Source organism: Pseudomonas gingeri, from assembly GCF_013386115.1.
In the GTDB taxonomy this organism is placed as follows: Bacteria; Pseudomonadota; Gammaproteobacteria; order Pseudomonadales; family Pseudomonadaceae; genus Aquipseudomonas; species Aquipseudomonas gingeri.
On sequence record NZ_JACAOR010000013.1, the window covers coordinates 1 to 56223 of the forward strand.

The 56223-nt window shown below is 63.8% G+C and carries 54 protein-coding genes, 1 pseudogene and 1 riboswitch (1 of these 56 only partly in view); of the genes and pseudogenes, 28 read left to right on the top strand and 27 right to left on the bottom strand.

What is annotated here, in order from left to right; all coding sequences use genetic code 11:
• Positions 1 to 317 precede the first annotated feature (317 nt).
• From HX881_RS24055 to HX881_RS24075, 5 genes are all read left to right on the top strand, one after another.
• Positions 318 to 1313 (top strand): ArsR/SmtB family transcription factor, encoded by a 996-nt coding sequence (locus tag HX881_RS24055; protein ID WP_177087013.1) that lies wholly within the window; start codon positions 318 to 320, stop codon positions 1311 to 1313.
• A 19-nt stretch (positions 1314 to 1332) separates the two neighbouring features.
• The gene (gene metK / locus HX881_RS24060; RefSeq protein WP_017124802.1) at positions 1333 to 2523 is read left to right on the top strand and encodes a methionine adenosyltransferase; all 1191 of its coding nucleotides are present in this window, start codon (positions 1333 to 1335) and stop codon (positions 2521 to 2523) included.
• 187 nt (positions 2524 to 2710) lie between these two features.
• On the top strand, positions 2711 to 3106 hold the full coding sequence (locus HX881_RS24065) for a DUF1090 family protein (protein ID WP_017124803.1): 396 nt from the start codon (positions 2711 to 2713) through the stop codon (positions 3104 to 3106).
• A 99-nt stretch (positions 3107 to 3205) separates the two neighbouring features.
• On the top strand, positions 3206 to 4879 hold the full coding sequence (ligB, locus tag HX881_RS24070) for an NAD-dependent DNA ligase LigB (protein WP_177087015.1): 1674 nt from the start codon (positions 3206 to 3208) through the stop codon (positions 4877 to 4879).
• A 99-nt stretch (positions 4880 to 4978) separates the two neighbouring features.
• Positions 4979 to 5374 carry a DUF1090 domain-containing protein gene (locus HX881_RS24075; RefSeq protein WP_017124805.1) on the top strand — a complete coding sequence of 132 codons (396 nt, stop codon included), beginning with the start codon at positions 4979 to 4981 and terminating at the stop codon, positions 5372 to 5374.
• Positions 5375 to 5414: 40 nt separating this feature from the next.
• On the opposite strand, the gene HX881_RS24080 is transcribed toward HX881_RS24075, so the two are convergent.
• On the bottom strand, positions 5415 to 5864 hold the full coding sequence (locus HX881_RS24080) for a c-type cytochrome (protein ID WP_042934790.1): 450 nt from the start codon (positions 5862 to 5864) through the stop codon (positions 5415 to 5417).
• 146 nt (positions 5865 to 6010) lie between these two features.
• Here HX881_RS24080 and mltA point away from each other — a divergent pair, with 146 nt between their 5' ends.
• Positions 6011 to 7162: a murein transglycosylase A gene (gene mltA, locus HX881_RS24085; protein WP_177087017.1), complete on the top strand. Its 1152-nt coding sequence runs from the start codon at positions 6011 to 6013 to the stop codon at positions 7160 to 7162.
• Positions 7163 to 7318: 156 nt separating this feature from the next.
• Here mltA and HX881_RS24090 read toward each other — a convergent pair whose 3' ends face one another.
• Both HX881_RS24090 and HX881_RS24095 read right to left on the bottom strand, forming a co-directional pair.
• Positions 7319 to 7705, bottom strand: coding sequence for an MAPEG family protein (locus HX881_RS24090; RefSeq protein ID WP_017124808.1), 387 nt, complete (start codon positions 7703 to 7705; stop codon positions 7319 to 7321).
• 14 nt (positions 7706 to 7719) lie between these two features.
• Positions 7720 to 8556 (bottom strand): EamA family transporter, encoded by an 837-nt coding sequence (locus HX881_RS24095; protein WP_177087018.1) that lies wholly within the window; start codon positions 8554 to 8556, stop codon positions 7720 to 7722.
• Between the two features lie 185 nt (positions 8557 to 8741).
• Here HX881_RS24095 and HX881_RS24100 point away from each other — a divergent pair, with 185 nt between their 5' ends.
• On the top strand, positions 8742 to 9911 hold the full coding sequence (locus HX881_RS24100; RefSeq protein ID WP_177087020.1) for an MFS transporter: 1170 nt from the start codon (positions 8742 to 8744) through the stop codon (positions 9909 to 9911).
• Here the strand turns inward: HX881_RS24100 and HX881_RS24105 are convergent.
• Both HX881_RS24105 and HX881_RS24110 read right to left on the bottom strand, forming a co-directional pair.
• Positions 9862 to 10767 carry a formate/nitrite transporter family protein gene (locus HX881_RS24105; RefSeq protein ID WP_177087022.1) on the bottom strand — a complete coding sequence of 302 codons (906 nt, stop codon included), beginning with the start codon at positions 10765 to 10767 and terminating at the stop codon, positions 9862 to 9864. The genes HX881_RS24100 and HX881_RS24105 overlap by 50 nt on opposite strands.
• A 70-nt stretch (positions 10768 to 10837) precedes the next feature.
• On the bottom strand, positions 10838 to 11245 hold the full coding sequence (locus HX881_RS24110; RefSeq protein WP_017124812.1) for an acyl-CoA thioesterase: 408 nt from the start codon (positions 11243 to 11245) through the stop codon (positions 10838 to 10840).
• A 196-nt stretch (positions 11246 to 11441) separates the two neighbouring features.
• Positions 11442 to 11548: riboswitch (S-adenosyl-L-homocysteine riboswitch) on the top strand.
• A gap of 21 nt (positions 11549 to 11569) precedes the next feature.
• Here HX881_RS24110 and ahcY point away from each other — a divergent pair.
• The 4 genes from ahcY (at position 11570) to rhlE2 (ending at position 17039) form a co-directional block, all read left to right on the top strand.
• A complete protein-coding gene (gene ahcY / locus HX881_RS24115; protein ID WP_177087024.1) occupies positions 11570 to 12979 on the top strand; it encodes an adenosylhomocysteinase in 1410 nt (469 codons plus the stop codon).
• Between the two features lie 147 nt (positions 12980 to 13126).
• Positions 13127 to 13972 carry a methylenetetrahydrofolate reductase [NAD(P)H] gene (gene metF, locus HX881_RS24120; protein ID WP_017124814.1) on the top strand — a complete coding sequence of 282 codons (846 nt, stop codon included), beginning with the start codon at positions 13127 to 13129 and terminating at the stop codon, positions 13970 to 13972.
• A 121-nt stretch (positions 13973 to 14093) separates the two neighbouring features.
• On the top strand, positions 14094 to 14876 hold the full coding sequence (locus HX881_RS24125; RefSeq protein WP_177087026.1) for a substrate-binding periplasmic protein: 783 nt from the start codon (positions 14094 to 14096) through the stop codon (positions 14874 to 14876).
• Positions 14877 to 15182: 306 nt separating this feature from the next.
• Positions 15183 to 17039, top strand: a complete 1857-nt coding sequence (gene rhlE2 / locus HX881_RS24130; RefSeq protein ID WP_017124817.1) for an RNA helicase RhlE2 — start codon at positions 15183 to 15185, stop codon at positions 17037 to 17039.
• A gap of 81 nt (positions 17040 to 17120) precedes the next feature.
• Here the strand turns inward: rhlE2 and HX881_RS24135 are convergent, their stop codons facing one another.
• Both HX881_RS24135 and HX881_RS24140 read right to left on the bottom strand, forming a co-directional pair.
• The gene (locus HX881_RS24135) at positions 17121 to 17699 is read right to left on the bottom strand and encodes a YceI family protein (RefSeq protein WP_017124818.1); all 579 of its coding nucleotides are present in this window, start codon (positions 17697 to 17699) and stop codon (positions 17121 to 17123) included.
• Between the two features lie 31 nt (positions 17700 to 17730).
• The gene (locus HX881_RS24140; protein WP_042934792.1) at positions 17731 to 18282 is read right to left on the bottom strand and encodes a cytochrome b; all 552 of its coding nucleotides are present in this window, start codon (positions 18280 to 18282) and stop codon (positions 17731 to 17733) included.
• Positions 18283 to 18635: 353 nt separating this feature from the next.
• Here HX881_RS24140 and HX881_RS24145 point away from each other — a divergent pair, with 353 nt between their 5' ends.
• The gene (locus HX881_RS24145; protein WP_103032490.1) at positions 18636 to 20042 is read left to right on the top strand and encodes an adenosylmethionine--8-amino-7-oxononanoate transaminase; all 1407 of its coding nucleotides are present in this window, start codon (positions 18636 to 18638) and stop codon (positions 20040 to 20042) included.
• Positions 20043 to 20340: 298 nt separating this feature from the next.
• A complete protein-coding gene (locus tag HX881_RS24150; RefSeq protein WP_177087028.1) occupies positions 20341 to 21060 on the top strand; it encodes a 16S rRNA (uracil(1498)-N(3))-methyltransferase in 720 nt (239 codons plus the stop codon).
• 117 nt (positions 21061 to 21177) lie between these two features.
• On the opposite strand, the gene trhA is transcribed toward HX881_RS24150, so the two are convergent.
• Positions 21178 to 21795, bottom strand: a complete 618-nt coding sequence (gene trhA, locus HX881_RS24155; RefSeq protein WP_017124821.1) for a PAQR family membrane homeostasis protein TrhA — start codon at positions 21793 to 21795, stop codon at positions 21178 to 21180.
• A 182-nt stretch (positions 21796 to 21977) separates the two neighbouring features.
• On the opposite strand from trhA, the gene HX881_RS24160 reads away from it, so the two are divergent.
• From HX881_RS24160 to HX881_RS24170, 3 genes are all read left to right on the top strand, one after another.
• Positions 21978 to 22544 (top strand): chromate transporter, encoded by a 567-nt coding sequence (locus tag HX881_RS24160; protein ID WP_177087030.1) that lies wholly within the window; start codon positions 21978 to 21980, stop codon positions 22542 to 22544.
• A gap of 3 nt (positions 22545 to 22547) precedes the next feature.
• The gene (locus tag HX881_RS24165) at positions 22548 to 23090 is read left to right on the top strand and encodes a chromate transporter (protein WP_017124823.1); all 543 of its coding nucleotides are present in this window, start codon (positions 22548 to 22550) and stop codon (positions 23088 to 23090) included.
• 64 nt (positions 23091 to 23154) lie between these two features.
• Positions 23155 to 24069, top strand: a complete 915-nt coding sequence (locus HX881_RS24170) for a LysR family transcriptional regulator (protein ID WP_177087032.1) — start codon at positions 23155 to 23157, stop codon at positions 24067 to 24069.
• 4 nt (positions 24070 to 24073) lie between these two features.
• Here the strand turns inward: HX881_RS24170 and madM are convergent, their stop codons facing one another.
• From madM to pilG, 16 genes and pseudogenes are all read right to left on the bottom strand, one after another.
• The gene (madM, locus tag HX881_RS24175) at positions 24074 to 24838 is read right to left on the bottom strand and encodes a malonate transporter subunit MadM (RefSeq protein ID WP_017124825.1); all 765 of its coding nucleotides are present in this window, start codon (positions 24836 to 24838) and stop codon (positions 24074 to 24076) included.
• A gap of 1 nt (position 24839) precedes the next feature.
• Entirely contained in the window at positions 24840 to 25256 is a 417-nt protein-coding gene (madL, locus tag HX881_RS24180; RefSeq protein ID WP_177087034.1) for a malonate transporter subunit MadL, read from the bottom strand.
• A gap of 65 nt (positions 25257 to 25321) precedes the next feature.
• Complete coding sequence (gene mdcH / locus HX881_RS24185) at positions 25322 to 26251, bottom strand: malonate decarboxylase subunit epsilon (RefSeq protein WP_177087036.1); 930 nt, start codon at positions 26249 to 26251, stop codon at positions 25322 to 25324.
• Entirely contained in the window at positions 26248 to 26877 is a 630-nt protein-coding gene (locus HX881_RS24190) for a malonate decarboxylase holo-ACP synthase (protein WP_177087443.1), read from the bottom strand. The genes mdcH and HX881_RS24190 overlap by 4 nt, the downstream gene beginning before the upstream one ends.
• Positions 26878 to 26883: 6 nt before the next feature.
• On the bottom strand, positions 26884 to 27687 hold the full coding sequence (gene mdcE, locus HX881_RS24195) for a biotin-independent malonate decarboxylase subunit gamma (RefSeq protein WP_177087038.1): 804 nt from the start codon (positions 27685 to 27687) through the stop codon (positions 26884 to 26886).
• Positions 27684 to 28535 carry a biotin-independent malonate decarboxylase subunit beta gene (locus HX881_RS24200; protein ID WP_177087040.1) on the bottom strand — a complete coding sequence of 284 codons (852 nt, stop codon included), beginning with the start codon at positions 28533 to 28535 and terminating at the stop codon, positions 27684 to 27686. Before HX881_RS24200 ends, mdcE begins: the two co-directional genes overlap by 4 nt.
• Positions 28528 to 28827: a malonate decarboxylase subunit delta gene (locus tag HX881_RS24205; protein WP_017124831.1), complete on the bottom strand. Its 300-nt coding sequence runs from the start codon at positions 28825 to 28827 to the stop codon at positions 28528 to 28530. Before HX881_RS24205 ends, HX881_RS24200 begins: the two co-directional genes overlap by 8 nt.
• Positions 28827 to 29684, bottom strand: a complete 858-nt coding sequence (locus tag HX881_RS24210) for a triphosphoribosyl-dephospho-CoA synthase (protein WP_017124832.1) — start codon at positions 29682 to 29684, stop codon at positions 28827 to 28829. Before HX881_RS24210 ends, HX881_RS24205 begins: the two co-directional genes overlap by 1 nt.
• Positions 29685 to 31361, bottom strand: a complete 1677-nt coding sequence (gene mdcA / locus HX881_RS24215) for a malonate decarboxylase subunit alpha (RefSeq protein WP_017124833.1) — start codon at positions 31359 to 31361, stop codon at positions 29685 to 29687.
• Positions 31362 to 31705: 344 nt separating this feature from the next.
• A pseudogene (locus HX881_RS24220) lies at positions 31706 to 31858 on the bottom strand (chemotaxis protein CheW); the annotation flags it as partial.
• Positions 31859 to 33047: 1189 nt separating this feature from the next.
• Entirely contained in the window at positions 33048 to 33503 is a 456-nt protein-coding gene (locus HX881_RS24225) for a chemotaxis protein CheW (protein WP_017124836.1), read from the bottom strand.
• On the bottom strand, positions 33496 to 39426 hold the full coding sequence (locus HX881_RS24230) for an Hpt domain-containing protein (protein ID WP_177087042.1): 5931 nt from the start codon (positions 39424 to 39426) through the stop codon (positions 33496 to 33498). The genes HX881_RS24225 and HX881_RS24230 overlap by 8 nt, the downstream gene beginning before the upstream one ends.
• A gap of 7 nt (positions 39427 to 39433) precedes the next feature.
• Positions 39434 to 41491, bottom strand: a complete 2058-nt coding sequence (locus tag HX881_RS24235) for a methyl-accepting chemotaxis protein (RefSeq protein WP_017124838.1) — start codon at positions 41489 to 41491, stop codon at positions 39434 to 39436.
• Between the two features lie 3 nt (positions 41492 to 41494).
• Positions 41495 to 42034, bottom strand: a complete 540-nt coding sequence (locus tag HX881_RS24240) for a chemotaxis protein CheW (RefSeq protein ID WP_177087044.1) — start codon at positions 42032 to 42034, stop codon at positions 41495 to 41497.
• A 12-nt stretch (positions 42035 to 42046) separates the two neighbouring features.
• On the bottom strand, positions 42047 to 42412 hold the full coding sequence (pilH, locus tag HX881_RS24245) for a twitching motility response regulator PilH (RefSeq protein WP_042934830.1): 366 nt from the start codon (positions 42410 to 42412) through the stop codon (positions 42047 to 42049).
• 45 nt (positions 42413 to 42457) lie between these two features.
• A complete protein-coding gene (gene pilG / locus HX881_RS24250) occupies positions 42458 to 42865 on the bottom strand; it encodes a twitching motility response regulator PilG (protein WP_017124841.1) in 408 nt (135 codons plus the stop codon).
• Between the two features lie 249 nt (positions 42866 to 43114).
• On the opposite strand from pilG, the gene gshB reads away from it, so the two are divergent.
• The 7 genes from gshB (at position 43115) to HX881_RS24285 (ending at position 49065) form a co-directional block, all read left to right on the top strand.
• Positions 43115 to 44068 carry a glutathione synthase gene (gene gshB / locus HX881_RS24255; protein WP_042934799.1) on the top strand — a complete coding sequence of 318 codons (954 nt, stop codon included), beginning with the start codon at positions 43115 to 43117 and terminating at the stop codon, positions 44066 to 44068.
• A gap of 77 nt (positions 44069 to 44145) precedes the next feature.
• Entirely contained in the window at positions 44146 to 45045 is a 900-nt protein-coding gene (locus HX881_RS24260) for an energy transducer TonB (RefSeq protein WP_177087046.1), read from the top strand.
• 139 nt (positions 45046 to 45184) lie between these two features.
• Positions 45185 to 45754, top strand: a complete 570-nt coding sequence (locus tag HX881_RS24265; RefSeq protein ID WP_177087048.1) for a YqgE/AlgH family protein — start codon at positions 45185 to 45187, stop codon at positions 45752 to 45754.
• On the top strand, positions 45754 to 46194 hold the full coding sequence (gene ruvX, locus HX881_RS24270) for a Holliday junction resolvase RuvX (protein WP_103032754.1): 441 nt from the start codon (positions 45754 to 45756) through the stop codon (positions 46192 to 46194). Before HX881_RS24265 ends, ruvX begins: the two co-directional genes overlap by 1 nt.
• 68 nt (positions 46195 to 46262) lie before the next feature.
• On the top strand, positions 46263 to 46769 hold the full coding sequence (pyrR, locus tag HX881_RS24275) for a bifunctional pyr operon transcriptional regulator/uracil phosphoribosyltransferase PyrR (RefSeq protein WP_177087050.1): 507 nt from the start codon (positions 46263 to 46265) through the stop codon (positions 46767 to 46769).
• 23 nt (positions 46770 to 46792) lie between these two features.
• The gene (locus HX881_RS24280) at positions 46793 to 47797 is read left to right on the top strand and encodes an aspartate carbamoyltransferase catalytic subunit (RefSeq protein ID WP_103032755.1); all 1005 of its coding nucleotides are present in this window, start codon (positions 46793 to 46795) and stop codon (positions 47795 to 47797) included.
• On the top strand, positions 47794 to 49065 hold the full coding sequence (locus tag HX881_RS24285; protein ID WP_177087052.1) for a dihydroorotase: 1272 nt from the start codon (positions 47794 to 47796) through the stop codon (positions 49063 to 49065). The genes HX881_RS24280 and HX881_RS24285 overlap by 4 nt, the downstream gene beginning before the upstream one ends.
• A gap of 163 nt (positions 49066 to 49228) precedes the next feature.
• Here HX881_RS24285 and HX881_RS24290 read toward each other — a convergent pair whose 3' ends face one another.
• Positions 49229 to 49648 carry an NINE protein gene (locus HX881_RS24290; RefSeq protein ID WP_017124850.1) on the bottom strand — a complete coding sequence of 140 codons (420 nt, stop codon included), beginning with the start codon at positions 49646 to 49648 and terminating at the stop codon, positions 49229 to 49231.
• A 251-nt stretch (positions 49649 to 49899) separates the two neighbouring features.
• On the opposite strand from HX881_RS24290, the gene HX881_RS24295 reads away from it, so the two are divergent.
• Positions 49900 to 50559, top strand: a complete 660-nt coding sequence (locus tag HX881_RS24295) for a C40 family peptidase (RefSeq protein WP_177087054.1) — start codon at positions 49900 to 49902, stop codon at positions 50557 to 50559.
• Between the two features lie 145 nt (positions 50560 to 50704).
• On the opposite strand, the gene HX881_RS24300 is transcribed toward HX881_RS24295, so the two are convergent.
• Together HX881_RS24300 and HX881_RS24305 are read right to left on the bottom strand one after the other, a co-directional pair.
• A complete protein-coding gene (locus HX881_RS24300) occupies positions 50705 to 51811 on the bottom strand; it encodes a PilT/PilU family type 4a pilus ATPase (RefSeq protein WP_177087056.1) in 1107 nt (368 codons plus the stop codon).
• A gap of 111 nt (positions 51812 to 51922) precedes the next feature.
• Complete coding sequence (locus HX881_RS24305; protein ID WP_017124853.1) at positions 51923 to 52957, bottom strand: type IV pilus twitching motility protein PilT; 1035 nt, start codon at positions 52955 to 52957, stop codon at positions 51923 to 51925.
• Positions 52958 to 53013: 56 nt separating this feature from the next.
• Between HX881_RS24305 and HX881_RS24310 the strand changes: the two genes are divergently transcribed.
• From HX881_RS24310 to metX, 4 genes are all read left to right on the top strand, one after another.
• A complete protein-coding gene (locus HX881_RS24310; protein ID WP_017124854.1) occupies positions 53014 to 53700 on the top strand; it encodes a YggS family pyridoxal phosphate-dependent enzyme in 687 nt (228 codons plus the stop codon).
• Between the two features lie 33 nt (positions 53701 to 53733).
• Positions 53734 to 54552, top strand: coding sequence for a pyrroline-5-carboxylate reductase (gene proC, locus HX881_RS24315; protein WP_103032757.1), 819 nt, complete (start codon positions 53734 to 53736; stop codon positions 54550 to 54552).
• 18 nt (positions 54553 to 54570) lie between these two features.
• Positions 54571 to 55161, top strand: coding sequence for a YggT family protein (locus HX881_RS24320; RefSeq protein ID WP_017124856.1), 591 nt, complete (start codon positions 54571 to 54573; stop codon positions 55159 to 55161).
• Between the two features lie 204 nt (positions 55162 to 55365).
• On the top strand, positions 55366 to 56223 hold the 5' portion of the coding sequence (metX, locus tag HX881_RS24325; protein ID WP_017124857.1) for a homoserine O-succinyltransferase MetX. Its footprint extends 282 nt past the window's final position; the window shows 858 of its 1140 coding nt (coding positions 1-858); its start codon is at positions 55366 to 55368; its stop codon lies off the right edge, out of view.

Sequence of the window (56223 nt, forward strand, 5' to 3'; positions counted from 1 at the left end):
TGAGGGCACGAATGGCGTTGGCACGCTCACGACGGCTGGGCATCGCTGATCTCCTGGAGGATGTTCAATTGAAAGTAAATAAAACGAAACGGAAAAAAGGCGAGCATTTTCCCTCAGGCACCGCCAGGGGGCAATGACAGATAGTCGCTCGACCACGTTTTTCCTGCCGATAGTTGCGCATTGCACGGGTGAAACCTTTCCGCGCTTCGTCTGTAGAGACAAAGGCGCACGGGAAAGTGCCATTTATCGTGCAATATCAAAACTTTTTGATATTGATCTTGCGAGGCGCCGCGACCGTCATCTAGACTGCTGGCCTTATGAATCTACGTGCACCTGCCCTGCGTCCTGATGATTGCGACGAACTGTCCGCCCTGTGCAAGGCCGGCGGCGACCCGTTGCGTCTCAATGTATTGCGGGCCCTGGCCAATGATTCGTTCGGGGTGCTGGAGCTGGCGCAGATCTTCGCCATCGGCCAGTCCGGCATGAGCCATCACCTGAAGGTGCTGGCCCAGGCCGCCCTGGTGGCCACCCGTCGTGAAGGCAACGCGATTTTCTACCGTCGCGCCCTGCCCCACACCGAACTGCCCGGCGGCAAGCTGCATGCCGCCCTGCTCGATGAAGTCGACAGCCTTGAGCTGCCGGCCGACGTGCAAGCGCGCATCGCCCTGGTACACGGGCAACGCGCGGCCGCCAGCCAGGACTTCTTCTCGCGGATCGCGGAAAAGTTTCGGGCCCAGCAGGATCTGATCGCCGGCTTGCCGCAGTACCGCGAAAGCATCCTGGCGCTGCTCGACAAGCTCGGCTTCGGCCCCGAAGCCACGGCGCTGGAAGTCGGCCCCGGCGACGGTGGCTTCCTGCCAGACCTGGCGCGGCGCTTCCAGCGGGTCACGGCACTGGACAACAGCCCGGCGATGCTCGAACTGGCGCGCCAGCTGTGCGAACGCGAATCACTGGCTAATGTCAGCCTGCAACTGGCCGATGCATTGCTGGACGACAGTATCCAGGCCGACTGCGTGGTCCTGAACATGGTCCTGCACCATTTCGCCGCGCCGGCCGAGGCCCTCAAGCAGATGGCCGCCCTGCTGCGACCGGGCGGCAGTCTGCTGGTAACAGAGTTGTGCAGCCACAACCAGAGTTGGGCCAGGGAGGCCTGCGGTGATCTTTGGTTGGGGTTCGAACAGGAAGATCTGGCCCGTTGGGCCACTGCTGCGGGGCTCATGCCCGGGGACAGCCTCTATGTAGGCTTACGTAATGGTTTCCAGATCCAGGTTCGCCACTTTCAGCGACCGGCTGGTGCCACTCAACATCGGTAAACTCAGGAAAACCATCGATATGAGCGAATATTCCGTTTTCACCTCCGAGTCCGTGTCTGAAGGGCATCCGGACAAAATCGCCGACCAGATCTCCGACGCGGTGCTGGACGCCATCATCGCCGAAGACAAGTTCGCCCGCGTCGCGTGCGAAACCCTGGTGAAAACCGGTGTTGCCATCATCGCTGGCGAAGTGACCACTTCGGCCTGGGTCGACCTCGAAGACATCGTGCGTAACGTGATCCTCGACATCGGCTACAACAGCTCCGACGTCGGTTTCGACGGCGCCACCTGCGGTGTGATGAATATCATCGGCAAGCAGTCCGTGGACATCGCCCAGGGCGTTGACCGCAGCAAGCCGGAAGACCAGGGCGCCGGTGACCAGGGCCTGATGTTCGGCTACGCCAGCAACGAAACCGCGGAACTGATGCCTGCTCCGATCGCGTTCTCGCACCAACTGGTGCAGCGCCAGGCCGAAGCCCGCAAATCCGGCGTGCTGCCGTGGCTGCGTCCGGACGCCAAGTCGCAAGTGACCTGCCGTTACGAAGGCGGCAAGGTGGTTGGTGTCGACGCTATCGTCCTGTCGACCCAGCATAACCCTGACGTCTCCTACAGCGATCTGCGCGAAGGCGTGATGGAGCTGATCGTCAAGCACGTCATCCCCGCCGAACTGCTGACCAAGGACACCCAGTTCCATATCAACCCGACCGGCAACTTCATCATCGGTGGCCCGGTGGGCGACTGCGGCCTGACCGGTCGCAAGATCATCGTCGACAGCTACGGCGGCATGGCCCGTCACGGCGGCGGCGCGTTCTCCGGCAAGGACCCATCGAAGGTCGACCGTTCCGCGGCCTACGCCGGTCGCTACGTGGCCAAGAACATCGTTGCCGCCGGCCTCGCCGACCGCTGCGAAATCCAGGTCTCCTACGCCATCGGCGTCGCGCAACCGACCTCGATTTCGTTGAACACCTTCGGCACCGGCAAGATCAGCGATGACAAGATCATCAAGCTGGTCCGCGAGATCTTCGACCTGCGCCCATACGCCATCACCACCATGCTCGACCTGCTGCACCCGATGTACCAGGAAACCGCGGCCTACGGCCACTTCGGTCGTACCCCGCAGCAGAAGACCGTCGGCAACGACACCTTCACCACCTTCACCTGGGAAAAGACCGATCGTGTAGAGGCTCTGCGAGCTGCTGCCGGCCTGTAATGTCGCCTGCGTCACAAAAGCCCTTCCTGGTCCGCCAGGGAGGGCTTTTTCATGGGTGCAAAATCTTGCACGAGCCGATCATGTTTCCTAATATTTCGCGTTCTCGGACCTTTTCCCCTACTTGGATATTGCGCGACGCCTGTTCGAGAGCCCCTTGGCCGTCGGCAATCGAACATTGAGGTTTGCCATGCGTACTTCCGTCTTCGCGCCCGCCGCGATTCTGCTGGGTCTGTTCACTCTTCCCGTACAAGCCGCCGACCTGAGTGCGCTTGGCGACCTGGCATCGCAACTGACCGGCGGCGCGACAACGCCCGCAGCGGGCACCACCGCCAACTCCGGCGGCTGCACCAAACAGATCCAGGACCTGCAGACACAGATCAACACCGCCAAGGCCAAGGGCGACAGCCTCAAGGCCAGCGGCCTGCAACTGGCGATGGACCATGCTTCCAAGAGTTGCACGCAGCTCAATGGCCAGGTAGCCGCGGCGCCGCAGCCGGTCGCACAAACCCCGACAGCGGCCCAGGACCCCAAGGCCCAGGCGGTTGATGCCGGCATCAAGGCGCTCGGCGGCCTGTTCAAGTAAGGCGACACACGCGGTAAAAAAAGCCTCGCCTGCGGCGGGGCTTTTTTATGCCCGGACTGATCTAGGCTGTGTTTTTAAGTCGAGCAAGGATGCTCCGGCATGCGTGTCTTCACTGGTTGGGCAGTTCTTGTCTGCTGTTTCAACGCCTATGCCGGCCAGTGCCCGGATTGGCCGGCGGAACGCGCCCGACGCGAGGCCGACGCCCTGCAACAGCAACTGGCGCGCTGGGACGAGCTCTACCATCGCCAGGGCATTTCGCCAGTGGCCGACGAACTCTACGATCAATCCCGCCAGACCCTGGCCCAGTGGCGCCGATGTTTCGCCCTGCCGCCCGGGCAGGCCGACAACCCGTTGCTCAAGGCCCGCGGAACCGTTGCCCACCCGACGGCCCATACCGGACTGGACAAGCTGCCGGACGACCAGGCGGTCCGGGAGTGGGTGCAGGGCCGCCAGGACCTGTGGATTCAGCCCAAGGTCGACGGCGTGGCCGTGACCCTGGTTTATCGACAAGGCCGGCTGCACCAGGCCATCAGCCGTGGCGATGGACTCAAGGGCCAGGACTGGACCGACAGTGCCCGCAGGATCGCCGCCATCCCGGCGCAACTGCCACAGCCCCTGGACCTGGTGCTGCATGGCGAACTGTATTGGAGCCTGGTTGACCATGTACAAGCCGAAAACGGCAGCCTGAATGCCCGCGGCAAGGTCGCCGGACTGATGGCACGACACCAGTTGAGCGCCGATGAAGCGGAAGGTATCGGCCTGTTTGTCTGGGACTGGCCCGACGGACCGTCCACCCAGCTCGAACGCCTGCGCGGCCTGAGCGCCCTCGGCTTCACCGACAGCGAAACCTACAGCCGACCGGTCAGCCACTTTGCCCAGGCCCGGGACTGGCGCGAGTACTGGTTTCGCCAGCCGCTGCCCTTTGCCAGCGATGGCGTGGTGCTGCGCCAGAGCCAGCGACCCGACGCGCGACGCTGGCAAGCCCGGCCGCCCCATTGGAGCGTCGCCTGGAAATACCCGCATGCCCGGGCATTGGCCCATGTGCGCAAGGTCAGTTTCAAGGTCGGCCGCACCGGACGGATCACGCCGATGCTCGAACTGATCCCTGTGCGGCTGGATGATCGGCAGATCAGGCGGATCAGCGTCGGCTCCCTGCAACGTTGGCAGGCACTGGATATCCGTCCCGGCGACCAGGTGACCATCAGCCTGGCGGGCCTGACCATCCCGCGCCTGGAAGGCGTGGCCTGGCGCAGCGTCGAGCGAGAGCCGCTGGACGTCCCCGACCCGGATGCTTTCCATGCCGCGAGCTGCTGGCAAAACAGCCCGGGCTGCGAAAGCCAGTTCCTCGCCCGCCTGATCTGGCTGAGTGGCAAGCAGGGCCTGGCGCTGCCGCACCTGGGTCGCGGCACCTGGGAGACGCTGATTCACGCAGGTCGTTTGCAGTCCCTGCTCGATTGGCTGACCCTCGATGCCCGCGAGCTTGCTAACATTGCAGGCTTCGGTCCGAGCCGCAGCCGACAATGGCTCGACAGTGTCCAGGTGGCTCGGCAACGCCCCTTCGAACGCTGGCTCAAGGCGCTGGGGCTGCCGGCGACCGCCGGCGTCAGGTTGACCGGCCCCTGGCAGGTCCTGGCCAGTCGAACCGCCGAGGACTGGCAGGCGCAACCGGGAATCGGGCCCGGGCGGGCCGCGCAACTGAGCGCTTTCTTCCGCGACCCGCAGGTGATGGCCCTGGCTGAATCATTAAGTACCGCCGGGGTCGATGGATTTTGAGGACATAATTGCCGGCTAATCCGGGCCTGTCATAACGGCGGATTGGCTTTATTTATTCATAGTGTGTTTTTTCAGTCTTTTTTCTACACGGAGCTTTTCATGAAATTTCTCTCACCGCTGGCTCTTTTCACCCTGTGCAGCGTCATGGCCGCCCCGCTCCTGGCCGCCGAAGAACAACCCGAGCTGACCGGCTGCGCCGCCAAGCGCCAGGCCATCGGCAGCCAGCTGGAAATCGCCAGGGCCCAGGGCAACAGCGACCAGCAGGCCGGACTGGAGAAAGCCCTGGCCGAAGTGACCACCCATTGCACCGACGCCTCGCTGAAAAAGGAGCGGGAAAACAAGGTCCTCGACGCCCGCCACGAAGTCAGCCGTCGCCAGGCCGACCTCGACAAGGCAATGAAAAAGGGCGATCCGGACAAGATCAACAAGCGCAAGGACAAGCTGGCCGAGTCCCGCAAGGAACTGCAGGACGCGCTGGATGAGCTGGACAAGTGATTCGCGACCGGACTTTGCAGCCAGCGGCGCCCGTTACCGATCAGTGATCGCGAAACTCTTTATGACAGGCATCACAGGCATCTTCGACTTTCTCCACGGCCGGCCTGAGAATGCTCGCCTGGTAGGGCTGGACCCGGCTGGCGATCACCAGTTGGCCGGTAGCCCCTTCCAGCGAGCGCGCCAGCTCCTGGAAACGCGCCTGCTTCTGCCAGACATCGGCCTTGGCACTGGTATGCTCCGATTCCTTGACCTGCGGGAAATGCTGCCACGGCTCATGGGACAACCCGTCAAGTTTGCTCGCTCCCTCGGCAAACTTCGGACCGTCGAAGGGGATGCGGCCACGCAGCATGCCACCCAGGTCCTCACTGGTCTTGAGCATCTGCTTGAAAATGGCCTTGCGCTGACCCAGGGGCGAATTCGGGTCAATGCCGCCACAGGCACCGAGGGCCAGGCAGGCCAGCAATACAACGGAAAGTCTTTTAAGAGTCATGATGGCTTCAGGTCACGGGACACGGCGGCCAGTATCCTCGCCTCGGCATCAAAGACCAATAGGCCCAAGGGCCAATACCCTTACTATTTGAATGGACTACCTGAACAGAGACTGAACGGGTAGTGACTCAAGGAATACGCTTGTTGATGAACACCACTTTCAAACGCCTGGGCTGGAGCATGCTCGCCCTGGCCCTGCTCGCCGGCTGCAATGGCAAGGACCACCAACCACCTGCGCCGGCGGTGACCACCTATGTCAAGGCGGACTGGAAGGCCTTGCCGGATGTTTCCGATGCCGACCTGCAGGCCGGTTTTGCCTCCTGGCGCAGTGCCTGTACCCGGCTGAAGAACGATGCCAACTGGGCGGCGACCTGCTCCGCTGCCGCCAATGTCGCGAATACCCCCGCCGCCATTCGCACCTTCCTCCAGCAGAACCTCGAGGTCTACGGGCTGCGCTCCGCCGAAAACAGTGCCGACGGGCTGATCACCGGCTACTACGAACCGGTCTATCCCGGCAGCCTGACCCGCACCGCCAAGGCCACGGTGCCGGTCTACGGCGTGCCCGACGACCTGATCATCGTCCAACTGGAAAGCCTCTACCCCGAGCTCAAGGGCAAGCGCCTGCGCGGACGCCTGGAAGGCCGGGTGATCAAGCCCTATGACGATGCCGCGCTGATCGCCACCCAGGGCGTCAAGGCTCCGGTGCTGGCCTGGCTGACCGACCCGATGGACCTGCAGTTCCTGCAGATCCAGGGTTCCGGTCGCATCCGCCTGGATGATGGCCGGCAATTGCGCATCGGTTACGCGGACCAGAACGGCTACCCCTATCGCGCCATCGGCCGCTGGCTGGTGGAACAGGGTGAGTTGAAGAAGGAAGACGTCACCATGGGCAGCATCAGCGCCTGGGCCAAGGCCCATCCGACGCGTATCCCGCAGCTGCTGGGCAGCAACCCGAGCTATGTGTTCTTTGCCCGCAACCCGGACAGCAACGAGGGTCCGCGTGGTTCGCTGAACGTGCCGCTGACCGCCGGCTACAGCGTGGCGGTGGACCGCAAGGTGATTCCGCTGGGTAGCCTGCTGTGGCTGTCGACCACCCGGCCGGATGGCAGCGCCCTGGTCCGTCCGGTGGCCGCCCAGGATACCGGCGGGGCCATTGCCGGCGAGGTACGCGCCGACCTGTTCTGGGGCACCGGCGATGCCGCCGGGCAGTTGGCCGGGGACATGAAGCAGAAGGGCAATATCTGGATGTTGTGGCCGAAAGGCATGGCCTTGCCCAAGACCGCCGATATCGGTAGCTGATGGCTCTGGAGCCTGAACTGATGCCTTCGCCAGCAAGCCGGCTCCTACATTACAGCGTCGGGCATGGATTTTGTGCACGACACAAACCTGTGCAGGAGCCGGCTTGCCAGCGATAACCATCGAACAGGCACCCCATGACCTGAAGGCCGCGCCTCATCAGATCGAGACGAAGAAGAAACTCGCAATCAGTGCCATCCCGACAAACCACACCAGCGAGCGCAAGGCCGCCCAGTCCGCCAGGTAGCAGATGATGTACAGCAGGCGACTGGTGATGAACAGCACCGCCAGCACATTGATCGTCACCAGCGAGGCATTGCCGGCGATATGCGCAATGATCACCGCCGCCGCGAAGGCCGGGGTCACTTCGAAACTGTTCAATTGCGCCGCATGCGCCCGCCTGGCAAAACCTTCGAGGGTTTCCAGGAAGGCCCGCGGATCATGGTTCTGCCGGGGGCCGAACTTGCCGCCGCTGAACTTGGCGATGCCGGTGCACAGGTACGGCAGGAAAATCGCGATCAATACACACCAGAACGCTGGAGTCATAACACAGTCCCTTCTTATTGGATTTTCATGATGAGCATGCCGGCCAGCACCAGCCCGCAGGCCAGGAGCCGGGGCCGGCCGAACGGTTCCTTCAGGTAGCGCATGCCGAACAGCACCACCAGGATCACGCTGATTTCGCGCAACGCCGCCGCCTCGGCAATCGAGCCCAACTGCATCGCCCACAACACTAGCGCATAACTGAACAACACACAGAACCCGACGCCCAGGCCCAGTCGCCATTGCTCGCGCCAGAACCGGGCAAAGGCGGCACGACGGCGGGTCAGCGCCACCAGCGGGTAAGGCCAGGCACTGAGCAGGCTCATCCACACTAGGTAGTCAAGCGGGTGCGGCCAGCGCCGCAGCGCCTGACCATCGACAAAGGTATAGCCACCGATGCACAGGCCGATCAGCAACACCACCGGCAACATCGACCAGGGCAGGCGATCCCCGCCACCGCCCTGCCAGAGCAGGCAGAGCATGCCGCAGGGAATCAGCAGGATGCCGAGGATCTGCTGCGTGGTCAGGGACTCGCCGGCAAACACCAGGGTCAAACCGAGGACCACCAGGGGCGACAGCCCGCGCATCAGCGGATAGACCAGGCCCAGGTCACCGACCCGATACGCCTGGATCAGCAGGTAGCGATAAAGCAGTTCGAACAGGGCCGAGGCGATGATCCAGGGCCAGATCCCGGCCGGCGGCAGCGTGACGAACCCCAGCATCAGCAGGACGAACAGCAACGCCACGCTGTCCATGCAGGCCACCACCAGCAGGCGTTCGCCGCTGAACTTGATCAGGGTGTTCCATGCCGCATGCAGGACTGCCGCGACCAGCACCAGAGCCGTCGCCAGCACGGCACACTCCTTGTTCGAATGAAGAGAATTGATTCGTCATATTTCAACAGCTGTTTATACTAAAGCCACCACGCCGCACTCAATGCGCAAAAACCCATTCCAATAACTATTCGCTTCTGCCCGATCGGTCACGGCCCGGACAGTCGTGTGCGCATGCCCGAACCTACTGCCCGAGATCAAAGCGCATGCCACTTGCCTTGCTTGCCCTCGCCGTCGCCGCTTTCGGCATCGGCACCACCGAGTTCGTCATCATGGGCCTGCTGCCCGATGTCGCCCGCGACCTCGCCGTCAGCATTCCCCACGCCGGCCTGCTGATCACCGGCTATGCCCTGGGCGTGGTTTTCGGTGCACCGATCCTGGCCATCGGCACCGCCAACATGCCCCGCAAGGCCACGTTGCTGGGCATGACGATGATGTTCATCCTGGGCAACGTGCTCTGCGCACTGGCCCCGAACTACGCCACGCTGATGGCGGCACGGGTGGTCACGGCGTTGTGCCACGGGGCGTTCTTCGGCATCGGTTCGGTGGTGGCGGCCGGGCTGGTCGCCCCCAACAAGCGGGCCCAGGCGATTGCCATGATGTTCACCGGGCTGACATTGGCCAATGTCCTCGGCGTACCACTGGGCACGGCCCTGGGACAGTACGCCGGCTGGCGCTCGACGTTCTGGGCGGTATCGGTGATCGGTGTGATCGCGGCCATCGCCCAATGGATCTGGCTGCCGAAACATATCGCCATGGACAAGGCCAACCTCGCCAGCGAATTCCGCGTTCTGGGCAAGACCAACGTCTTGCTGGCGCTGGGCATGAGCGTGCTGGCCTCGACCAGCCTGTTCAGCGTCTTCACCTATATCGCGCCGATCCTGCAGGACGTCACCGGCGTCAGTCCCCACGGTGTGACGATCATGTTGCTGCTGTTCGGCGTTGGCCTGACCGTGGGCAGCATGCTCGGCGGGCGCCTGGCCGACAGTCGCCTGCTGCCTTCGCTGGTGGGCATGGCCCTGGCGGTGGTGCTGGTGCTCGCGGCATTCAGCCAGACCAGCCGCTCACTGATTCCGGCGGCGATCACCCTGGTCCTGTGGGGGATCTTCGCCTTTGCCCTGTGCCCGATCCTGCAACTGCTGATCATCGACCAGGCCCATGAGGCACCGAACCTGGGCTCGACCCTCAACCAGAGCGCGTTCAACCTGGGCAACGCCAGCGGGGCGTGGATCGGCGGGCTGGTGGTCGGCAGCGGGATCGACCTGGCGGACCTGCCATGGACCGGGGCCTTGAGCGGTTGCGTCACCCTGCTGGCGGCGCTGCTGTTTATTTTCCTGCAGCGTCGCCGGATCCAGGCGGTGGGCGTCTCCGGCTAGGAGCGGGCGCTGCCTGGTCCTTGGGCACGCCGCTCTCGCTGCGAATCTGCGCATGGCTGATCAAGGCGAAGATAAAGCTGCCGCCAATGATATTGCCGCCCAGCGTCGGGCCGGCGAAGTGCAGCCAGAATTCGCGCCAGGACAGCTCGCCGGCGAAGACCAGGTAGGACACCTCGGCCGAGCCGACGACGATATGGGTGAAATCCCCCAGCGCCATCAGGTAGGTGATCAGGATAATGATCCACATCTTGGCGCTCTCCATGGAGGGGATCATCCAGACCATGGTGGCGATCATCCAGCCGGAGACGATGCCCTTGGCGAACATCTGCGGCGGCTCGTTCTCCATCACCTTGCGACCGATCTCCAGGAAGGCCAGGTCGGTCTTGCTGTCGAAGATCGGCAGATGCAGCATCACATAGGCCACCAGGAGGGTGCCGCAGAGGTTGCCCAGCAACACCACGCCCCACAGCCGCAACAGCCGGCCGAAGTTGCCGAGGGTCGGCCGGCTCATCACCGGCAGCACGGCCGTCAGGGTGTTTTCGGTGAATAACTGCTGGCGGGCCAGGATGACCGCGAGAAACCCCGCGCAGTAGCCGAAGCTGGCGATCACCTTGAAGGCCTCGCCATCCGGCAGCCGGGAATTGAGCAATCCCATCGCCATCAGCGACAGGCCCATGGTCAGGCCGGCGGCCAGTGCCGACCACCAGAGCGCGGCGACACTGCGCTCCAGTTCCTGGTTGCCCTGGAGGCGGATGATCTCGTGCAACACGGCAGCCCGAGGCGGCTGGTTGCGCGTGACATCCTGTTGTTCCGCCGGGGACAGGTCCGGAGTCTTGCCGTCTTTTTGCGTGTCCATGAAGCTCCTGAACCCGAGGTGTGTGTCATTACGACACTGGGGGTTCAGGGCTGTTCAGTACGTCCGTCGATCAGTTCTCGTCGGCCCCGTCGTCCTTGAACTGGTCTTTCACGTACTTGATCTCGGTACGCCCGTGGGGAGCCGGCAGGCCGTCTTCACCCAGGTTGACGAAGACCATCTTCTCCACGGTGAGGATGCTTTTGCGGGTGATCTTGTTGCGCACTTCACAGGTCAGGGTGATGGAAGTGCGGCCGAATTCGGTCGCGGTGATCCCCAGCTCGATGATGTCGCCCTGGCGCGAGGCGCTGACGAAGTTGATCTCGGAGATGTACTTGGTCACCACGCGCTGGTTGCCCAGCTGGACGATGGCGTAGATCGCCGCTTCCTCGTCGATCCAGCGCAGCAGGCTGCCACCGAACAGGGTGCCGTTGGGGTTGAGGTCTTCGGGTTTGACCCACTTGCGCGTATGGAAATTCATGCGTTCTCCTGACCGTCTTGCCATTGATGCCACCTATCATGGCAGACCACAGGGTCAAGCTCTATGAGCGTCGGGCTATGGTCGCCATGAGCAATCTTCATCGAACCGACAGAAACCCTTGGGAAGTCGGTCCCGGCCCGCTATAATCACCGCCGTTTCAAACGGTCATCTTCTCTTGATACCGTTTTCCCGCCACCTGTCCGAGGGGCGCTGCAGCAGGTTCGACCTGTCAGGCTCGGATGGGGCGTTGTTCGCTCAGGTTCACCTGCACGGACACTAAACGCACAACGGCGCCCATTCGCATACTACGAATGGAGGCTCTTCATGAGCGCTGTCAACACGCCTGCAGATTTCACCGACTACAAAGTCGCCGACATGTCCCTGGCTGCCTGGGGCCGTCGTGAAACCATCATCGCCGAATCGGAAATGCCGGCCCTGATGGGTCTGCGTCGCAAGTACCTGGCCGAGCAACCGCTCAAGGGTGCCAAGATCCTCGGCTGCATCCACATGACCATCCAGACCGCCGTGCTGATCGAAACCCTGGTTGCCCTGGGCGCCGAAGTTCGCTGGTCGTCCTGCAACATCTTCTCGACCCAGGACCAGGCCGCTGCCGCCATCGCCGCCGCCGGTATCCCGGTGTTCGCCTGGAAAGGTGAAACCGAGCAGGAGTACGAGTGGTGCCTGGAGCAGACCATCCTGAAGGACGGCGCGCCTTGGGATGCCAACATGATCCTCGACGACGGCGGTGACCTGACCGAGCTGCTGCACAAGAAATACCCGGCCGTCCTGGAAAAAGTCCACGGCGTCACCGAAGAAACCACCACCGGCGTACACCGCCTGCTGGACATGCTGGCCAAGGGCGAACTGAAGATCCCGGCCATCAATGTCAACGACTCGGTGACCAAGAGCAAGAACGACAACAAGTACGGCTGCCGTCACAGCCTGAACGATGCCATCAAGCGTGGCACCGACCACCTGCTGTCCGGCAAGCAGGCGCTGGTCATCGGCTACGGTGACGTGGGCAAGGGTTCGGCCCAGTCCCTGCGTCAGGAAGGCATGATCGTCAAGGTTTCCGAAGTCGATCCGATCTGCGCCATGCAAGCCTGCATGGACGGCTTCGAACTGGTTTCGCCGTTCATCGACGGTATCAACAACGGCACCGAAGCCAGCATCGACAAGGCCCTGCTGGGCAAGATCGACCTGATCGTGACCACCACCGGCAACGTCAACGTCTGCGACGCGAACATGCTCAAGGCCCTGAAGAAGCGCGCCGTGGTCTGCAACATCGGTCACTTCGACAACGAAATCGACACCGCTTTCATGCGCAAGAACTGGGCATGGGAAGAAGTGAAGCCACAGGTGCACAAGATCCACCGCACCGGCCACGGCGATTTCGATCCACAGAACGATGACTACCTGATCCTGCTGGCCGAAGGCCGCCTGGTGAACCTGGGCAACGCCACCGGTCACCCGAGCCGCATCATGGACGGTTCGTTCGCCAACCAGGTCCTGGCCCAGATCTTCCTGTTCGGCCAGAAGTACGCCGACCTGTCGCCAGCCCAGAAAGCCGAGCGCCTGACCGTTGAAGTACTGCCGAAGAAACTCGACGAAGAAGTGGCCCTGGAAATGGTCCGCGGCTTCGGTGGCGTGGTCACCCAACTGACCAAGACCCAGGCCGACTACATCGGCGTGACTGTCGAAGGCCCGTTCAAGCCGCACGCCTATCGCTACTGATCGGCCTGGTTGCCTGCTCTCCCCGTGGGAGCAGGCTTTTGTGGAAGCCGGCTTGCCTGCGACACGCTCTTGCTGAACGAGCAAGGTGCCTGCATCGCGGGCAAGGCCGCTCCCACACCGGTATTCTGAGCTTCCATAGGTATTACCATGTCTCAAGATCGTCGCTACAGCTTCGAGTTTTTCCCGACCAAGACCGACGCTGGGCATGAAAAGCTGCTTGCCACTGCCCGTCAGCTGGCCAGTCACAACCCCGACTTCTTCTCCTGCACCTACGGTGCCGGTGGCTCGACCCGCGACCGCACGATCAACACCGTGCTGCAGCTCGAGAGCGAAGTGAAGATTCCCGCCGCACCGCACCTGTCCTGCGTCGGCGACAGCAAGGACGACCTGCGCGGCCTGCTGACCCAGTACAAGGCCGCGGGCATCAACCGCATCGTCGCCCTGCGCGGCGACCTGCCGTCCGGCATGGGCATGGCCAGCGGCGAACTGCGCCACGCCAATGACCTGGTCAGCTTCATCCGTGAAGAGACCGGCGCCCATTTCCATATCGAAGTCGCCGCCTACCCGGAAATGCATCCGCAGGCGCGCAATTTCGAAGACGACATCCAGCATTTCGTGCGCAAGGCCAATGCCGGTGCCGACAGCGCGATCACCCAGTACTTCTTCAACGCCGACAGCTACTTCTACTTCGTCGAGCGGGTACGGGCGATGGGCGTGAATATCCCGATCGTGCCGGGTATCATGCCGATCACCAACTACAGCAAGCTGGCGCGCTTCTCCGACGCCTGCGGCGCGGAGATCCCCCGCTGGATCCGCAAGCAACTGGAAGCCTACGGCGATGACAGCCAGAGCATCCAGGCGTTCGGCGAACAGGTGATCAGCGAAATGTGCGAACGCCTGCTGCAAGGCGGCGCCCCGGGGTTGCACTTCTACACCCTGAACCAGGCCGAGCCGAGCCTGGCGATCTGGAACAATCTGAAGTTGCCGCGCTGACTTCCAGCCCGGACAGCGACAAGGGTCCTCGCGCAAGCAGGACCTTTTTTTATGGGTAAAACCTTGAGCCAGAGCCTTTCCGATCTAGCCATTGGCCGGGTTCTCGTCGTAATCTCCAACGATGCCCGTCATTGCCCAGCTTCTGACAGCCGTACTCTTCGCTTGCCTGAGCTTTGCGGCTCGAGGTGAAAAGCTGCGTATTGTCACAGAACCCTGGGCGCCCTACGTGTACGAAGAGAACGGCCGGGCGGTGGGACTCGATTACGAAACCACGGCGATCGTCTTCCAGCGCCTGGGCATTGAAGTGGAGTGGCAGTTCCTGCCCTGGAAGCGCTGCCTGGCGATGCTCGAACAGGGCCAGGCCGATGGCGCCCTGGATATCTTTCACAACAGCGAGCGCGACGCGACGCTGCTGTATCCCGAAGAACCCCTCTCCGAAGTGGAGTTCGTGCTTTTCTACGCCAAGGCCCGTCCGCACCCCGTCAGCACCCTCGACGACCTCAAGGGACTGACCGTGGGGACCTCTCCCGGCTACTTCTACGGTGAATCATTCAACGACTCGCCCCAGTTCCGGCGCGAACCGGCGCCCACCCACGAGGCCAATTTCGGCAAACTGGACCTGGGCCGCATCGACCTGTTGATCACCGACCGCCGGGTGGGCCAGCGCATACTTGAGGAACTGCACCTGCAAGAGCGGATTGCCCAGTACCCGACGGTGATCCGCCAGGGCAGCCAGTACCTGGCCCTGCGCCGCAACGCCGGCATGGACCTGCTGGTGCAGCGCTTCAACGCCGAACTCAAGCGCTTCAAGCGCGAGCCGGCCTATGCCGAACTCGCTGCCCGCTATGGCGGAATCACCCCGACGGCAAAACCGCCGGCGACCTCGGGAAAGCAAAAGCAGTAAACCGTTGAGCAGCAGGAAAGCGGCACGCGTCGATTGCTCTGTTATACTCCGGCGTTCCCGCCAGGCTTACGCCCGGACGCTCGACCTTGCATCAGGTATTCCGACACTGTGACCAGCGCCGCCCAATGGCCCGCGCGCGCCGTGCGTAGAGCCTCAAGATCCAGCAGGACCGGACGGGATTGCGTCCTCCAGGACTGAACGAAAAAGCGCCGTGCGATATGCCGGCCGCTCTCGTCCAGCCCCCAAACGCCATTCGCGCCAGGCAAGATTCCCATCGGGCTATGCCCTAACTGAACAGGATTACTCATGTCCTTTGCTTCCCTCGGTCTCTCCGAGGCTTTAGTCCGCGCCATCGAGGCAGCGGGCTATACCGAGCCTACTCCGGTGCAACAGCGGGCCATTCCCGCCGTGTTGCAAGGTCGCGACCTGATGGTCGCGGCACAGACAGGTACTGGTAAAACCGGCGGCTTCGCCCTCCCGATTCTGGAGCGGTTGTTCCCCAACGGTCACCCGGACAAGTCCCAACGTCACGGCCCGCGCCAACCCCGCGTGCTGGTCCTGACCCCGACCCGCGAACTGGCCGCCCAGGTGCACGAGAGCTTCAAGCTCTATGCCCGCGACCTGAAGTTCGTCAGCGCCTGCATCTTCGGCGGTGTCGGCATGAATCCACAGGTCCAGGCCATGTCCCGTGGTGTCGACGTACTGGTTGCCTGTCCGGGTCGCCTGCTCGACCTGTGCGGCCAGGGCAGCGTCGACCTGTCCCACGTGGAAATCCTCGTGCTGGACGAAGCCGACCGCATGCTCGACATGGGCTTTGTCCATGACGTGAAGAAGGTCCTGGCACGGTTGCCGGCCAAACGGCAGAACCTGCTGTTCTCGGCGACCTTCTCCAAGGACATCACCGACCTGGCCGGCAAGCTGCTGCACAACCCTGAGCGCATCGAAGTCACGCCACCGAACACCACCGTCGAGCGCATCGAACAGCGCGTGTTCCGCCTCGCGGCCAGCCACAAGCGTTCGCTGCTGGCGCACCTGATCACCGCCGGCGCCTGGGAACAGGTCCTGGTGTTCACCCGCACCAAGCATGGCGCCAACCGCCTGGCCGAGTACCTGGACAAGCACGGCCTGAGCGCCGTCGCGATCCACGGCAACAAGAGCCAGAACGCCCGCACCAAGGCCCTGGCCGACTTCAAGGCCGGCGACGTGCGGATCCTGGTCGCCACCGATATCGCCGCCCGCGGCCTCGATATCGACCAGTTGCCCCATGTGGTCAACTTCGAACTGCCGAACGTCGATGAAGACTACGTGCACCGTATCGGTCGTACCGGTCGTGCCGGTCGTTCGGGCGAGGCGATCTCGCTGGTCGCGCCGGACGAAGAAAAACTGCTGAAAAGCATCGAGCGCATGACCAAGCAGAAAATCGCCGATGGCGACCTGATGGGCTTTGACGCCAGTGCGGTGGAAGCCGAGAAACCGGAAGTCCGCGAGCGTCCGGATGTGCGTAACCCGCGCAACCCACGTGGCCCGCGAGGCGACGGTCCGAATGGCGGCGGTGGTGGTGGCGGTCGCAAGGACAAGGGCAAGGACAAGGGCGGCAAAGAAAAACCGGCGGCCAACGCTCGCGGTGAGCGCCCGGCCCGCGAGCAGAAGCCTCGTGAAGGCACGCCTCGCGAGCAGCAACGTCCGGTGCCACGTCCGGCAGCCGACCGTGCTCCCGACGAGTTCCTCGACGACGATGTGGATAACTTCGGTAACCGCGTCGACTACGTGCCCCAGGCCAAACCGGCACCGGGTCGTGGTCGTCGTCCTGGCGCCCCGGCCCAGGGTGCGGGTGCTCCGCGCACGGGTCAGTCGCAAGGTCGCCAGAATGGTCCGCGCAACAGCAACGGCGCGACCACCGGCACCCCGCCGGCCAAGCGCAACGGTCCACGCAACGGTGCTCCACGTGACGGCCAGGCCCGTCGCGAAGACTCGCGCAACCGCCGTCCGTCCCGTGATGATCAGCCACGTGAAGAGCCGGCCGTGCAGAACCCGCGCGGCCCGGCCCCGAAGATCATTCACAAGGAATCCAAGAGCGATCGCGCCCTGACGCCTGAGCAGCTGGATCAGTTGCCGAACCGCCCTCGCGGCGAGAAACCGGCGCTGCTGACACGCAATCGCTGAGTTCCAGACGGCAATGAAAAACGCCCCCGGTTCGTGAGAGCCGGGGGCGTTTTTCATGGGGGTATCACGGATGATGCCCGCTTATTTGGCCTGCACACCTTCAAACGAGATATCCAGGTCCAGGGTCTGGGAAGTAGGACCTGGGCCCTTGATGCCGAAATCGTTCAGGTTGAGGGTGGTGGTGCCGTTGAAGCCGGCACGGTAGCCGCCCCATGGATCCTTGCCTTCGCCGTTGAACGTGGCCTTGAAGGTGACCGGCTTGGTCACGCCGTGCAGGGTCAGGTCGCCGGTCACGTCAGCTGTTTTCTCGCCAGTGGACTTGACGGCGGTGGAGACGAACTTGGCTTCCGGGTACTTGGCCACGTCCAGGAAGTCTTTGCTGGAGATGTGCTTGTCACGCTCGGCGTGGTTGGAGAACACGCTGGCGGTTTTCAGTTCGACTTCGATCTTGCTCGCTTCAGGGGTCTTGGCGTCGAAGCTGAACTTGCCGCTCCAGTCCTTGAAGGTACCGTGTACGAAGCTGTAGCCCAGGTGGCTGATTTTCCAGTCAACGAAGGCGTGCTGGCCTTCCTTGTCGATCACATAGTCAGCGGCCATCGCCTGACCGGCTGACAGAAGAGCGGTACCGATTGCCAGAGCGGCGAGAGTCTTTTTCAACATGCTTCTATTCCTTTTGAGTCGAGGTTGAACATCAGGCTTTGCGACCCAGCATGCGGGTCAGCGTCGCATCACGGTCGATAAAATGGTGCTTGAGGGCAGCCAGGCCATGGAGAACGGCAAAGACCACCACCGTCCAGGCCAGGTACAGATGCACCGTACCCGCCACATCCGCCTGGTCGGGGATGCTGGAAATCCAGGCAGGCACATCGAACAGGTTGAACACCGGAATCCCGACACCTTCTGCGGTGGAAATCAGGTACCCGGAAAACATCAGGGCGAACAGGCCGAGATAGAGAAAGCCATGGCCCAGCTTGGCAGCCACGCGGGTCAGCCGGCCGTGGTTGGACGGTGCCGGCGGCGGCGGGCTGACAAAGCGCCAGAGCAGTCGCAGGACCATCACCGCGAACAGGGTCAGGCCAATACTTTTATGCAGGTCCGGAGCAGCCTTGCGCCATTCGCTGTAGTAATCGAGACCGACCATCCACAAGCCCAGCGCAAAAAGACCGAAGACCACCAGAGCCACGCCCCAGTGCAGGAACATGCTGACTGCACCGTAGCGAGAAGAGGAATTACGTAGCTGCATGGCCGGATCCTGTAAGTATTGCGTCCAAGACTAATGGTTTACCTATCGAATTAAAGCGGAAAATTTCGCTTTGAAATATCGAGAAATACGATCATAAGTCTGAGACGAGCGGGTTAAGAAAATATTAAGGTCGTCGCTCAGGTAGAACAGCCCGGCAAGCGGTTTTATTCGAGTCGCCAGGGCCCTGATCGCAAAACATGATCGCAAAAATCGTCCATGTCGCCGCCGGACGACCTCATCGTTCGATTCCTGGTCGGCTAAATGACCCAATGGGTTGTCCCGCGGCCACGCATTGCATAGGCTTGCGGATTGTTTGCCCGCGCCTGTCGCGAGCCGCCCGTGGGAGAGTGGAAATGAGCCTGAACAACCAGTGGATGAAACGCGACCTCGAGGTCGTGTGGCACCCCTGCACCCAGATGAAAGATCACGAACTGCTGCCGCTGATCCCGATCCGGCGCGGCGAAGGCGTCTGGCTGGAAGACTTCGACGGCAAACGCTATCTCGACGCCGTGAGTTCGTGGTGGGTCAACGTGTTCGGCCACTGCAATCCGCGCATCAACCAGCGTATCAAGGACCAGGTCGATCAACTGGAGCATGTGATCCTCGCCGGCTTCAGCCATCAGCCGGTGATCGAGTTGTCCGAACGCCTGGTGAAGATGACGCCCGAAGGCCTGACCCGCTGCTTCTATGCCGACAATGGCTCGTCCTGCATCGAAGTCGCGTTGAAGATGAGCTTTCACTACTGGCTCAACCGCGGCCGGCCGGAAAAGAAGCGTTATGTCACCCTGACCAACAGCTATCACGGCGAGACCGTCGCGGCGATGTCGGTGGGCGATGTGCCGTTGTTCACCGAAACCTACAAGGCGCTGCTGCTGGACACCATCAAGGTGCCCAGCCCGGACTGCTACCTGCGCCCGGAAGGCATGGGTTGGGAAGAGCATTCGCGCAACATGTTCCTGGTCATGGAGCAGACCCTGGCCGAGCATCACGACAGCGTCGCCGCGGTGATCGTCGAGCCGCTGATCCAGGGTGCCGGCGGCATGCGCATGTACCATCCGGTCTACCTCAAGCTGCTGCGCGAGGCCTGCGACCGCTACGGCGTGCACCTGATCCACGATGAAATCGCCGTGGGCTTCGGCCGCACCGGAACCATGTTCGCCTGCGAACAGGCCGGTATCCGCCCGGACTTCCTGTGCCTGTCGAAAGCCCTGACCGGCGGCTACCTGCCGCTGGCGGCCTGCCTGACCACCGAAGAGGTTTACAGCGCCTTCTACGACGACTATCCGACCCTGCGCGCGTTCCTCCACTCCCACAGCTACACGGGCAACCCCCTGGCCTGCGCGGCGGCCCTGGCGACCCTGGATATCTTCGAGCAGGACAACGTCATCGAGAACAACAAGGCCCTGGCCCGGCGCATGGGCAGTGCCACCGCGCACCTGGCGGACCATCCCCATGTGGGCGAAGTACGGCAGACCGGCATGGCCCTGGCCATCGAGATGGTCCAGGACAAGGCGGGCAAGACCGCCTACCCATGGCAGGAACGCCGTGGCCTGAAGGTCTTCCAGCATGCGCTGGAGCGCGGCGCCCTGCTGCGCCCCCTGGGCAGCGTGGTGTATTTCCTGCCGCCGTATGTGATCACGCCGGAGCAGATCGACTTCCTCGCCGAAGTCGCCAGCGAAGGGATCGATATAGCGACCCGCAGCGATATCAGCGTGGCGGTGCCGGCCAACTTCCATCCGGATTTCCGCGATCCGGGCTAGGATATTGCGGCGTCCGTGATACCGCCTTCGCGGGCAAGCCCGCTCCCACGGGTCCGAGGTCGTGCCACGGACGCTTGGCCAGACACGGACACCATGGGAGCGGGCTTGCCCACTCCCGGGTCCGAGGTCGTGCCACGGACGCTTGGCCAGGCACGGACACCATGGGAGCGGGCTTGCCCACTCCCGGGTCCGAGGTCGTGCCTCGGAAGCCTGGTCAGGCACGGACACTGTGGGAGCGGGCTTGCCCGCGAAAAGCCCCTCCCAGGCAAAACATCATTCAGTTATTCAGAGACTCACCATGCGCCTGTCCCGCTTCTTTATCGACACTCCCCTGAGCCTCGGCGAACACGAACTGCCGGAGGCCCAGGCGCACTATATCGGCCGCGTGCTGCGCATGAGCGAAGGCGACGCGCTGCAAGTGTTCGACGGCTCGGGCAGCGAATTCCTCGGCACCCTTCTGGAAGTCGGCAAGAAGCGCGTGCGCGTGCAATTGAATGAACGCTTCACCGGCCAGGCGGATTCCGCGCTGCATATCCACCTCGGCCAGGGCCTGTCCCGTGGCGAGCGGATGGACTGGGCGATCCAGAAAGCCACCGAGCTGGGCGTCAACGCGATCACCCCGATCGTCAGCGAGCGCTGCGAGGTCCGTCTCAAGGATGAACGCGCCGACAAGCGCCTGGCCCACTGGCGGCAGATCGCGATCAGCGCCTGCGAACAGTGCGGGCGCTCCACCCTGCCGGTGATCCACCCACCGCTGTTGCTGGCCGAGTGGCTGAAACAGACCGAAGCCGACCTCAAGCTGGTGCTGCATCCGGTGGCCGAACCCCTGACCAGCCACCCGAAACCGGGCACCCTGGCGTTTCTGATCGGTCCGGAAGGGGGCCTGTCCGACAGCGAAGTCGAGCAGGCGGCCAAGGCCGGCTACCTGCCGGCGCGCCTCGGCCCGCGAGTCCTGCGTACCGAAACCGCGCCGGTGGTGGCGCTGGCGGTCGCCCAGCAGTTGTGGGGCGACTTCTGACAGACAGCGCAAAACCTGAGCTGGCTTGCCTGCGATGAGGCCAGCCGGCCTTGCATCGCCCGATCGCCCGCCTTCGCCGGCAAGTCGGCTCCACCAAGGTCCGCGCTCGACCTCAGGTCAGATCACGAACCATGAGATCGCCACGAAATGCAGGACACTGCCGGCGATCACGAACAGGTGCCAGATCCCATGGGAATGGCGCAGCCGGTGATCGAGGGCAAAAAAGATGATCCCCAGCGTATACAGCGCGCCGCCCGTGGCCAGCCAGATAAAGCCGGCCATGCCCAGCGCGGCCAGCAGGGGCTTGATGGCCACCAGCACGATCCAGCCCATTACCGCATAGATCACGATCGACAGGATCCGGGCCTCGGAGCGCGGCTTGATCTCCTGCAACATGCCGATCACCGCCAGCCCCCAGACGATGCCGAACAGGGTCCACCCCCAGGGACCGCGCAAGGTGACCAGGCAGAACGGCGTATAACTGCCGGCAATCAGCAGGTAGATCGACAGGTGATCGACCTTCTGCATGATCACCTTCGCCCGTCCGCGCACACTGTGATAGACCGTCGACACGCTATACAGGGCCAGCAGCGTGACGCCGTAGATCGCCACGCTGACAATCTTCCACGGGCTGCCGTCCAGGCTCGCCATCACCAGCAGCCAGATGGCGCCGATGCACGCCAGCACCGCCCCCACCAGGTGGGTCCAGGCGTTGAATCGTTCCCCGTGATACATCTGCCGCCTACCTCCGTTGATCAGAATACCGCCCACTAGGCTCAGGCCTCGCGACGCGGAATGCAATGCCCGGCGCCCGGCAATTTCTCGACCGGCCTCTGGTGTGCCGGGCCCGAACCGGCTTTACTGATGGCCCACCGCCAAACCCGCAACGGCCCCCGCCTGTTCCAAGGAGCCCATCGATGTCCGCCACGGCGCCAACCACCGCCCTCGCCCCTTCGCCCAGCCTCTGGCAACTCTTCTACAACTTCGCCATGGTCGGCCTGTTCGGCTTCGGCGGCGTGATGCCCTGGGCCCGGCAGATGATGGTGGACCGCCGGCGCTGGGTCGACGAACAAGGCTTCAACGAACTGCTGACCACCGGCCAGTTTTTCCCGGGACCGAACATCGGCAACGTCAGCATCATCTACGGCCGCCGCCAGCAGGGTCTGCCGGGGGCCTGCGTGGCGCTGCTCGGACTCTATCTGTTCCCCTCGATCATCACCGTGCTGGCAGGCTTCGCCTACGCCCGCTGGTGGAACAATGACGCGGTGCAACAGGTGTTCGGCGCCATCATGCCGATCGCCACCGGGCTGATGCTCGGCAGCACCCTGCGCCTGCTCAGGGCCATGCCGCGCAACCTCGCCAACTACTGCGCCTTCGGCCTGACCTTTATCCTGATGGGCGTGCTGGTCCTGCCGCTATGGAGCGTCCTGCTGATCTGCATCCCGCTGTCGATCGCCCTGCGTTTTGTCGACCCGCGAGCCTGAACCATGCAGACCGTACTGTTTCATCTGATGATCCAATGCGCGCTCTGGTCGTTGATGGCCATCGGCGGCAACACCGTGGCCCTGGGCGACATCCATCGCTACACCGTGACCCAGATGAACTGGATCAGCGACGCCCAGTTCGTCGCTTTCTTCGCCCTGTCCCAGGCACTGCCGGGCCCCAACGGCATGTTCCTGGTGTTTATCGGCCAGCAGGCGGCCGGCCTGCCCGGAGCGCTGGTGGCGTTGACGGCCAAGCTGCTGCCCTGCTCGATGCTGACCTGGTTCGGCGCCGGCTGGCTGGAGAAACATACCGCAACGCCGTGGGTCCAGCGGATCAAGCGCGCCCTGCTGCCGATCTCGGTGGGGTTGATCCTCGCCGCCAGCTACATCCTGATCCGCAGCATGGAAACCAGCGCCTTGAGCCTGCTGCTGACGCTGGTCAGCGCCGCCGTGGTGTATTTCAGCCGGGTCAACGCCATCTGGCTGATCATCGCCGGCGTCGCCCTCGGCTTGCTGAGCAGCACCCTGGGAGCCAACTGGTTCTGAAAAAGCCCCAGCCAAAACCCCGGGACTTGGGCACAATCGAGGCATTCGAAAAAGAGCCCGCGCCATGCTGATCGACGAAGAGCTGACCCTGAAAAAGCTGGAAGTGTTCCTGGCCTTCATGCGCACCGGCAACCTGGCGCGGGCGGCGGCCGAGTTGCAGACCAGCAACGTCAGCGTGCATCGGGCCATCCACTCCCTGGAAAACGCCCTGCGCTGCCCGCTGTTCAAGCACGAGGGCCGCAACCTGACGCCGCTGGAAAGCGCCTATGTGCTGGAAGAGCGCGCGCAGAAGCTGATCCAGGACGTCGTCGAAAGCGTGCGCATGACCCGCGAGGCCGCCGGTTTCTCCGCCGAGCGGTTCAAGCTCGGCTCGCTCTATTCGCTGACGGTGAAAACCGTGCCGCAACTGATCATGGGCCTGAAGATCCGCCGCAGCGAACTGAACATCGACCTGATCCTGGGCTCCAACTTCGACCTGCTGTACAAGCTCAAGAACATGGAAGTGGACGCGATCCTGGTGTCACTGGACGACACCACCAACGACCCGGACTGCGAACACCTACCGCTGTTCGCCGACGATATCTTCCTGGCGACACCCGCCGACTCGCCCTTCGCCCAGCAGGACGAAGTCGACCTGGCGGACCTGCGGGACATGACCTTCATCACCCTGACCCAGGGCTTCGCCACGCACCGCGACGGCAACCGGGTGTTCGAGCAGGCGGGATTCGAGCCGAAGGTGGCGATGCAGGTCAACGATATCTTCACCCTGCTGAGCATGGTCAGTTCCGGCGTCGGATACGCCTTGCTGCCAGGGCGGATCGCCGCGGTGTACGAGAACCGGGTGAAGCTGATCCCGCTGCAGGCGCGCTATCACCTGCAACAGCATATCGGCGTGGTGTTTCTCAAGGCCAAGGAACGTGATCCCAACCTGTTGGCACTCCTGGCGGAATGCCGGATGTATGCCAACAGGTTGAATTGATGGCTCAGCCCACCAGGCCACGCACGATGAAGAACAGCACCGAAGGTCCGAGCAGGCAGCCCAGCCCGGTGTGGAAGGTTGCCGTCAGCGCGCCATAGGGCACCAGCCGCCGATCCGTCGCCGCGAGGCCGGCGGTCACGCCGCTGACCGTGCCTGCCAGGCCGCCGAAGACCATCGCCGAACGCGGGTTGTCGAGGCCCATCCAGCGCGCCGCCACCGGCGTGCCGACCATCACGATGATCGCCTTGATCAACCCCGTCGCGATCGACAGCGCCACCACATCGGAACTCGCGCCAATCGCCGCACCGGTCACCGGCCCGACGATATAGGTCACCGCGCCAGCACCGATGGTGGTCATGCTCACCGCATCGCGATAACCGAAGGCCCAGGCCATGCTAGCCCCGACGATAAACGGCAGCACCGTGCCCAGCAGCAGCGCCAGGGCACCGATCAACCCGGCTTTCTTCGCCTCGGTGGCCTGCACTTCAAAGGCCGTGGCAACGATGGCGAAGTCCCGCAGCATCGCCCCGCCCATCAGGCCGATGCCGGAGAACAGCGTCAGATCCGCCAGGCCCTTCTGTCCGCCGGTCAGGGTGCCGCCGACCCAGGCCAGCACCAGGCCGATCACGATGGCAATCGCCGAGCCGTGGATCCGGCCAAAGGTCAGGCGCCTGGACAGCACCACCGACACCCACATCACCACGCCGACAAAGGCGAACGCGGTGATCAGGCCATTGTGTTCCAGGCCTTTCTCGATGAGATCCCACATATCAGCGACCTCCCGCGACAGGAGTGGCCGGCACGATATCCGCCGGCTCGTCCGGCAATGGCTCGCCCTTGTGGGTCCGGCTGATCAGGGCAATGGTGCAGCCGCAGACCACCACTGAACCGATCGCCGCCAATACCGCCACCGGACCGCCGTGCAGCGCTGTGACCACGTTCTGGTTGGCGGCCATGGCGACCACCACCGGAATGTACATGGCGCCCCAGAAACCGACACCCATCTCGCAGTCCCTGGTCATGCCGCCGCGCCTGTGCATCCACAAACGCGCGCAGATCAGCAGGATCATCGCGATTCCGACCCCGCCGACATTGGACTTCACCCCCAGCAACACGCCCAGCATGTCACCCAGGATCACCCCTGCCAGCGTACAGATCGCCAACAGTGCCACACCGTAAATAATCATTCTTGTTGTCCTCGCATCGCATTGTCGAAGTTGTTGTTTTTGTCCTTCGAAGCAGCAGCCGGTGTTTATCGGTGACGGCGTCCCTCCTCATCCATCAGCGCCTTGAGGCTGTCCAGCCGGGCACCGTCGAAGGCAATGACGGTGCCTTGCTCGAACACCCGACGCGCCAGGCCGGTCAATACCGAACCTGGTGGCAGTTCGATCTGCAGGCGGCTGCCGCGCTCATAGGCGCTTTGCACGGTGCCGCGCCAGTCGACGACCCGGCACATGTTGAACGCCAGGTCATCGCGGATCTGTTCGGCGGTGCGCAGCAGCCGCGCGCTGCTGCCGCTGAGGTAGCCCAGCCGCGGCGCGCGCAGCGCCACCGTGGCGAACGCGGCGGCCAATGCCCGGGCCGGTTCGTCCAGCAGCGGACAATGAGAAGGCACGCTGACCGCCAGGCGCCGGGCGGTGCCGTCCTTTCTCATCAGGGCAACCAGCGCATTCATACCCGCCTCGCTCCCGGCGATCACACACTGGTTGTCGGCGTTGATGTTCGCCAGGTAGACCGGGGTGCGCTCGCTGTGCACCTGGGCCAACAACTTATCCACAACCGCCAGTTCCAGCCCGATCAGGGCGGTCATGCCATAGCCCTGTGGATAAGCCCGTTGCATCAGTTCGCCACGCAGGCTCACCAGCCGTACGGCATCGTCGAAGTCCAGCGCCCCGGCCACCACCGCCGCCGGATAGGCGCCGATGGACAGGCCGGCGACATGGCTCGGCGCCTCCGTGTTCTCCAGCAACAAGCGGGCAGCGGCCACCCCGGCGAGCAGCAGGCAGAGCTGGACCGCACGGGTCGAGGCCAGGGCCTGTGGCGTATCCAGGGTCGCGACCTCCTCGCCCAGGACTTCGCTCGCTTCGCGCAGGCAATCGCGGACCACGGCGGCATCGGGCAGCCGCTGCAACATGCCGGGCTGTTGTGCACCCTGGCCGGGAAACACCAGCAGGCTGCTCATGCCGCCTGCTCCTGGTCGGCCCAGGGATCGAGCACCAACAGCGCGCCCTCGGCCCGCTTGAGCAGGACCCGGCGTGCCGGGCCCGCCCACTCGGCCAGCGCCACCGCGCCTTGTGGCGTCTGCACCTGCAGGTCGACGCGGCAGAACGGATTGTCCAATTGCTGCAACAGGCCGGCGGCCTGACGACGCGACAAGGCTTGTGGCGCCCGCAGGATCAGGTCCAGGTCGCTCTGCTGATGCAGGGTCGGCAAGCCGGTGGCCAACTCGAAACCGGCACTGCCGCCGACGCCCCAGGCCAAGCCCGAAGCGTTCAGGAAGGGCCGCAGATAATGCAGCGCCTGCAAGGCTGGCCAGTCGCGTCCCCAACCGATACTCGCGATCAGGGCTTCGGGGCGTACCCGACGCTCGACCAGCCGCCGGGGCATCAGCGTGGCAAAACGCTGTTCACGCAGAACCCCGCGCACCCCCACCGGCACCTGGCCGGCAGACGCCAGCGCACGCCGCACCACCACCGGCTGGCCGTGGCTCAGCGCCTCGGCGACCCAGCCCGGTGCGTCCTCCGGTAACTGCGCCGGGGTCAGTCCCCAGAGCAAGTCATGAGGAAGGAGTTCGTCGTCAGCCTGCATCGCCATTCACCACTGCTCGCGCAACAGTTGCCGAACCCGGCTCGACGCCGCCCGATTGCTCGCGCCCAGGCGTCCGCTCAGGTCCGTACCCTTGTGCGCCACATCGTGGATGGCTTCGACCAGACAGTCCTGCACCTGTGCCATGTCGCCGGCCGTCGGCTGTTCGATCTGTTCCACGCCCAGGGTTTTCCACAGCAGGCCAAGACTGGCGTAGCTGTCGATGTCATAGGCCATCGGCGGCACACTGGCGGCCAGGGCTTCCAGCTCTTCGACGCTGCGCAAGGTCACCCGTGCCGCCGAGGCCTTGCCCATGGCGTGGACCATCACCCCCGGATCGCGCAGGGCGATCAGCCGGTTGGCCTGGTAACCGTGGGCGAGAAAGGCCCCGGACATTGCCTTGCCCACCAGCAGGGCAATCACCGCGTGCCCCGCGAGGCGGGCGCGGGCATAACTGTCCGCCGCTCCGGCCAGGGCCTGGTGGATGCCCAGGGCTTCCTCACGACGCCCGTAGGCCTGGCTCGGTACATCGACAATGGCGATCAGGGCCCGTTTGTCCGTGCGTCCGCTGTCAGCCTCGATCACTTCATCCACGGCCTTGGCCAGGCCCCAGCCCTCCAGCAGGCCGACCTCGCCATTGCGGGCGCGGACAAAGCGATTGGCCGGGTCCGCCACCACTGCCAGGAAGCGCACCGGGTGGCCGCCGAGCTCGGCATCCGCGACCTTCAGTGAAGGCGGCAGGCCGGACACTTCGCCGACACCGGCGGTCAGGGCCTGGAACCAGTGCAAACCGCGCAGGGAATAAGCGCTCATGGGCGATCTCCTTGGAAAAGACGACGAACCGTGGCGGGATCGATCTGCGGCCCGGCATCCAGTTCGGCCAGCCGCTGCAGGTACCAGTGCGCCTGCCGGCTGCGTTGCGCCTCGGGCACACCGGCCTCGAGCAAGGCCGCGACCTGCTCCCGGACCTGTGCCACATCATCGGCCACGTAACGATCCACCAGGCCGCTGGCGAAACGCTGTTCGCCGCCGGTCAGGCTCCAGATGAACGGACGGTCGCGGGAGTCGTATTCCTCCAGGCCGGCTTCCTGTTCGATCACCTGCGGGCCGTTGAGGCCAAGCCGCGCCTCCTGGGTCACCAGCAGATAACTGCACAACGCCGCCGCGATGGACATGCCGCCAAAGCAACCGACGCTCCCGGCCACCACGCCGATCACTGGCTGATAACGCCGCAGGTCGACAATCGCCGCATGGATATCGGCAATGGCCGCCAACCCCAGGTTGGCCTCCTGCAACCGCACGCCGCCGGTTTCCAGCAGCAGCACGGCGCGGGTCGGGATGCCCTTGCGGTTGTCTTCGGCGGCCAGTTCCAGGGCACCGGCGATTTTCGCCCCGCCCACTTCACCGAGGCTGCCGCCCTGGAAGGCGCCTTCGATGGCAGCCACCACCACCGGCAGGCCATCGATGCTGCCCTTGGCGATCACCACCCCGTCATCGGCCTGGGGCACCACGCCCTGGCGTTCGAGCCAGGGCGACATGACCCGCGCAAAGGGGTCGAGCAGTTCGCGAAAACTGCCACTGTCGAGCAACGCCCGCGCACGCTGGCGGGCGCCGAGTTCGACGAAGCTGTGCTTGTGCAACAATTGCTCGCTGTCAGTCATGGCCGATCTCCTCGAAGCCTTGTTCCAGGCGCAGGCGGACCACACCGGGAGTCGCCCCGAAATCGTGGATATCGATGCTCAGCGCGGGCGGCAGCTGGCCATCGAACAGTCGCTCGAACAGATGCTGCCAGCGCGCCGAACTGCCGTTCACCGAAGTCGTCACCTCGATCGACAGGCGGCCCGGATGGCCGGGTTCCAGTAGCACTTCCAGATCGCCCGAGCCGACGCAACCCACCAGCGCACGGCCTTTGGGCGGTTGCCCGGCGGGGAATTCAAAGGACAATTTTTCCATCACAAGGCTTCCTGTTCGAGGCGGTCGATCAGCAGGCAGGCGGCGAGCAGATCCGCCGCGCCACCCGGTGAAGCGTTCATCGCCAACAGCTGTTGATCCAATTCATGCAGGCTGCGCCGTCCGGCCAGGCTGGCGCTGCCGCCCGCCTCCAGCACGGCGCGGGCGCCCTGTTGCATGGCCTGCAGACCCGGCACGCCGGCGCGGTAGAGCACGCAGGTGTCGGCCAGGCTGGTCATGATCGCGAGCAGGGCATCCAGCCGGGCGTTCTGTTCGCCGTGGCCGGCCAGCCGGCTGCGCTTGAGTTGTGGCAGGCCGAGACGGGTCACCGCCGGAAAGCCCAGTTGCGCTTCTTCCCGGGCCCCACGCGCGCCGTAGCGCTGGGCGACCTGGCTGCCGTGGCTGCTGCCGTTGGGCGCATGACGGTCTTCCAGCAAGGCCAGGCGCGCGGCGCGCAGGGTCAGGGCATTGGCCGTCACCACGCGCGGCTCGAGCGCCGCCGCCGCCACCAGCAAGCCCAGGGCCCAGATCGCGCCGCGATGGGTATTCACCCCGCCGGTGGTCTGCAGCATGGCCTGCTCGCCTTCACGGCCGATACGGCCGAGGGCTTCACGCAGCGGCAGGTCGACGGTGCCGCTGGCGGCCGCGGCATCCGCCATTTCCCTGAACATCGGCCACAGCGACAAGGCCGAGGCATGCATCAGCCCCAGGTGCAGATCGCTGTGGGCACCGTTGCCGCGGCGATCCACCAGGGCCGGCTTGGGCGACAGGTCGGCTTCGTCGATCAGCGCTTCCACCGCGAAGTCCGCCAGGCGCTCGGCCAGGGACAGGGGTTGGGCTGGCAGATTGAAGGCGTGCATTTACCAGCTCCTGAACTTGGCGGGCGGGTTGTAGAGGCCACCCGACCACTCCACCAGGTCGGCCACACTCTTGGCCGCCAGCAGTTCGCGGCTGGCATCGGTGCGACGGATACCGAGGTCTTCGGGCAAGGCGATCAGGCCTTCGCGACGCATCCGCGCGGTGTCCTTGGGGTTATGCCGCAAGCCGATGGCCGTGACACCGGCCACGGCGGCGATCATCGCCTGGCGCTCCGCCAGGGAACGGGCCTTGTACAGGTAGGCGATACCCTCTTCGGTCAGCAGGTGGGTGACGTCATCGCCATAGATCATGATCGGCGCCAGCGGCATCCCGCTTTTCCTCGCCACATCCACGGCATCGAGGGTCTCGACGAAGGTCGGTTTGCCGCCCTCCTGGAAGGTCTCGACCATCTGCACCACCAGCTTCTTGCCGCGTTCGAGCAACGCTTCGGGCGCATCGCCGCCATCGAGGCGCATATCGAGCCAGGCCGGGGTGCCATGGCGACGGCCGCGTGGATCATGCCCCATGTTCGGCGCCCCGCCGAAACCGGCCAGGCGACCGCGGGTCACCGTGGAAGAATGACCGTCGCCGTCGACCTGCAGGGTTGCGCCGATAAACAGGTCCACCGCGTATTGCCCGGCCAACTGGCAGAACATCCGGTTCGAACGCAACGAACCGTCGCGCCCGGTGAAGAACACATCCGGCCGGGCGGCGATGTAGTTTTCCATGCCCAGTTCAGTGCCGAAACAATGCACGCTCTCGACCCAGCCACTCTCGATGGCGGGAATCAGGGTCGGGTGCGGGTTGAGAGTCCAGTTGCGGCAGATCTTGCCCTTGAGACCGAGGGATTCGCCGTAGGTCGGCAGGATCAGCTCGATGGCGGCGGTGTTGAAACCGATCCCGTGGTTGAGGGACTGCACATTGTGTTTCTCGTAGATCCCGCGGATCGCCATCATCGCCATCAGCACATGCACCGGCTTGATATGGCGCGGGTCGCGGGTGAACAGCGGCTCGATATAGAACGGCTTGTCGGCCACCACCACGAAGTCGACCCAGGACGCCGGAATATCCACCCGGGGCAGTTCGCTGACGTCATCGACCAACTGATTGACCTGGACGATGACGATGCCGTCGCTGAACGCCGCCGGCTCGATCAGGGCCGGGGTGTCCTCGGTGCTGGCGCCGGTGTAGATATTGCCGGCACGGTCGGCCATGAAGCCGGCGCTGAGTACCACGTTGGGGATCAGGTCCACCACCAACCGGGCATAGAGTTCGATGTAGGTGTGAATCGCGCCGATTTCCAGCAGGCCGTCTTCCAGCAACTGGCTGATGCGCAGGCTCTGGGTGCCGGCGAAGGAGAAGTCCAGCTTGCGGGCGATGCCGCGCTCGAACAGGTCCAGGTGCTCGGCGCGGCCGACGCTGGGCATGATCATGTGCAAATCGTGGAGTTTGGCCGGGTCGGCTTTCACCAGCGAGCGCGAGAGGAAATCCGCCTGTTTCTGGTTGTTGCCTTCCAGCACCACCCGGTCGCCGGGCATGATCAGGGCTTCCAGGGCGGCGACGATCTTGTCGGTGGGCAACACCACGCCATCGGCGAGGGCCCGCACCTGCTCGAGACGGCGCTGCTTCTCGGCACGCCGCCGGGTCCAGCGCGAGTCGGGGGAATTGGGGGTTGTCATGCTCACTCCACGGGTTCGCTTTCGTGGAGTAGACAGTAGGAGCGAATCGCCGGGGCATCAATCAAGCCCGGCGCTGGATTGTTACGCTCAGGTTAATGGTTCTAGAACCCGCAACTTTGACTCCGGCGGTATGAGCAAGACACTGGAACGCCAGAATGGGCGAGCCCACTCTGTAGGAGCTGGCTTGCCGGCGAAGAGGCCATCAGTGGCGCTGCAAGTCTCAAGGGCCTCTTCGTGGGCAAGCCCACTCCCACAGTGCTCTGTGTCGCCCTCCACATCAAGCGCCCCTGAACCTGTAGGAGCTGGCTTGCCAGCGAAGAGGCCGGCCGCCGCCACGCAATCGCTCAGGCCAGCCCCGACTCCAGCACCAGGCGCTCCAGCCCCAGCAGATCCGGCACTTTTGCCACCAGGTCGGCGACCTGGACCGCGGCTTTTTCCAGATGGCACAGTGGCACTTCAACAAAGCTCAGCTGGCTGTCGAGCTTGTACGAGCGGGGTCTTGTACAAGCCTCCCCAAGTCGTTTTCGGCTTGAATGCTTGATAATCCTCTTCCTGGCAATACTGAATATAAGCAGAGGTATCCTTTGACTGTTGATTGAGGTAACGGCAATGGCGAGGTGATCGGCTACCAAGAGCCACTGACACATACCAGCCAAGTGCTCGGTATAGCCTGCGTGTTAAGGGGTTATCCCAATGGGCTCCAGAGTAAATCTTTCAGCAATATTATGAAGATTAAACTCGGTAACAACGGGCGCATTGTTATACAGAGGAGTGTTGACACGCATGTAACTACTTAGTCTAACTATATTGCATATATAATAAACCCCTCTATCTGGTCCGGGATCTACCTGCAAAACAAGCCACTTTTGATCATCGTTTCCACTGCGATCTCTGAGGCGCACTGTTTGGACGCCAGCATCATAAGTCAAATATAGGTGGTTATCAGGGTATGATCGAATATGAAAGGTGTCCTGCTCTCCCTCCAGGCGATAAAACGTCCACTGTGATAAAGGAGGATGGCTACTTGCGTTAGTAATCGAAATTTGGCCCCTGGGTAATGGGGTGGAGTATAGATAAAACTGACGATTGACCATGGTTAATATGTTTACTATTATATATTCTTGTATTCCTGGCTGACTTGATTCGCTCTCAAGTATCTGATTTGTAGTTGCATGTTCAGAGGTATCGGTACTTTTTGTCATGACAGCTCTCCTTGGCTTGCTGATTCTTGCTGATAGAGGTAACAGCAATGAAGGCAGCAATGGCAAAGAGTTGAGAGCGCTTGCCAACAGCCGGCTGACACATAATACCCAAGCATTAAATATAGCCTGCTTGACGAAAATCGCAAGGGTGCGAGTGTGGCTGTTAGATACCGAGCAGAAACCTCTTCTGCATCCAAAAACTTCCATTCGCTCTTCTGTTTAGCACTAAAGGCGATATGTTCGCTCACCGCCACGGCTGATTGAAAATGACTATTCAGCTATTGGCTTCAACTTTGCTGACAGGCGGGTTTCGGAAACCTTTGGTATCGCCGCACATCAGCGCGTGGCGTTCGGTCCGTTTGCGGATCAAGCGTTTATCTCAGGTCCCATCGCCAAGGATCAAGCCCATGCCGGCAGCGATATGGAGGGTTAAAAGATTACCGTGTAGAGCGCGGTCGGCAGTCGTCACGCCAGAGTCCGGGTGTCAGGCCAGCCCCGACTCCAGCACCAGGCGCTCCAGCCCCAGCAGATCCGGCACTTTTGCCACCAGGTCGGCGACCTGGACCGCGGCCTTTTCCAGGTGGCACAGCGGCACGTCGACAAAGCTCAGCTGGCTGTCGAGCTTGTACGAGCGAGGAATGCCCTGGATCACCAGGGCGATGAACTTCAGTTCCGGCCGCCCGCCCAGGGCATTGAGAACGACGATCCGCGACCGGTCGCCGACCGCAATGGCCCCGCCACACGCGGCCTCGAAGCTGATCAGCGGCAACTGCCGGTCACGCCAGGTGACTTGCCGCAGGTACCACGGCGGCGCATCGCTGGCCGGTTCGCCGCGCTGGTAGTCGATCAGTTCGGCCACCGCCACGTTCGGTAGCAGCAGGTAGCGGTCGGCCAGCGGCAGCATCAGCCCGGTCAGGCTGCTCGCACGATGTTCATGCATGCACATGGCTCCAGTGGGCGATGCTCTCCAGCAGCACCGATTCCTGGTACGGCTTGCCCAGGTAGTCGTTGACGCCGATGGCCATGGCCCGGTCGCGGTGCTTCTGGCCGGTACGGGAAGTGATCATGATGATCGGCAAGTCCTTGAGGCGCGGATCGTTGCGGACCTGGGTCGCCACTTCGAAGCCGTCCATGCGCGGCATTTCGATATCCAGCAGCATCAGGTCCGGGGTGTGTTCCTGCAGCAGGGTCATCGCGTCCACGCCGTCCTTCGCGGTGATCACGTTCATGCCGTTGCGCTCCAGCAGCCGGCTGGTGACCTTGCGCACCGTGACCGAGTCGTCCACCACCATGACCAGCGTCGGTCGCATCGGCGTGAAGTCCACCGCCAGGTCGCTCAGCGCCCGCGGCACCGGCACCCAGGCCTGGGAAGTGCGCACATGGGCCAGCAGGTCGAGAATCAACACCACCCGGCCATCGCCGAGAATCGTCGCGCCGGACAAGCCCGACACGGCGGCAAACTGCGGCCCCAGGCTCTTGACCACGATTTCCCGGGTGCCGGCCAGGGTGTCCACCTGCAACGCCACCCGCTGCTCGTTGCAATGCACCAGCAGCACCGGCAGCGCCTGGCTCAGCCCGAGCAGCTTGGGCTTGCTGACGGTTTGCAGCAGTTCGCCCAGGTAGCGCAATTCGTAGGTCTGCCCGGCGTATTCGTAACGCGGCGGGTTCATCTGGTAATAACCTTCCAGCTCGCCGGGCAGGACCCGCACGATGCCTTCGACGGTATTCAACGGGATCGCATATTGCTCCTCGCCACACTGCACCATCAGCGCGCGGTTCACCGAGACGCTGAATGGCAGGCGGATCTGGAAGTGCACGCCCTGTCCCTTGATCGAGTCGATGGTCATGGTCCCGCCCAGTTGCCGCACTTCCTCGTGGACCACGTCCATGCCGACGCCGCGCCCGGAAATCTGGGTGATGCGCTCGGCGGTGGAGAAGCCCGGCTGGAGGATGAACTGCAACACGTCGCGGTCGCTGATCAGCGTGTCTTCCTCGATCATCCCGCGCTTGATCGCCTTGCGCCGCACGGCATCGAGGGGAACACCGGCGCCGTCGTCGCGGATATCGAAGACGATGTCGCCGCCTTCATGGGACAGGTCCAGGGTGATCCGTCCCTGTTCCGGCTTGCCGGCCGCCAGCCGCACCTGGGCACTTTCCAGGCCGTGGTCAACGGCGTTGCGCAGCATGTGTTCCAGGGGCGCGATCATGCGTTCGAGGACATTGCGGTCCATCTCGCCTTCGGCATTGCCGACAATGAAATCGACGTCCTTGCCCAACTCTCCGGCCACCTGCCGGACGATGCGCTTCAGGCGTGGCACCAGGCGTTCGAACGGCACCATGCGCGTGCGCATCAGGCCTTCCTGCAACTCGGTATTGACCCGCGCCTGTTGCAGCAACAGGTTCTCCGCGTCCTGGTTACGGCCGGCCAGGGTTTCCTTGAGGTCGAGCAGGTCGGAGGCCGACTCGAACAAGGCCCGCGACAGTTGCTGCAACTGCGAGTGGCGATCCATTTCCAGCGGGTCGAATTCTTCGTAGCCCAGGCGCTCGGCTTCCACCTGCTGACGGCTGAGGATCCGCCCCTGGGTTTCGATATCCATCCGCCGCAGTTGGTCGCGCATCCGCGAGAGGGTGGTTTCCATTTCGTTGAGCGCGACCTTGGCGTCATTCACCTGCTGCTCGATGCGCCCACGGAAGATCGAGGTTTCCCCCGCCAGGTTGACCAGGTCCTCCAGCAGATCCGCGGAGACCTTGACCATGTCCTGGGGCGGACGCTCGGCTTCGGGCAGCACCGCCTCGCTCTTGGACGGCAGCGAAGGCGCAGGCTCCGGCGTCACCGGCAGCTCGACCACGGGCTGGCGACCAAAGGCCTGGATCTCGGCAATCAGGGCATCGGCCGGGACCACCGGCTGTTCGTCGCGCACCGCATCGAGCATCTGCGCCAGACGGTCATGGCCGCTCTGCAACAACTCGAACAGCGCCTCGCCAGGCTGCAGCAGCAGGGTCGACACGCCTTCGTAGAGAAACTCCAGTTCATGGGCCAGGTCGCCGATGGGCGCAATCTCGACCATTCGCGCACCGCCCTTGAGGGTGTGCAGGTCGCGCAGCAGGGTTTCCACTTCCTGGCGGCTCGACGGCTCGGCCTGCCAGCGCTGCAGCGCGGCGCCGGAGCTTTCGATGATGTCGAAGCCTTCCTCGAGAAAGACCTCCAGCAATTCCGGATCGCTGACCGCTGTCGGCAACTCGGCCGGCTCGTCCGGTTCGAGCGGTTCCGCCGCCTGTTGGCGAAACGCGCGAATGCCGTCGATCAGCGCCGCCGGATCGCTCAGGGGTTGCTGGCCTTGCAGTTGCTCCAGCAGCACGGCGAGGTGGTCATGGCTCTTTTGCAGCAGCAGCGCCAGGGCCGGAGAGTGGCTGAAACGCCGGTCCACCAGGCCTTCGTAAAGATTTTCCAGTTCGTGGGCCAGATCGCCGACCGGACCGATCTCGGCCATCCGCGCGCCGCCCTTGAGGGTATGCAGGTCGCGTTGCAGGGACAGCAGCGGCGCGGCGTTGTCCGGCTCGTCGAGCCAGCGCTGCAGGGCCAGCCCGGCGCTGTCGAGAATATCCGCCGCCTCTTCGAGAAAGATCGTCACGATCTCGTCATCCAGATCGACGCCGCCGGCCACCCCGGCCGCGTCAACCCGGGCCGCCTCGGCGGTGGCCGTGGTCAGCTCGGTGATGCTCAGGGTGCGGCTGCCGTCGGTCTTGATCAGCCCGGTGGCGGACGGGTCGAGGGCTTCGTCGAGCAACTCGCGCAGTGCCTGGACGCGGGCCGGCTGCGGGTTGATTGCCTGGCCGGCGGCCAGTTCGTCGAGCATGTTGATCAGCGCTTCATGGGCCTGCTGGGCCTCATGGAAAAACCGTTCGCTGACCGCCAGGCTGCTCTCTTCGACGGCGCCGTAGAGATCCAGCAAGGCTTCGCACAACTCGTCCACCGGCTCCAGGTCGGCGATATGCGCGCCCTGGCCGAGGGTGGTCAGTTCGTCCAGCAGGTCGTTGAGCTCCTGACGCTCGCCGGGATGCTGCTGCCAACGCAGCAACAGGTTCTCGGCGTCCAGCAGGATATCCATGCCCTGGGCCAGGAAGTTGTTGATCAGTTGCGGGTCACGCCGGGGCCGCTGGGCACTGCTGGGCTCGCTCAGCAACGCGTCGAGACGGCTCGCCAGCAGGGCCTCGGTGCGCTGGATCAGCTCCGGCGCGCCGCTGATGGCGGCCAGCGGATCGTTGCCCAACTGCTTCAGGCCACGGCGAAACAACCCTTCGGCCTCGAACAGCAGTTCGATCTCGTCCAGGTCCAGCGCCAGCAGGTGGGCCTTGAATTCCCGGGCCAGGTGGTCAAGCGGCGCGGCCAGTTCGGCCATCGGCAGGACTCCGGCCATATAGGCACTGCCCTTGAGGGTGTGCAGGGCCCGTTGCAGTTCGTCGCTGGCCTGCAGCGGCAGGTGTTCGGCGGCCTGCTCGAGAAAACGGTTGAGGCTGTCGAGATGGGTTTCGGCCTCGTTGCGGAAGATTTCCAGCAACTGCGGGTCGAGGCCCTCGGCCTCGCCAGCGACGTCAGCCTCGTCGTCATCCGAACTGGCCAGCTCATGGGCCCGGGCGGCTATCCAGTCGACATCGTCACGCTGGCGCTGGGCATTGGCGGCGAACTCGCCGATCAGCTCCGGCAGCAAGGCCACCACATCGGCGATCAGTTGCTGCACCGCCGGCTCCGGTTCGACGCTGCGCTCCAGCACCCGGTTGAGCAGGTTCTCCACGGCCCAGGCCAGTTCGGCCAGCACCAGCGCACGCACCATCCGACCGCTGCCCTTCAGGGTATGAAAGGCCCGGCGCAACTCGGCCAGGGCCGATTTGCTCTCGAGATCGGCGAGCCAGCGTGGCAGGTAGTCGCGCAAGGCATCGAGGACTTCCTCGGTTTCCTCGAGGAAGACTTCGCGCAATTCGTCATCGACCGGCGCTTCATCGGACGGCGGCGGCAGCAGGCTCCCCGGCATCTGCCGGGCCGGCGGGTTGAGCGCCGAGACCGGGCTGGCCAGGACATCGGCCAGGGACTGCACCACCTGGGGGTCGTCCAGCGCCTGCAAATCGTGCATGACCTGGGCCTCACTGGGGCTCAGGATTTCTTCGAGCAACGGCACGTCCAGTTCGACCGGCGCATAGCCCAGCGCATCGAGGCTTTCCTCGGCCTTGTCCAGCACCCGCTCGCCAGGCGCCTCATGGTCTTCGGCCAGGCGCTCGAGGTAGTACTCGATGCTGGTCAGCGCGTCGGCAAGCCGATCGAGTTGTTGCCAGGACGGTGGTGCCGGGTCTACCAGCAGGTGTTCGCGGACATAGCGGTTGCAGGTTTCCAGCAGGCTCGCGGCGCGGCCCAGGGGAATCATCGCCAGGGCGCCACGGACCTGGGTCAGCAGCTCGGGCAGCGGCATCAGGCGCTCGCGGTCCCAGTCGGCATCGATGTAGTCGACGATCAGGTCCTTGGCCTGCTGCAGGCAGATCCGCGCTTCCTTGATCACGATCTGGTGAATCTGGGTCAGGTCGGTGGTCGGCAGGCGGCTTTCTTCGCGGCTTTCCGGCTCCACCGTGCCGATCATCCCGGCCAGTGTCGCCTCGACATAGAGCAAGGCCCCGGCGACATCCATCAGCACCGCGTCATTGGGTTCGCGCTGCCCCTGGGCCAGGCCCTGGACCACCGCCAGTTGATCGATGATGACCTTGCGCGGCTGGCCGAAACCGAGCACCGCCAGGGTATCGGCGATCTGCCGCAACGGCGCCAGCAGGCTGGCCAGGTCGTCGGTGTGCTGGCGGTCGCTGCGCACGAACAGGTCGAGCCGCTCCTTGACCCGTACCAGCTCTTCACAGAGCGCCGAGACCACCGAGCGCATGGCGTCCCGGTCGGGGCCGGCCAGGCGCGCGCGCTCTTCGTCGACCACGGAAGTCGCGGGCAAGGCCTCGTCGAGACCGTAGCGCGCCTTCAGGGCGAGCATCTGCGCGGTGGGCCGCTCGGCCTTGGCGATATAGAACAGCAGGCTCTTGAGCAATTCGTCCGGCGCGGCCTGGTTGATGCCGGCCATGCCCTGTTCCAGCAGGCGCTTGAGTTCCTTGTCGGAATCCTTGAGCAGGCTGCGCAGGGCCGGGCTGTTGCCGATGGCCCCGCTGAGCATGCCTTCGACCAGCGCCGAGCCGACCTGCCAGAGCTGGCCCAGCGGAGCGTTCTGGCACAGGCTTTCGAGACGGGCGAAGACCTTGGCCATGTAGCCGAGGTTGGTCTGATCGTCCTGTTCGCGCAGCAAGCCGACCAGCGCGGTCTGCAGCATCTGTCGCAGTTTGCGCAGCAGGTTGGGCAGTTCCGCCGGGGCCTGGCGGGCCAGGGCCGCGTCGTCGAGGGCGGGCAGTTCGAGCAGGGTCGGACTGAACAGGCTGGTTTCCGAGAGCAGGCTTTCGCCGCGGGCACTGCGCAGGTCGTTGAGCAACGGCAGCACCACCAGCGGCAGGTCGCGCCGGGCGCTGTGCACACGGTCCAGGTACAGCGGCAGTTGACCGAAAGCCTGGTGCAACAGGCTGATGGCCTCTTCCTGCTCGCCGACCCGGCCCTGCTGCATGGCCAGCACCAGTTGTTCCATCTCTTCGGCCAGCAGGGCCGCGCCGTAGAACTCGACCATCTGCAAGCTGCCATGCACCTGGTGGATGCAGGCCAGGCACTCGGTGATGTCCTGGCTCGAATGCCCCGGTTCGTCGAAGGCATCCAGGGCCTGGCGGGCCTGCTTCAGGGTGTCGGCGATTTCGCCCTTGACCCATTCGAGGGCCACATAGTCGTGGTGGTCGCTCATGCTTGCACTACCGGGTTTCACGCGCATCTTGCGCCTGGGGCAAGGTGAAGCCGGAGACCGAGCGTCGCAGCTGGCTGGCCATTTTCGCCAGGTTGCCAATGCTGTCGGCGGTGGCGGTCGAGCCGGATGAGGTCTGGGTGGTGATCTGCTGGATCACGTTCATGGTCAACGAGATCTGCCCCGCCGACGAGGTCTGTTGCTGGGCCGCGTTGGAAATGCTCTGGATCAGCGCCGCCAGGGTCTTCGAGACGCCTTCGATTTCCTCCAGGGCCACACCGGCGTCCTGCGCCAGGCGGGCGCCACGCACCACTTCGGTGGTGGTCTGCTCCATGGAAATCACCGCTTCGTTGGTATCGGCCTGGATCGCCCGCACCAGGGTCTCGATCTGCCGGGTGGCGGCGGAAGAGCGTTCGGCCAGGCGCTGGACTTCGTCGGCGACCACCGCGAAGCCACGCCCGGCATCGCCGGCCATGGACGCCTGGATCGCCGCGTTGAGGGCGAGGATATTGGTCTGGTCGGCAATGTCGTCGATCAGGTTGACGATATCGCCGATCTCCTGGGAAGACTCGCCGAGCCGCTTGATGCGCTTGGCGGTGTCCTGGATCTGCTCACGGATATTGTCCATGCCGTGAATGGTGTTGTGCACCACCTCGTTGCCCTTGTTGGCGATTTCCACCGAGCGCTCGGCCACCGCCGAGGATTCGGCGGCGTTGGCCGATACCTGGTCGATGGACTCGGCCATGTCGCTGATGGCGGCAGACGCCTCGCTGATCTGCTGGGCCTGGTGCTCGGAGGCTTCGGCCAGTTGCATCGCGGTGGCCTGGGTTTCCTGCACGGCGGCGGCCACCTGGCCGGCGGTGAGGTTGATAGTCGCGACCAGGTCGCGCAACTGGTCCACCGAATAGTTGATCGAGTCGGCGATGGTCCCGGTGAAGTCTTCGGTCACCGAGGCGGTCACGGTCAGGTCACCGTCGGCCAGGTCTTCTATTTCATCCAGCAGGCGCATGATCGCGTGCTGGTTGCGCTCGTTCTTTTCCGCGGTCTCATGCAGTTGCCGGTTGGTCTCGCGCACCATCACCAGGCCGATCAGGATGATTGAGGCCAGCGCCAGCAGGCCGAGGACATAACCGCCGATGGTGTCGAGGGAACGCCCGCCCGCCAGGTTTTCAAAACCGTTGGCCAGGTGCGAGGCCTCGTCCAGCAGGGTTTGCGAAAGGCTGAAGATATTGCTGGCGGACTCGCGGACCTGGAACAGTTCCGGCGACGTCTCGAGAATTTCGTCGACGGAACCGGAGACGAACTGGAAGAGTTCGGCAATATCGCCGAGACGGGCGCGGGCGTCCTTGTCTTCGACCTGGGAAATCTTCAGCGCCGCATTGCCCTGCAGCATGCCATTGAGCACCTGGCCGAAGCGCGCCGCGTCACGCCCGAAGGCATCGGCGGCCTGGGACGCGGTTTCATCCCCGGCCAGCACGGTATTCACCGCGCCGAGAATGCGCTCGGCGAGCAACGACTGGCGCTGGGCCATGGCCACCTGGGCCGCCGGCGCACCGCGTTGCAGGAGGATTTCCACGACCTTTTCGTACTCGACCTGCAGCTGCGGCACCGTTTCGGCCAGGGTCGCGGCCACCTGGTGCAGGGACAACACGGTCTGTTCGCTGGCAAGGATCGCATCGGTGTTCTTCAGCAGGCTTTCCCAGTCCTGCTGCACCGCGTGCATTTCGCTGCGCACCACCGGTGGCGCGGCGGGCAGGCCGGTGGCCGGGTCGCCTTTCTTCAGGTAGCCCCAGCGCTGGGCGAAGTCGTTGCGCGCATCGCTGAGCAGCTTGAACGCCGCGGCCTTGCCGGAAGCGGCCTCGGTGGCGTTCTTGGCGATACGCTGGGACAGCACCCGCAGTTCGCCGGCGTGGCTGATGTACTGCTTGTCGTAGTTGGACTGGGTGTTCAGGTACGCGAAGTTGGCGAACAACAGCATGATGAACACGATCAGCGCGATAAACAGCACGATGATCTGCGAACGACTACGCGAAGCCTCTTCCGGCTTGCTGGTTTTGGCTTTAATCATCGATCAGACCGCCACTTCGAGAAAACCCGGCGCCTGTGCCAGGACAAACGGGCTGAACACCCACCAGTTGCGCCCACGTTCGAAACAGCCCTGCACAAAGGGCGCCACCACCAGTTCCGGGCGCTCGACCGAATGCATCTGCCGGCTGCCCTGGGGAAAGTGCTGCATGCCCGCCACCTCATCCACCAGCAGGCCGGCGAACACCTCCTTGTACTCCAGCACCAGTACCCGCCGCTGCTTGCGCAACGGCGACAACTCATGCCCGAAGAAGCCGCACAGGTCCATGATCGGCAACAACCGCCCGCGCAGGTTGGCGACGCCCCTGACCCAGGGCTTCACCCCCGGCAGCAGGGTGTAGCGCGGCTCATGGAGAACCTCGGCCACTTCGCCCATCGGCGCCACGTACCACTGCTCGCCGAGCCGAAAACCGATGCCGCTCCAGGTGTCCTGGCGGGTTTCCTGGGACGGCAGGTCCGCCGCCAGCAGCCGGCAGCGCTGGTCGATTTCCAGCAACAGCTGGAAGGCGGTCTGCGATTCAGCCATGGGCGCCGGCCGTCAACCGGCCAGGACGTTGTTCAGGGTCTTGAGCAGGGTCTCTTCGTCGACCGGCTTGGTCAGGTAGTCCCTGGCGCCCTGGCGCGTACCCCAGACCTTGTCGGTTTCCTGATCCTTGGTGGTGATGATGATCACCGGGATCGCCGCGGTTTCCGGGTCCTTGGTCAACTGGCGGGTCGCCTGGAAACCGTTGAGGCCGGGCATGACGATGTCCATCAGGACCGCGTCGGGCTTTTCCTGCCGGGCCAGGGCCACGCCGTCGGCGCCGTTCTCGGCCTTGAGGACTTCATGGCCGTGCTTTTCCAGCATGCCGGTCAGTTTGTACATTTCAGTCGGCGAATCATCGACGATCAGGATGCGTGCCATGGTGTTCCCCATTTCTTATAAAGAGGGCGGCCCACCGGCCACCCGTCAATGTGCTTGTTCCACTGCCGCGAATCCCGGCACATGGGCCTTGATCGCATCCAGCAGCTCTTCCTTGCTGAAGGGCTTGGTCAAGAAGCGGTCGGAGCCGACGATGCGCCCCTTGGCCTTGTCGAACAGGCCGTCCTTGGACGACAGCATGATCACCGGCGTCGACTTGAACGCACTGTTGTTCTTGATCAGGGCGCAGGTCTGATAACCATCCAGGCGCGGCATCATGATGTCGACGAAGATGATGCCCGGATGATGATCGGCAATCTTGGCCAGCGCATCGAAACCGTCGATGGCCGTGATGACTTCGCAACCGACATGCTTGAGCAGCGTTTCGGCCGTGCGACGAATCGTCTTGGAGTCATCGATGACCATGACTTTCAAGGCTGTGGAATGCTGTTCCATATCTGCTCTACCATCGCCACAGCGACTCGTTTTCTACGGATACCCGGTTTCCGGGCGCGAAACCCTTGATGTGGAAGGATTTCGTACAGGATGCGAACCTTTTTAGCACAGTCTCCCCACGCAATCCATGAGCGGCCTCGGCGCGGCTGCCAGAGGCGGTTTTTCCTTGACCGGGAATCGGTGTAGCGCCACTCTGACGCCACTTTTTCAAGCCATCGCGGCCTTCACGGCCAACAGAGGATATAGCCCATGAGCGTTCGTCTCGGGATTGTCATGGACCCCATCGCCAGCATCTCCTATAAGAAGGACAGCTCGCTGGCCATGTTGCTGGCCGCCCAGGAGCGCGGCTGGACGCTGTTCTACATGGAACAGCAGGACCTTTATCAAGATGCTGGCGTGGCCCGGGCACGGATGAAACCCTTGAAGGTGTTCGCCAACCCCGAGCACTGGTTCGAGCTGGAAGCCGAGACCGACGCGGCCCTGAGCGATCTGGACGTGATCCTGATGCGCAAGGACCCGCCGTTCGACATGGAGTTCGTCTACTCCACCTACCTGCTGGAACAGGCCGAGCGCGCCGGCGTGCTGGTGGTGAACAAGCCCCAGAGCCTGCGCGACTGCAACGAAAAGCTGTTCGCCACCCAGTTCCCGCACTGCACGCCGCCGACCCTGGTCAGCCGTCGGGCCGATGTCCTGCGCGAATTCGCCGCCAGGCACGGTGACGTGATCCTCAAGCCGCTGGACGGCATGGGCGGCACCTCGATCTTCCGGCACCGTGTCGGCGACCCGAACCTGTCGGTGATCCTCGAGACCCTGACCGCCCTCGGCACCCAGCAGATCATGGCCCAGGCCTACCTGCCGGGGATCAAGGACGGTGACAAGCGCATCCTGATGATCGATGGCGAACCGGTGCCGTATTGCCTGGCGCGGATCCCGGCTGCCGGCGAAACCCGCGGCAACCTGGCGGCCGGCGGTCGTGGCGAAGCCCGTCCGCTGACCGACCGCGACCGCTGGATCGCTGCCCAGGTCGGCCCGACCCTGCGCGAAAAAGGCCTGCTGTTCGTCGGCCTCGACGTGATCGGCGAGCACCTGACGGAAATCAACGTCACCAGCCCTACCTGCATCCGCGAAATCGACAATGCCTTCGGCACCAATATCGGCGGCCTGCTGATGGATGCCATCGAGCAGAAGCTCAAAAGCCGTTGATGTAGAACAGCCGAGATGAAACCAACATTGCGTTATCATGCATCGCCTCTGATACGCGTGATGTTGGTTTCCTGGTCATGACACTCCCCGCCGATCTGCCCTCCGAACTCTCCCGCACCGGCGTGCGCCCGGCCGATCGGCTCGGCTTTACCTTGTTTCTCGCCGCCCTGATCCACCTGGCGCTGATCCTCGGCATCGGTTTCAGCTTCGTCGAGCCCAAGCAGATCAGCAGGACCCTGGAAATCACCCTGGCCACCTTCAAGAGCGAAACCAAGCCTGCCAAGGCCGACTTTATCGCCCAGGAAAACCAGCAGGGCAGCGGCACCCTGGACAAGAAGGCGATCCCCACCACCACCGAGGTCGCGCCGTTCCAGGACAACATCGTCAACAAAGTGACCCCGCCGCCACCGGCCAAGCAGGAAATCAAGGAAGCCGCGCCCAAGGCCGCTGTCGCCACCGTGGCGCCAAAACCCAGGAAAACCGTGACCAAACGCGAGGAAACCCGGACCGAAGTCACGCCCAAGGCCGAAACACCGACCTTCGACAGCTCGCAGCTGTCCAGCGATATCGCCAGCCTGGAGGCGGAACTGGCCAAGGAACAGCAGTTGTACGCCAAGCGCCCGCGCATCCACCGCCTCAGCGCCGCCTCGACCATGCGCGACAAAGGCGCCTGGTACAAGGACGAGTGGCGCAAGAAGGTCGAGCGGATCGGCAACCTCAACTATCCCGAGGAAGCACGGCGCCAGCAGATCTACGGCAACCTGCGGCTGATGGTCTCGATCAACCACGACGGTTCGCTGTATGAAGTGCTGGTCCTGGAATCCTCCGGCCAGCCCCTGCTGGACCAGGCGGCCCAGCGCATCGTGCGCCTGGCGGCCCCCTTCGCGCCCTTTACCGGCGACCTGTCGGATATCGACCGCCTGGAAATCATCCGCACCTGGCGTTTCGCCCGGGGAGACAAGCTGTCCAGCAACTGAGAACCCGTGAGAACCTGCAGGAAAACCTGTGGGAGGGGGCTTGCCCCCGAAGCCGTTGGCACCGGCAAGGCCCTCCGTTGAACAACAAGTCCGCGTACGCCGCTTGTCAGCTTGCCCGCCCAACGCCACACTAGGGCTCATGAAAAACCTCACCCCGACTTACCTCAAGCATCACTTCCTGATCGCCATGCCGCATATGGCCGACCCGAATTTCGCGCAGACCTTGACCTACATCGTCGAGCACACCGCGAACGGTGCCATGGGACTGGTTATCAACCGCCCACAATCGCTGAACCTGGCCGATATCCTCGAACAGTTGCGCCCGGACATCGATCCGCCCGTCCTCTGCCAGCATGTGCCGATCTACTCCGGCGGCCCGGTGCAGACCGATCGCGGCTTTGTCCTGCATCCGATCGGCAAGACCTACCAGGCCACCGTCGAACTCGAAGGCCTGGCGCTGTCGACGTCCCAGGACGTGCTGTTCGCCATCGCCGACGGCATCGGCCCGGAGCGCAGCCTGATCGCCCTCGGCTATGCCGGCTGGGAAGCCGGGCAACTGGAAGCCGAACTGGCCGATAACGCCTGGCTGACCTGCCCGTTTTCCCCGGACATCCTCTTCGAAACCGACAGCGATGCACGCCTGGCCGCCGCCGCCGCCCGGCTGGGCGTCAATCTCAGCCTGCTCACCAGCCAGGCGGGCCACGCCTGATGGCCAATATCCGCCTGCTGCTGGGCTTCGACTACGGGACCCGGCAGATCGGTGTCGCCGTCGGCCAGATGATCACCGGCCAGGCCCGCGAGCTTTGTACGCTCAAAGCGCAGAACGGCATTCCCGACTGGAACCAGGTCGAAGCCCTCATCAAGGAGTGGAAACCCGATGCCGTGGTGGTCGGCCTGCCCCTGAACATGGACGGCACCCCCAGCGAAATGTGCGCCCGGGCGGAAAAATTCGCCCGCCGGCTCAACGGTCGCTACAACGTGCCGTTCTTCACCCAGGATGAACGCCTGACCACGTTCGAGGCCAAGGGCGAGCGCATGGCCAAGGGCGGACAGAAAGGCACCTATCGCGACAACCCGGTGGACGCCATCGCCGCCAAGCTGCTGCTGCAAAGCTGGATCGAAGAAAACCCTGCACCCCCAGAATCCTGAAGGCGTTTCACGCCCCACCGTTTCAGCCCTCGCCGCGCTTGCCGGGCGGGGCCCTTGAAGGAGCCACCATGAGCCTGCCCAATCCCGCCGAACTGATCGACCAGATGGCCATCCGCCTCAAGGCCCACCTGCAACAGCGCGCCATCGACACCCCGCGCTATATCGGCATCCGCACCGGTGGCGTGTGGGTCGCGCAGGCGCTGCTCAAGGCGCTGGACAGCGATTCGCCGCTGGGCACCCTGGACGTTTCCTTCTACCGCGACGACTTCAGCCAGAACGGCCTGCACCCGCAGGTACGCCCCTCCGAGCTGCCGTTCGAGATCGAAGGCCAGCACCTGGTGCTGATCGACGATGTGCTGATGAGTGGCCGGACCATCCGCGCCGCCCTCAACGAACTGTTCGACTATGGCCGCCCGGCCAGCGTGACCCTGGTCTGCCTGCTGGACCTGGACGCCGCCGAGTTGCCGATCCGGCCGAATGTGGTGGGCGCGACCCTGTCACTGGCGCCCACGGAACGGGTAAAATTGTCCGGCCCCGCACCGCTCCAACTTGAACTTCAAGACCTGGCCCTTTAAGCACCTAAAAAGAGTCCCTTGCGATGACGCCTCCAGACGCCAAGCGCCCCCTGCAGCTCAATGATCAGGGCCAGCTGCGCCACTTCCTGTCGCTTGACGGTTTGCGCCGCGAGCTGCTGACCGAGATCCTCGATACCGCCGACTCCTTCCTCGAAGTCGGCGCCCGGGCGGTGAAGAAAGTCCCGCTGCTGCGCGGCAAGACCGTGTGCAACGTGTTCTTCGAGAACTCCACCCGTACCCGCACCACCTTCGAACTGGCGGCCCAGCGGCTGTCGGCGGACGTGATCACGCTGAACGTGTCGACCTCGTCCGCGAGCAAGGGCGAAACCCTGCTCGATACCCTGCGCAACCTCGAGGCCATGGCCGCCGACATGTTCGTGGTACGCCACGGCGACTCCGGTGCCGCGCACTTCATCGCCGAACACGTCTGCCCGCAGGTGGCGATCATCAACGGCGGCGACGGCCGCCATGCCCACCCGACCCAGGGCATGCTCGACATGCTGACCATCCGCCGGCACAAGGGCGGCTTCGAAAACCTCTCCGTGGCGATTGTCGGCGACATCCTGCACTCGCGGGTCGCGCGCTCGAACATGCTCGCGCTGAAGACCCTGGGCTGCCCGGATATCCGCGTGATCGCCCCGAAAACCCTGCTGCCGATCGGTATCGAGCAATATGGCGTGAAGGTCTACACCGACCTCGCCGAGGGCCTGAAGGATGTCGACGTGGTGATCATGCTGCGCCTGCAGCGTGAACGCATGACCGGCGGCCTGCTGCCCAGCGAAGGCGAGTTCTACCGCCTGTTCGGCCTGACCACCGCGCGCCTGGCCGGTGCCCGGCCGGACGCCATCGTGATGCACCCGGGCCCGATCAACCGCGGCGTGGAGATCGAGTCGGCGGTGGCCGACGGTCCGCGTTCGGTCATCCTCAATCAAGTCACCTACGGTATCGCCGTGCGCATGGCCGTGTTGTCCATGGCCATGAGCGGACAGACCGCCCAGCGCCAATTCGAGCAGGAGAACGCCCAGTGAAGCTCAGCATTCTCGGCGCCCGCGTCATCGATCCAAGCAGTGGCCTGGATCAAGTTACCGATCTGCACCTGGAAGCCGGCAAGATCATTGCCATCGGCGCCGCCCCGGCGGGCTTCGCCGCCAGTGAAACCATCGACGCCAAGGGCCTGGTCGCCGCCCCCGGGCTGGTGGACCTCAACGTCGCCCTGCGCGAGCCGGGCTACAGCCGCAAGGGCAGCATCGCCAGTGAAACCCGGGCCGCCGCCGCCGGTGGTGTCACCAGCCTGTGCTGCCCGCCCCGGACCAAACCGGTGCTGGACACCTCGGCCGTGGCCGAGCTGATCCTCGACCGTGCCCGCGAGGCCGGCAATACCAAGGTGTTCCCGATCGGCGCGCTGAGCAAGGGCCTCGACGGCGAGCAACTGGCAGAGCTGGTTGCCTTGCGCGATGCCGGCTGCGTGGCCTTCGGCAACGGCCTGGACAGTTTCCGCAACAGCCGCACCCTGTGCCGGGCGCTGGATTACGCGGCAACCTTCGACCTGACGGTGGTGTTCCATTCCCAGGACCATGACCTGGCCGAAGGCGGCCTGGCCCACGAAGGCGCGACCGCCAGCTTCCTAGGCTTGCCGGGGATCCCGGAAACCGCGGAAACCGTGGCACTGGCCCGCGACCTGCTGCTGGTGGAACAGACCGGCGTACGGGCGCACTTCAGCCAGCTGACCAGCGCCCGCGGCGTGGCGCTGATCGCCCAGGCGCAGGCGCGGGGCCTGCGGGTCACCGCCGATGTGGCGCTGTATCAGTTGATCCTGACCGACGAAGCGCTGATCGATTTCTCCAGCCTCTATCACGTGCAACCGCCGCTGCGCACCCGCGCCGACCGCGACGGCCTGCGCGAAGCGGTGAAATCCGGGGTGGTCCAGGCGATTTCCAGCCATCACCAGCCCCATGAGCGGGACGCCAAGCTGGCCCCGTTCGGCGCGACCGAACCGGGTATCAGCAGCGTCGAGCTGCTGCTGCCGCTGGCGTTGACCCTGGTGGAAGATGGCCTGCTGGACCTGCCGACCCTGCTCGCGCGCCTGAGCGCCGGCCCGGCCGACGCCCTGCGCCTGCCGGCGGGCAAGCTGACGGTGGGTGCGGCGGCCGACCTGGTGTTGTTCGATCCGAGCACTTCGACCGTGGCCGGCGAACACTGGCTGTCCCGCGGCGAGAACTGTCCGTTCATCGGCCACGCCTTGCCGGGAACCGTGCGCTACACGCTGATGGACGGACGGATCACCCACCAGGCCTGACACCGGAGCAGCGCTGCGGCGCAGAGGTCGATCGTTCCCACGCTCTGCGTGGGAACGCCTCTCAGGACGCTCTGCGTCCGCTTGTGTGACGCAGAGCGTCACGATCTGCACTCCCACGCGGAGCGTGGGAACGATCCTAAGCCCGACTCACAGACTCCCGGGTTCAGCCCCGCCCGCTGTTCTTCAGCGACACCTGGTCGTTCAGCGTCCAGAAGTCATACAAGACACCCAGGAAGAACAACCCGCCCGTCACCAGGTACAGCAAGCCGGTCAGCCACTTGCCCTGGTACATCCGGTGCACGCCCAGCACGCCAAGGAAGGTCAGCAGCAACCAGGCGACGTTGTAGTCCAGCGGACCCGGGGTGAAGCGCAGGTCGGCTTCACGATCCATGGCTGGAATCAGGAACACATCGATCAGCCAGCCGATACCCAGAAGACCCAGGGTAAAAAACCAGATCGTGCCGGTGATCGGCTTGCCGTAATAGAAGCGGTGAGAACCGGTAAAACCGAAAATCCACAGCAGATACCCGAGTAAAACGTTGTGGGTACTCGCTGGCGCGCCATCCTGCCGATAGCTGTTCATAAGTGACCTCTCTGAGCCCGATAGATAAATTTTTCGTCATTTCGTGTGACTTTTTTACTGTCTCAAAACATGTAACAAACTCTTGCTGAAAATGGCTGAAAGCCTTGTGGGGCCTGACTTGCGCGTGACCCACCGGTCTGTTTTCGCTGTCCCGGAGCGGTTTTGCCCCCTGTATAGAATCGACAAACGGCCTCGGAAATGACCAAAAAGCTGTTATAAAGTTGCGCGCTAACCCATATGAGCCTTGCCTAATGCGACCATTTTTCAAGACATGGCTGACCATTTGCCTTTTGATGCCACTGGCCGCCCACGCCACCAATCGTGAGCAACGTCTTCCCAACGTCAACGGTCATACCGCAAAGTCACCTGCAACCGTTGCCACGCTGTCCGAGATCAGCGTTCCCTCCGCCAAGCACCCGGGCAAGCATGCCAGCTCGCTCAAGGTGAAGCACGGCGTGGTCACCACCACGGCTGTCGCCGGAGCACCGAACGCCAAGCAGAGCAGCGCTGTGCTGAGCCGCGCGGTGAACGTGCTGGGCACCCCTTACCGCTGGGGCGGCAGCAGCCCGAGCAAGGGCTTCGACTGCAGCGGACTGGTCAAGTATGCCTTCAACGGCGTGGCCGCCGGCGACCTGCCGCGCACCTCCAACGCCATGGCCGCCGGCCACGGCCTGAAAGTCGATCGCAAGGACCTGAAGCCGGGCGACCTGCTGTTCTTCAACATCAAGAGCCGCAAGGTCAACCACGTCGCCATCTACCTGGGCAACGACCGTTTCATCCATGCCCCACGTCGCGGCAAGGCCGTGACCATCGACACGCTGAAGAAACCCTACTGGGACAGCCACTACGCGATCGCCAAGCGAGTGATCCCGAAAGAACAGAACAGCCACCTGCGGGTTGTTCAGCGCTGATCCCATGATCGTTCCCACGCTCCGCGTGGGAACGCAGCCCGTGACGCTCCGCGTCACAGATCCAGGGCGGACCCAGAGCGTCCCGTGAGATATTCCCACGCAGAGCGTGGGAACGATCAATACGCTCAATGCCTCATCACCTCGCTTACTCCGGGTTCAGGCTCAAGTCAGCCGATGTCTCGCTACCCGCGCCCTTCTCCAGCTTGATCATCAACCGCAGGTCATTGGCCGAATCCGCATAGGCCAGCGCATCGCGGTAGCTGATCGCGCCCTCCTGGTACAACACGTACAACGCCTGGTCCAGGGTCTGCATGCCCTGTTCGGTCGAGCGTTTCATCAGCGACTTGAGCTCCTTGATCTCGCCCTTGCGGATCAGGTCGGCCATCAGCGGCGTGTTCAACAGCACTTCCACCACCGCCCGCCTGCCGGTGCCGTCCCGCGTCGGAATCAGTTGCTGGGCGACGATGGCGCGCAGGTTGAGGGACAGTTCCATCCAGATCTGCGGATGCCGGTCCACCGGGAAGAAGTTGATGATCCGCTCCAGCGCCTGGTCGGCATTCGGCGCGTGCAGGGTCGCCAGGCACAGATGCCCGGTTTCCGCGAAGGACAGGGCATGGCCCATGGTTTCGCGGGTGCGGACTTCACCGATCATGATCAGGTCCGGTGCCTGGCGCAGGGTATTTTTCAGCGCCACCTCGTAGGAATCGGTATCGATGCCCACTTCGCGCTGGGTGATGATGCAGTTCTGGTGTTCGTGGATGAATTCGATGGGGTCCTCGACGGTGACGATATGACCGCTGCCCTGCTGGTTGCGGTGACCGATCATCGCCGCCAGGGACGTCGACTTGCCAGTGCCGGTGGCGCCGACGAACATCACCAGCCCGCGCTTGAGCAGCGCCAGTTGCTCGATGACCTCCGGCAGCTTCAGGTCGGCCAGTTGCGGAATCTGCGTTTCGATCCGCCGCAGCACCATGCCCGGTTGGTTGCGCTGGTAGAAGGCGCTCACGCGGAAGCGGCCGATGCCCTTGGGATGGATGGCGAAATTGCACTCGTGCAGGTGGGTGAAGTCGAGCTTCTGGCGCTCGCTCATCAGTCCGAACACCGCGTCGTGGGTCTGTTCCTGGGTCAGCGGGTTGCGGGTCACCGGCAGGATCTGGCCGTTGACCTTCAGCGACGGTGGCAGTCCCGGGGTGATAAACAGGTCGGAACCGCCCTTCTCCACCATCAGGCGCAGCAGTTTCTCGAACTCCATGAGCTTCTCCGCGTCAGTTCAGGCATTACCTGTGTGACAGCGTAGAAGCTCCAGCGTCTTCGGGCCTCACAAAAACTCGCCGGGCGGCGATCAGGCGGTTTTCGTCAGGGCCTAGAAGTTGTCGGGAATCTTTGCCTTCTCCCGGGCGTTATCGCGGGTGATCAGGCCCTTGGCCAACAGATCCTTGAGGCACATGTCCAGGGTCTGCATACCCAGGGAGCCGCCAGTCTGGATCGACGAGTACATCTGCGCCACCTTGTCCTCGCGGATCAGGTTACGGATCGCCGGGGTGCCGAGCATGATTTCATGGGCCGCGACCCGTCCGCCGCCGACCTTTTTCAGCAGGCTCTGGGAAATCACCGCCTGCAGGGATTCGGAGAGCATCGAGCGGACCATGGATTTCTCTTCCGCCGGGAACACGTCGACCACCCGGTCGATGGTCTTCGCCGCGGAGGTGGTGTGCAGCGTGCCGAACACCAGGTGGCCGGTTTCGGCGGCGGTCAGTGCCAGGCGAATGGTTTCCAGGTCGCGCATCTCGCCCACCAGGATCACATCCGGGTCTTCCCGCAGGGCCGAGCGCAGGGCGGCGGAGAAACTCTGCGTGTCGCGGTGCACTTCACGCTGGTTGACCAGGCACTTCTTCGACTCGTGGACGAATTCGATCGGGTCCTCGATGGTCAGGATATGGTGGTGCTTGTTGTTGTTCAGGTAGTCGATCATCGCCGCCAGGGTGGTCGATTTACCCGAACCGGTTGGGCCAGTCACTAGCACCAGGCCACGAGGAACCTCGGTAATCTTGCGGAACACCTCGCCCATGCCCAGGTCATTCATGGTCAGGACTTTCGACGGAATGGTCCGGAAGACCGCGCCCGCACCACGGTTCTGGTTGAAGGCGTTGACCCGGAAACGCGCCACGCCCGGCACCTCGAAGGAGAAGTCGGTTTCCAGGAACTCCTCGAAATCCTTGCGCTGGCGGTCATTCATGATGTCGTAGATCAGGTCGTGGACCTGCTTGTGGTCCAGCGCCGGCAGGTTGATCCGGCGCACGTCACCATCGACCCGGATCATCGGCGGCAGCCCGGCCGAGAGGTGCAAGTCCGACGCGCCCTGTTTGGCGCTAAAGGCCAGCAGCTCGGTGATATCCATGAGACTCCCCAATACAGGTAGAATGCCGCAGACTTTTGACCTGCTGGCGAAATTGAATGACCACGATAGCAGACAACATTGCCTCCGTTGCAGCCCGTATCAGTGCCGCCGCCCTGGCCTGTGGCCGCGATGCCGCCGATATCCACCTGCTCGCCGTGAGCAAGACCAAGCCCGCCGCGGCCGTGCGTGAAGCCCATGCCGCCGGACTGCGGGATTTCGGCGAGAACTACCTGCAGGAAGCCCTCGGCAAGCAGGCCGAATTGACCGACCTGCCCTTGTGTTGGCACTTTATCGGCCCCATTCAATCGAACAAAACTCGAGCCATTGCCGAGCATTTCGACTGGGTGCACTCCGTGGATCGCCTGAAAATCGCACAACGCCTGTCCGAACAGCGTCCGCCCGAACTGGCGCCGCTGAATATCTGCATCCAGGTCAATGTCAGCGGCGAAGCCAGCAAGTCCGGCTGCGCACCGGCCGACCTGCCGGCCCTGGTCGCGGCCATCGGCACCTTGCCGAACCTGGTCCTGCGCGGGCTGATGGCGATTCCCGAACCCACCGAAGAGCGTGCCGCACAAGACGCCGCGTTCGCCACCGTGCGGACTTTGCAAGACAGCCTGCACCTGCCGCTAGACACACTTTCCATGGGCATGAGCCACGATCTCGAATCGGCCATTGCCCAGGGCGCCACCTGGGTGCGGATCGGTACCGCGCTGTTTGGTGCCCGCGACTACGGCCAGGCCTGAAATGGCCTTACACACTCGTTCAAAGGATCCGTCATGAGCAATAATCGAATCACTTTCATCGGTGCCGGCAACATGGCGGCCAGCCTGATCGGCGGCCTGCGGGCCGAAGGTCTGGATGCCGCGCTGATTCGCGCCAGCGATCCGGGCGCCGAGACCCGCGCGCGGGTCCAGGCCGAACACGGTATCGAAGTGTTCGCCGACAACGCCGAGGCCATCGAAGGGGCCGACGTGGTGGTGCTGGCGGTCAAGCCGCAAGCCATGAAAGCCGTGTGCGAGGCCCTGCGCCCGCACCTCAAGCCCCATCAGCTGGTGGTGTCCATTGCCGCCGGCATCACCTGCGCGAGCATGAACAACTGGCTCGGCGCCCAGCCGATCGTGCGCTGCATGCCCAATACCCCGGCGCTGCTGCGCAAGGGTGTCAGCGGCCTGTTCGCCACCGGGCAGGTCTCCGCCGGGCAACGCCAGCAGGCACAGACCCTGCTGTCAGCCGTCGGCACCGCCCTGTGGCTGGACGAAGAGCAGCAACTGGACGCGGTCACCGCGGTATCCGGTAGCGGCCCGGCGTACTTCTTCCTGCTGATCGAGGCCATGACCGCCGCCGGCGAGAAACTCGGCCTGTCCCGCGAGGTCGCCACCCAGCTGAGCCAGCAGACGGCCCTGGGTGCCGCCCACATGGCTGTCGCCAGCGATGTCGACGCCGCCGAGCTGCGCCGTCGGGTGACCTCGCCGGCCGGCACCACCGAAGCCGCGATCAAGACCTTCCAGGCCGGCGGCTTCGAAGCCCTGGTAGAACAGGCGCTCGGCGCCGCCGCCCGGCGTTCGGCCGAAATGGCCGAGCAACTCGGCCAGTAATCCTCGAGGGAACACTTAATGTTTGCACTCAATAGCGCTGCCATTTTTGTCATCCAGACCCTGGGCAGCCTGTACCTGTTGGTGGTTCTGCTGCGTTTCATCCTGCAACTGGTGCGGGCGAACTTCTACAACCCGCTCTGCCAGTTCACCGTCAAGGCCACCCAGCCGCTGCTCAAGCCACTGCGCCGGATCATTCCCAGCCTCTTCGGCCTGGACATGTCCTCGCTGGTGCTGGCGATCATCGTGCAGATGCTGCTGATGGCGGTGATCCTGCTGCTGAGCTACGGCGTGACCGGCAATATCGGCTACCTGCTGATCTGGGCGATCATCGGCGTCACCTCGCTGTTCCTCAAGGTGTTCTTCTTCGCCATGATCATCAGCGTGATCCTCTCCTGGGTCGCCCCGGGCAGCCACAGTCCGGCGGCCGAACTGGTGTTCCAGATCAGCGAACCGGCCCTGGCGCCGTTCCGCAAGATCGTGCCGAACCTGGGCGGGCTGGATATCTCGCCGATCCTCGCGTTCCTGGTCATCCAGTTACTGCAGAGCTACGTGATTCCACCGCTGGCGGTGATGAGCGGCATGCCCGAGGTGTTGTTCCGGTTGATCTGACCCCACCCTGCCTCGTGGGAGCCGGCTTGCTGGCGATTGCGGTCTGACAGCCGACATCATTGTCGCCTGACGCGCCGCTATCGCCAGCAAGCCGGCTCCCACGATGTTCATACAGCCGCCAGCAGTACACACCGCGGTCTCGCTGCTTGCCGCTGATCCCCCCGCTCATTAGACTTACGCCTCATTCAAGCGTGAGCAGGGTTGATGTCCACTGTCTTTCCCCACGATTCCGTCGGGCTGGTCGTGCCGCAAACGGCACATTTCAGCGAACCCCTGGCCCTGGCCTGCGGTCGCTCCCTGCCCGCCTACGACCTGATCTACGAAACCTACGGCAGCCTCAACGCCACGGCGAGCAATGCCGTGCTGATCTGCCATGCCCTGTCCGGCCATCATCACGCGGCGGGCTATCACAGCGCCGACGAGCGCAAGCCCGGCTGGTGGGACAGTTGCATCGGTCCCGGCAAGCCCATCGACACCAACAAGTTCTTCGTCGTCAGCCTGAACAACCTCGGCGGCTGCAACGGTTCCACCGGCCCGAGCAGCCTCAACCCCGAGACCGGCAAGCCCTTCGGCGCCGACTTCCCGGTGCTGACCGTGGAAGACTGGGTCCACAGCCAGGCCCGCCTCGCCGACCGCCTGGGTATCGGCCAATGGGCCGCCGTGATCGGTGGCAGCCTGGGCGGCATGCAGGCGCTGCAATGGACCATCACCTACCCGGATCGCGTGCGCCATTGCCTGGCGATCGCCTCGGCACCGAAGCTGTCGGCACAGAACATCGCCTTCAACGAAGTGGCGCGCCAGGCGATCCTCACCGATCCGGAGTTCCACGGCGGTTCTTTCCAGGAACGCGGTGTGATCCCCAAGCGCGGCCTGATGCTGGCGCGGATGGTCGGCCATATCACCTACCTGTCCGACGACTCCATGGGCGAGAAATTCGGCCGGGGGCTCAAGAGCGAGAAGCTCAACTACGACTTCCACAGCGTCGAGTTCCAGGTCGAAAGCTACCTGCGCTACCAGGGTGAAGAGTTTTCCGGGCGCTTCGACGCCAATACCTACCTGCTG

Coding starts and splice junctions, on each gene's coding strand:
- HX881_RS24240 (WP_177087044.1), bottom strand. CDS start 42,034: ATGGCTGAATCGCAGACCGCCTTCCAGCTGTTGCTGGAAATCGACCAG.
- HX881_RS24225 (WP_017124836.1), bottom strand. CDS start 33,503: ATGCATGAACATCGTGCGAGCAGCCTGACCGGGCTGATGCTGCCGCTG.
- rhlE2 (WP_017124817.1), top strand. CDS start 15,183: ATGTCCTTTGCTTCCCTCGGTCTCTCCGAGGCTTTAGTCCGCGCCATC.
- madL (WP_177087034.1), bottom strand. CDS start 25,256: ATGATTATTTACGGTGTGGCACTGTTGGCGATCTGTACGCTGGCAGGG.
- HX881_RS24090 (WP_017124808.1), bottom strand. CDS start 7,705: ATGACTCCAGCGTTCTGGTGTGTATTGATCGCGATTTTCCTGCCGTAC.
- HX881_RS24280 (WP_103032755.1), top strand. CDS start 46,793: ATGACGCCTCCAGACGCCAAGCGCCCCCTGCAGCTCAATGATCAGGGC.
- HX881_RS24310 (WP_017124854.1), top strand. CDS start 53,014: ATGACCACGATAGCAGACAACATTGCCTCCGTTGCAGCCCGTATCAGT.
- mdcA (WP_017124833.1), bottom strand. CDS start 31,361: ATGACAACCCCCAATTCCCCCGACTCGCGCTGGACCCGGCGGCGTGCC.
- ahcY (WP_177087024.1), top strand. CDS start 11,570: ATGAGCGCTGTCAACACGCCTGCAGATTTCACCGACTACAAAGTCGCC.
- metF (WP_017124814.1), top strand. CDS start 13,127: ATGTCTCAAGATCGTCGCTACAGCTTCGAGTTTTTCCCGACCAAGACC.
- trhA (WP_017124821.1), bottom strand. CDS start 21,795: ATGTATCACGGGGAACGATTCAACGCCTGGACCCACCTGGTGGGGGCG.
- HX881_RS24105 (WP_177087022.1), bottom strand. CDS start 10,767: ATGGACACGCAAAAAGACGGCAAGACTCCGGACCTGTCCCCGGCGGAA.
- HX881_RS24295 (WP_177087054.1), top strand. CDS start 49,900: ATGCGACCATTTTTCAAGACATGGCTGACCATTTGCCTTTTGATGCCA.
- HX881_RS24165 (WP_017124823.1), top strand. CDS start 22,548: ATGCAGACCGTACTGTTTCATCTGATGATCCAATGCGCGCTCTGGTCG.
- pilG (WP_017124841.1), bottom strand. CDS start 42,865: ATGGAACAGCATTCCACAGCCTTGAAAGTCATGGTCATCGATGACTCC.
- HX881_RS24205 (WP_017124831.1), bottom strand. CDS start 28,827: ATGGAAAAATTGTCCTTTGAATTCCCCGCCGGGCAACCGCCCAAAGGC.
- HX881_RS24075 (WP_017124805.1), top strand. CDS start 4,979: ATGAAATTTCTCTCACCGCTGGCTCTTTTCACCCTGTGCAGCGTCATG.
- metK (WP_017124802.1), top strand. CDS start 1,333: ATGAGCGAATATTCCGTTTTCACCTCCGAGTCCGTGTCTGAAGGGCAT.
- HX881_RS24110 (WP_017124812.1), bottom strand. CDS start 11,245: ATGAATTTCCATACGCGCAAGTGGGTCAAACCCGAAGACCTCAACCCC.
- gshB (WP_042934799.1), top strand. CDS start 43,115: ATGAGCGTTCGTCTCGGGATTGTCATGGACCCCATCGCCAGCATCTCC.
- HX881_RS24265 (WP_177087048.1), top strand. CDS start 45,185: ATGAAAAACCTCACCCCGACTTACCTCAAGCATCACTTCCTGATCGCC.
- HX881_RS24210 (WP_017124832.1), bottom strand. CDS start 29,684: ATGCACGCCTTCAATCTGCCAGCCCAACCCCTGTCCCTGGCCGAGCGC.
- HX881_RS24300 (WP_177087056.1), bottom strand. CDS start 51,811: ATGGAGTTCGAGAAACTGCTGCGCCTGATGGTGGAGAAGGGCGGTTCC.
- HX881_RS24125 (WP_177087026.1), top strand. CDS start 14,094: ATGCCCGTCATTGCCCAGCTTCTGACAGCCGTACTCTTCGCTTGCCTG.
- HX881_RS24065 (WP_017124803.1), top strand. CDS start 2,711: ATGCGTACTTCCGTCTTCGCGCCCGCCGCGATTCTGCTGGGTCTGTTC.
- pilH (WP_042934830.1), bottom strand. CDS start 42,412: ATGGCACGCATCCTGATCGTCGATGATTCGCCGACTGAAATGTACAAA.
- HX881_RS24100 (WP_177087020.1), top strand. CDS start 8,742: ATGCCACTTGCCTTGCTTGCCCTCGCCGTCGCCGCTTTCGGCATCGGC.
- ligB (WP_177087015.1), top strand. CDS start 3,206: ATGCGTGTCTTCACTGGTTGGGCAGTTCTTGTCTGCTGTTTCAACGCC.
- HX881_RS24140 (WP_042934792.1), bottom strand. CDS start 18,282: ATGCAGCTACGTAATTCCTCTTCTCGCTACGGTGCAGTCAGCATGTTC.
- mdcE (WP_177087038.1), bottom strand. CDS start 27,687: ATGAGCGCTTATTCCCTGCGCGGTTTGCACTGGTTCCAGGCCCTGACC.
- HX881_RS24260 (WP_177087046.1), top strand. CDS start 44,146: ATGACACTCCCCGCCGATCTGCCCTCCGAACTCTCCCGCACCGGCGTG.
- HX881_RS24190 (WP_177087443.1), bottom strand. CDS start 26,877: ATGCAGGCTGACGACGAACTCCTTCCTCATGACTTGCTCTGGGGACTG.
- ruvX (WP_103032754.1), top strand. CDS start 45,754: ATGGCCAATATCCGCCTGCTGCTGGGCTTCGACTACGGGACCCGGCAG.
- HX881_RS24290 (WP_017124850.1), bottom strand. CDS start 49,648: ATGAACAGCTATCGGCAGGATGGCGCGCCAGCGAGTACCCACAACGTT.
- HX881_RS24135 (WP_017124818.1), bottom strand. CDS start 17,699: ATGTTGAAAAAGACTCTCGCCGCTCTGGCAATCGGTACCGCTCTTCTG.
- HX881_RS24230 (WP_177087042.1), bottom strand. CDS start 39,426: ATGAGCGACCACCACGACTATGTGGCCCTCGAATGGGTCAAGGGCGAA.
- mltA (WP_177087017.1), top strand. CDS start 6,011: ATGAACACCACTTTCAAACGCCTGGGCTGGAGCATGCTCGCCCTGGCC.
- mdcH (WP_177087036.1), bottom strand. CDS start 26,251: ATGAGCAGCCTGCTGGTGTTTCCCGGCCAGGGTGCACAACAGCCCGGC.
- HX881_RS24170 (WP_177087032.1), top strand. CDS start 23,155: ATGCTGATCGACGAAGAGCTGACCCTGAAAAAGCTGGAAGTGTTCCTG.
- HX881_RS24160 (WP_177087030.1), top strand. CDS start 21,978: ATGTCCGCCACGGCGCCAACCACCGCCCTCGCCCCTTCGCCCAGCCTC.
- HX881_RS24145 (WP_103032490.1), top strand. CDS start 18,636: ATGAGCCTGAACAACCAGTGGATGAAACGCGACCTCGAGGTCGTGTGG.
- HX881_RS24320 (WP_017124856.1), top strand. CDS start 54,571: ATGTTTGCACTCAATAGCGCTGCCATTTTTGTCATCCAGACCCTGGGC.
- proC (WP_103032757.1), top strand. CDS start 53,734: ATGAGCAATAATCGAATCACTTTCATCGGTGCCGGCAACATGGCGGCC.
- HX881_RS24305 (WP_017124853.1), bottom strand. CDS start 52,957: ATGGATATCACCGAGCTGCTGGCCTTTAGCGCCAAACAGGGCGCGTCG.
- madM (WP_017124825.1), bottom strand. CDS start 24,838: ATGTGGGATCTCATCGAGAAAGGCCTGGAACACAATGGCCTGATCACC.
- HX881_RS24080 (WP_042934790.1), bottom strand. CDS start 5,864: ATGACTCTTAAAAGACTTTCCGTTGTATTGCTGGCCTGCCTGGCCCTC.
- HX881_RS24150 (WP_177087028.1), top strand. CDS start 20,341: ATGCGCCTGTCCCGCTTCTTTATCGACACTCCCCTGAGCCTCGGCGAA.
- pyrR (WP_177087050.1), top strand. CDS start 46,263: ATGAGCCTGCCCAATCCCGCCGAACTGATCGACCAGATGGCCATCCGC.
- HX881_RS24235 (WP_017124838.1), bottom strand. CDS start 41,491: ATGATTAAAGCCAAAACCAGCAAGCCGGAAGAGGCTTCGCGTAGTCGT.
- HX881_RS24200 (WP_177087040.1), bottom strand. CDS start 28,535: ATGACTGACAGCGAGCAATTGTTGCACAAGCACAGCTTCGTCGAACTC.
- HX881_RS24055 (WP_177087013.1), top strand. CDS start 318: ATGAATCTACGTGCACCTGCCCTGCGTCCTGATGATTGCGACGAACTG.